The organism is Desulfallas sp. Bu1-1, assembly GCF_015594625.1.
In the GTDB taxonomy this organism is placed as follows: domain Bacteria; phylum Bacillota; class Desulfotomaculia; order Desulfotomaculales; family Desulfallaceae; genus JADNRQ01.
The window spans coordinates 1-57,671 of the sequence record NZ_JADNRQ010000012.1; the positions used below are offsets into that span (position 1 = coordinate 1).

The following is a 57,671-nucleotide window of genomic DNA, read 5'->3' on the forward strand; positions in this document are numbered from 1 at the left end:
CTGGTATTGAGCCATTCAAATTCCTCCTTTGTTAGTTTGTTTTGCCAATTCAATTCTAACTGAGGAATTTGTTTGGCTCCACTATTTTTTCAGGAGACCGATTTTACACAATTATACGGACTCAACTTAGCCTTGCCTATGAGGAATTGAAACTCTCGCGGCCGCGTGTCTTTCCCTCGGCCCCCAACACCGTTTTTAGCCTGCCTATGAGGAATTGAAACGAGGACTCTAAAACGGCAGTATACGATGAACCGGAAGGTTTTTAGCCTGCCTATGAGGAATTGAAACGGGTTAAAGCCATCTCACTAAGTGCCTCCTGCAAGGTTTTTAGCCTGCCTATGAGGAATCGGGAAGAGATGCAGGCAATTTGTTAGCTTCGATTGTTTACGCATTACAATGGTCAATATCTGTTTTTAGTCGGTTAATCAGTATAAAAAATATTTATGTATAAAAGCATATTAATTAATTTGTTTTATTTGAATAATAAATCATCTTTATGTATTCTGGAGGTGGATTTTTCAATAAGGAGGTTGCTATAAATGTTTAAAAAGCTTTACCTATTGTTTGCAATACTGTTAGCAGCAGGAATTCTTGTGACGGGATGCGGTGGACAAGGAACCAAAAAGGATTTCCATTATAAAACAGCAGAAGAATTGAAGACCATGTTGGAACAAGGGGAACCTATACATATCGTGGATATTCAAGTAGAGGAAGAATATAAACAGGGTCATATCAAGGGCTCTGTCGCTACATTCGCTTACCCGGTCGAAAGTGACGAAGATAAAGCTAAGCTGGACGCTGTGCTGCCTGAACTTCAAAAAGATGAAGCACCTATTGTAATTGTTTGTCCCCGTGGTGCCGGCGGGGCAGAACGTACTTACCAATACCTGCAAGAAAAGGGATTCCCGGAAAGCAGGCTTTTTATCCTGGAAAAAGGTTGGGCCGGCTGGGACTATCGTGAATGGACAGCCACGGGTTCAGAATAATAATTAAAACCTAATGAATAGGTTTTAATTATATCCGGCTTTTTTAAAGCCGGTTGCTTTTTTTCGATTACGTGAACAAAAACTGTTATTTTAAATTGACAAGGCGTTGTTAAGCATGTCTAAAAAAACAAATTGGAAGTTCGTTTTACGGCTCGTGATTTCCCTTTTATTATTTAGCTGGCTATTATATTCCGTGGAATGGTGCCAGGTATGGAACGCCATATTGCGGATCAATGTTTCTTGGCTTCTGTTGGCTGCAGGTTGGGTTGTTACGGCCGTTGCCGTGAGCGTCGTTAAGTGGAGGCTAATCTTACAGTCGCAAGGGCTTCAGGCAAGCTGGGGGGAACTTTGGAGGGCCTATTGGATCGGTCTTTTCTTTAATAATTTTCTTCCCTCCAGCATTGGCGGGGATACCATGCGGATAGTGCAAATTGGAAAAACCACAGGAGACGCGGCCGGGGTAACAGCTTCTGTGGTGATGGAAAGACTTTTGGCTACAATAGCCCTCTCATTAGTAGGCCTGGCAGCGTCTATACATGTTTTTGAAACCAGCTTTATAAAAGTGCGCATGCTATTTGGGGTGCTGTTGGCAGGCAGTTTATTTTTGGCAGGGTTGCTTATGTGGGGAAAAGTTCCTGGTTGGCTGGCAAGGAAAAATGGAAAACTTGCTGCCTTTCTTCATGGTTTTATGAAGCACGGCCAACAGCTTCGTAAACAACCAATGCCACTTTTGGGGTCCCTTCTTTGGTCGGTGGTTTTTCAGATGACCAATGTTGCCGTAAACTATTCTATTTTTCAGGGACTTGGACTTTGGGAAGTGAACCTGTGGAGATCAATGTTTATCATTCCGGCTACTGCTGCGGTGGCTATGCTGCCCATTGCAATTAACGGGTATGGCCTTCGTGAGGGTGCCTATGTATTTTTACTAGCCCCTTATGGTGTTAATCAGGCCGCTGCCTTTACGGCATCCATATTGTTTGCCTTTTTAGTTAGTTTATGCAGTTTGTGGGGCGGTGTTCTCTGGCTGGGGACTTGTAATAAGGGAGGGGAAACATCATGCTAGCACAGAAAGCGTCTGATATTGCCAAAGAAGCCATGGGGAAAGGACATAATTGCTGCGAGGCTGTTTTGATGGCGGCAAATGAGGTTTGGAGCCTGAAATTGTCTCCCGACACTTTAGCGGCCGGGGTTTTTTTTAAGGAAGGGATGGGTAGCGGCTGTTCCTGCGGTGCCCTTGTAGGGCTGGTAATGATATCCGGCATATTGTCCCGGAAATATCCACATCCACTGGGTAAAGAACTGGCACCTTACCTGTACCGCAGGTTTAAAGAACAATTCGGTTCTTCATGCTGCCGGGTACTATGCAGCAATAGGCCTTTGAGGGAAAGAATCGGAAAAAAAGGCTGTAAAATCCTCACCGGAAATACGGCGACGCTGATGGTGGAGGTCTGGGGGGAGGTTATCCGTGGCACAGAGCAAAATTTCCGTAATTATACCAACGCTCAATGAAGAAGCACATATTGGTGCTTTATTAAAAAACCTCGGGCAAGTGCAAGGCATTGAAATTATCGTCGTTGATGGCGGCAGTACGGACCGCACCCTGGAAATCTGTCGTTTACATGCGGTTAATTGCTTGAGCGGCGCTCCCGGCCGGGGAACGCAGATGAATTTGGGAGCCCAAAAAGCGACGGGGGATATCCTCTTTTTTCTACATGCGGACTCTACTGTAGAGATAAGGGTTTTTAATGATATTAAAAAGGCAGTCAGAAACGGATATCGTTGGGGATGCTGTACCTTGTTTTTCACTGAGAAGACAGTCTTTTTCAACCTGGTAGCAATAGCATCCCGCTTACGAGTAAAGTTTTTTTCCAACTGCTACGGAGACCAGGGGATCTTTTGTGAAAAAGATTTGTTTTTCCGTGCCGGCGGGTTCCCGGATTTTCCGTTTTTGGAGGATCTGGCTTTTTCCCATTGTATGCGCCGCTATCAAAGAGCCGTTATGATACCGGGCAAAATCACTACCAGTACCCGGCGTTTCCGTCAAAACGGTTTATTTAGAAATCTATTAAAAATGCAAATGGTAAAAGCTTTATATACCCTGGGCATATCTCCAGGAAAACTGCTTGATATTTATCAATCTTCGGGGAAGGGCTTGTCATGCAGACGGCTTTTGTGATTTTTAGTAAAGTTCCTTGGCCCGGTAAAACCAAAAGTCGCTTGCATGGAAAATTATCTGCTGAAGAATGCGCCCTATTCCACAGGGCTTGTTTGACCGACCTGCATGAAATTCTAAAGGGTACCGGTTGTAAAGCAATTCTTTATTTTACCGGGGGTAGCCGGGAGGAATTTGCTTTAGAATTTCCGGGGCAAATGCCCCATGGCTTTGAGGAATTGAAGTTGCTGCAGTTAGGATACTTTACGTTCAGGCAGCAGCACGGCGAGGACCTGGGGGAGAGATTGCATCACGCAGTAACCGAGGTTTTACGATGTTATGAGCGGGTTATTTTACTGGGCTCGGATTTACCGGGTTTGGCAGGGGATTTACTGTTGTCTGCCGCCGAAAATTTGGCCCTGCATGACGTTGTTATCGGTCCTGCTGTAGATGGTGGTTACTACCTGCTGGGCCTTAAGAAAGCATACAAGGTGCTTTTTCAAGGAATTTCCTGGGGTACGGGCCGCGTGTTGGAACAAACACTGAAGGCAGCGGAAAATAACAATTTGAAAGTTTCATTTTTGCCCGTAAAGCGAGACATCGATACGTGGGAGGACTTGGTTGCATATGTTCAATCGGGCAGAAAAGAACATAATCTTAAAAACATGCTGTCTTTTCGCTTGGCGGAATATCTGCTGGAAATCTATGATAGGCAGTAACGGAAAGGAAGATGGAATTGGATACTAATATTAAAGAAATTGTCGATAGAGCTTTGAACGGTAAGGAAATTACAGTTCCAGAGATAAAGGAACTTTTTACTGTACCTGCTGTGTCGGAAGAGTCCTATTTTATCCAATATGCTTCCAGAAAAATGAGCGAGGTTACTTTGGAGGGCAAAGCTGAAGTTCACGCTCAAGTAGGTATCAATGTTGGACCATGTCCCAAAAATTGCCAGTTTTGTTCTTTTGCAGCCACCAACAGGGTTTTTAAGCATTTCAAGGTGTTAACGCCGGAAGAAATTATTAAGCGGTGTCAAAGGTTCGAACATGACGGCGCCAATGCTATTTACCTTATGGCGACTGCCAATTTTAAGTTTGAGGAATTTATCAATATTGCAAAACAAGTAAAACCGGCCCTAAAGCCGGAAACGGTTTTCATTGCTAATGTGGGAGATTTTGATGAGGCCGGGGCCTTGGCTCTCAAGGAAGCAGGGTTTACCGGAGTTTATCATGCCATTCGTTTGGGCGAAGGAACCGTGACGGACATTGATCCCAAGGAACGATTGAAAACAGTACGGGCCGCCAAAAAGGCCGGACTTTTGGTGGGGACTTGTGTGGAACCTGTAGGCCCCGAGCATGCACTGGAGGAACTGGTGGAAAAGACCCGGCTGGCCAGGGAAATGGCACCTGTTTTCGGTGGGGCCGCTCGTAGAATTTCCATACCCGGAACTGAATTGGCAAAGAAAGGTATGGTTAGCGAGGCCAGAATGGCTCATATACTGGCGGTGGTACGGCTGGCCATGGGGTACCGGGTACCGGGGAACTGCACCCACGAGCCAAACGGTATCGGGGCCATGGCCGGCGCAAGCCTTTTATGGGCCGAAAATGGATCAAACCCCAGAGATACCGATGAAAATACAGAAACAAACAGGGGTTATTCAGTTAAAAAATGTAGGGAAATCCTCAGCGAAGCAGGGTGGGACATTCTGGACGGACCTTCGCAAATATTTAAGCCCCAATGCCGGTAAAATTATGGAGGACAATAAAATATGGAGAAGAGAACTGGTTGGTTGATAAAAACAGGTATTCTTATTTTATTGGCACTACTATATCTACTGGTAGAGCCATTGCAGATTTTTATTAAACGAATCGTTTTTTTGTTTACCATGGTGGATGTCTCAGCCATTAAAGGTTACATTTTATCATTTGGCGTATGGGCGCCGGTGGTTTCTTTCTTTTTAATGATATTCCAATCAGTGGCAGCCCCCCTGCCGGCATTTGTTTTAACTTTTGCCAACGCTGGACTTTTCGGCTGGGTAAAAGGGGCGGCTCTGTCCTGGTCAAGTGCCATGGCCGGGGCTGCGGTATGCTTTTTTATTGCGCGGTTTTACGGTCGGGAGGTTGTAGAAAGACTCACCAGCAAAATGGCATTAGAGAGCGTGGACGAATTTTTTGAGAGATACGGCCAGTATGCAATTTTGATTGCTCGCTTGCTGCCCTTCATTTCTTTTGACGTGGTCAGCTACGCTGCGGGTTTGACTTCAATGGGTTTTTGGCAATTTTTTTTGGCCACCGGGATTGGCCAGTTGCCGGCTACGCTGGTTTATTCCTATGCCGGTGACATGCTGGTAGGTAGTGCCAGGACATTTGTTTTTGGCCTTTTGATTTTGTTCTCTTTCAGTGTGCTGGCATTTTTGCTTAAAAAATTTTTTCAGGAAAGAAAGGAGGGTACGAGAGATTCCTTGTGAACCAGTACGAGCTCTGGCAAAAAAATAAAAAAGGGAGGGAACAGATTTACGACAATTTCGAGGTGGAGAATTTGAACTATGGTCCGACTTCCATCGAGAGTGCATCGAGAGTGAGTTTGATGAAGCACTGGCGATACCTGATATTTTAAACAAAGTCAAAAAATCAGGACAAGGGTTAAAAATTATGCAAAAGATTAGCCTAATTAACTGTATTATAACAAAGAACAGACTGGCCAAAACTATCCAAGGGTATGCCAGCCAGGAAATTTTTCCATAAAACATTAAGAGGATAAAAGCAAACGCAGAACCGAATAAAGTTAACACTGCAAACCAGCTGAAATTTTCTTTGTTTTGCCTGAAAATTATTCTAAAGAGAAATAACGTTAACCAAAGGAGTACAAGCAGGATTAAAAGCTTATAAAGCATTACTAATTCAGGAGTAAATATTGTTTGCTTAAGAACGCGGTTACGTATAAATAAGTCCCTTTGTATTCCCATTCTCTTTTGTGCTCCAAATTGTAAAAGAATGCTCATGATCAGCAACAACCAGGAAACCACCGGCAGTAATTTAGTAAAAATAAACGCAGGAATACTCATGAAGCTTACGCTTTTTTTCATTTTAACCTCCATAATGCGGAAAATTTAAGGCTGACATATACGCATGAAAAATATGGGTTACTCATTTTATCGCAGGACAATGTCATTGCGAAACAGCAGACACAAGGGTTACATTTTCGAGATAGTCCGGTTACTGTTATTTTTTGTTAAGCGAAGGAGACAATGCATAAATGAACATTGTCTCCTTCAATTTCCTGAAATATTTTATTACATTGGGGGTTTTTGCTCACCTGTCTCAATAAGATTATTTTTATCGGAACTCCACTCGTACCAACCACCATCGTAGACGGAAATATTTGGCCAACCAAACACATAGGCATAAAACCAGGCCTCTGCAGCCCTCCAACCTGTTCCGCAGTAAAAAGCTATTTTTTTATCAGGCGTAACACTCCACTCTTTCCATAATTCTTGTATTTCAGCGGCGTTACGCATGGTCTGGTCAACATTTACAGCGGTATCTGCGGCCGCAGGTATTGGCGCCGAAAAGAGCCGCTTAAAACGTATCTACGATGAGTAGTAGACGCCCATGGACCGGGCCTTCCCGGCAAATGTCGGGATGTAGCTCACGAGGAAAGCGTAAGACCTGCGCTTTAGCAGGCAGCATTCCGGTGACATGAGAAACCTTCGGGACGAAGCCCCCGGGCTTGTCCCGGGGGAGGTTCACGCGGATGAATATGCCCACCGTGGGGTTGCTGGAGTTCTACGATGCACAGACCGGTTTCAAGCGGGTTGCAAGGTATCTGCTACGCCCGGTATTCGAAAAAAATTTACCCGCTCGACAGGTGATTGAGCTAAAGTGTTGAATTATCCCAAGTATTGTAGCTGTGTAACAATGTTTAATATAATTAAAATGGAAAACCAGAAACGCCGGGGAGTATAACCTCCGCTGCATCAAAGCTTACCGCTTTTTCATCATGCGGTGACGGGAACCCGGCTGCCGGCCAGGACTTGAGAGGAGATACCGGGATGTCCTTGAAAACCAGGATAGTCCTCACTCTATGCGCCGCCTTCACCATTCTTGCCCTTGTTTTTTTCGCGGTTTCTCATGTGATCGCAAATAACATTGTAGCTGAGCTGGAAAGAGATGATCTTAAGCAGAATATTGAGCGGGCCCTGCAGGCCCTGGAAAGGGAAATGGCGGAGTTGGACAGAAATACCGAAGATTGGGCCGCATGGGATGATACGTATATATTTGTGAAAGAAAGAAACGAGGAATACATAAAAAAGAACCTGGTTGACAGCACCTTTGAGGTTCTTAAGATCAACTATATAGTAATTATAAACACCGGGGGAGAAATGGTGTACGCCAGGGGATATGATCCGGAGGAGGGAAAAGATATACCCATACCCCGGGAGATGGTTCTTCCGGCCCGCCAAAAAGCAGGCGGCCTGAAAGGGCTGGTGGTGACGCCGGAGGGGCCGGTGCTGGTGGCCGCCAGGCCCGTTTTAAAAAGCGATCACAACGGGCCTGCCCGGGGAACCATGATTTTCGGCCGTATCTTAAATGACAAGTATTTAAAAGAGCTCTCGGAGATTACCCGCCTGCCCCTCATCCTTCACCCGCCGGGGGCCGTGGACTTCCACAACCTGCAGCCGGCGGGCTCTTTAGAGAACGGGGAATCATGCTACGCCAGAATAATTTCCCCTGAGGAAAGCGCCGGCTATACCGTCATTAAAGACCTGCAGGGGAAAACCGCCTTAATCCTCCAGGTTAATTCGGACAGGCGCGCTGTCAGGGTGTTCCAGTCCGCCAGAAAGGCCTTCAGCCTCTATCTGGCGCTGGCGGCAATCCTGTTTTGCGGCCTGGCCCTGTTCTGGCTGAACCGTGCCGTCGTCTCCCGGCTGGCAAAGCTTACCGCTGCCGTAACCAGTACGGGCTACCAGTTTCCCCTTTCTTCCGGGTTCCCGGTTCTTGGTGGAAAGGATGAGCTTGCCCTTCTTTCCGCTGAAATCGGTAAAATGCTGGACAGGCTGGAGGAGTACCGGCGGGAGATAAGAGACAAGGAAAAGAAATACAGGTCGGTGGTGGAAAACGCCGCCGAAGCCGTCGTGGTGGTCCAGGAGGGTGTGGTCAAATTTGCCAACCGGGCGGCTTCGGTACATACAGGATACACAACGGAAGAGCTTGTTTCCAGGCATTTCCTTGACTTTATCCACCCGAAAGACAGGGAGACAGTATGGGAACATTACAGGGAATTGCTGGAGAATAAATGCATCTTATACGCATTTCCGTTCAGGATAATAGCCAGGGACGGGAGTATCAAGTGGGCGGAAACAAACTCCGTAGTGGTCGAGTGGGAGGGGCAGCCCGCCACCCTGCATTTTTTGACCGATATCACCCCGCGCAGGATTCTGGAAGAAGAGCTGCAGAGGTTGATGGCAGAAAAATCCCTGATTCTCGACAGCCTTACGGAGCTGGTTGTGTTTATAGACCGGGACATGCACATCATTTGGGCCAACCGCGCGGCCGGCCAATCCGTCGGTATAAACGCCGGGGACCTTTTTGGAGCGAAATGCCACGAAATATGGCACGGCAGGAGCGATCCCTGCCAGGGCTGCCCGGTGGTGCAGGCTATGAAGACCGGCCGGGTGTGCACAGGGGAGGTGGCTTCGCCGGACGGCCGCCTGTGGAGTATTACTGCCTCCCCCGTTAAGGACGAAAAGGGAAACGTGATAGGGACCGTGGAAGCAGCCCTGGATATCACCGAGCGCAGGCGCTACGAGGAACAGTTGAAATATTTGAGCCTGCACGACCCGTTGACAGGCCTTTACAACCGGGCCTTTTTCCAGGAAGAGCTCAGGCGCTTATCTGCCAGCCGGGAATACCCGATAACCGTCCTGGTGGCCGATCTGGACGGCCTGAAACTGGTCAACGATACCCTGGGTCACGCCAGGGGCGATGAAATGTTGAAGGCCTGCGCAGATGTTTTGAGCACTTCCCTGCGCCGTTCCGATATCCTGGCCCGCATAGGGGGAGATGAATTCGCCGCCCTTTTACCGAAAACGGATGAAAAAACCGGGGAAGATATTGTGTACCGGATACGCTCCCGGGTCGGTGACTACAACAAAGAACACCCCGAGCTGCCCCTGCACGTATCTACAGGTTTTGCCACGTGCCGGAGCGGGGACGAATCCCTCGAAGACACCTTCAAGAAGGCCGACGACTTCATGTACCGCCATAAGCTTGTGCACAGGGCCGGAGCGCGAAACCAGATCGTGGGCGCCCTGCTGGCAGCCCTCAAAGAAAAGGATTACCTCACCGCGGGGCACGCCGAAAGGCTGAAAGAAATGTGTCTTAAAATGGGCGAGAAACTGGGGCTTTCTCCCCGGCAGATGGCAGACCTGGCCCTTTTGGCCCAGGTCCATGACCTGGGCAAGGTTGCCGTGCCGGACAGCATCTTATTCAAGAAAGACCCGCTTACAGAGGAAGAATGGGAGGTCATGCGGCAGCACCCCGAAAAGGGCTACCGCATTGCCTTGTCCTCCCCCGACCTCGCCGGGGTGGCGGACTTGATTCTCAAGCACCACGAAAGGTGGGACGGGAAGGGATACCCCCTGGGTCTGGCAGGAGAAGAGATACCGTTGGAATGCCGTATCCTGTCCATTGCCGATGCCTTTGACGCCATGACCGGCGGGCGGCCGTACCTAAAGCCCAGGAGCAAAGAAGAGGCAATGGCGGAGCTTAAAAGGTGTGCGGGAAGCCAGTTCGACCCGCGGCTGGTTGATGTCTTTGTTTCCCTGTTTTCAGACGCATGAAAGGCTACGCGCAGCAGGGGTAGTGGTACTGACTACGCTTTTACGTCTATAGTTTCGTGCCCTGGTAGTGCCCCTGCTGATACGTTCATGAATTTTATAACCACTCATGCTTTTACAATCATAGCGGATTGAAGGAACCTATATTGTAATAATTTGCTCCCTGGCTTATAATAAACTTGTAGAACGGTAGGATGGTAAAAGGGTAAAAAGCCAGCCTTTGCGTGGTTTTTGTCATGCCGTACCGGCGTTACTGTTTGCGCCGGTGCTTAACAATATTATTTACCTTTTTAACACCCCTGCCGGGGTGTTTTATTTTTGCGCCGGTTTTTGAAAGGGGGTGAAAACCGCCGGAATATGTTTCCCATTGATTGTTTATTTAATAATATCCCTTCGGCAGGGAGGGAACAGAAAAACTTGACGGGAGGATGGCAGTATGGCGTTAAACCAGGCAGATTTGGTTACACGTAAACAAACCATTGAAATTGGCATAATCGGTGGGCCGTTTGACCGCATTACAACCGTTTTGGAGGAGTTTGAGCCGGGCCAGAAGGATTATATCGTGCATCCCGGTAGTTTTGGTGTGGAACCGCGTGTGGTACGCGATGTGGTGGAAAGGGAAGTGGAGGTAACCGTTCCGGCCCGGTTGCATACTTCCGTTTTAGATATGAACAGGTTCAACACCACCCGTCCCGGCGGGGGTGGAATTGGTTTTGCGGTGGGAATTTACTTCCGGGCCCGGGTGCGTTCCACGAAAAGACCGGAGATTGTGGTGAAGGGGCAGCGGACGCTTATCGTCAAGCACTTTGCCCGGGTTTTCAAGGAAATCCTGGAGTTTCCCGGCGGCTTTGAAATCGAGCTCTACGACCACGGGCGCCGTCATGTGGGAATGGGCTCTTCCACGGGTTCCATGACAGCGGCTTGCATCGGCATCAACGAAGTCCTGGGACGTCCCTTTACCAACCGGGAACTGCGACGGGTGCTGGGCTTTAACGCCTGTGAAGAAAGTCCCGTGAACAAGAATTACCTGATCCGGGGGTTTGAGACGGGTTTGGGGGCCATGGCGGGTATCAACGGGGGCATGGTTGTGGGCAGCGACGACATGGAATTGATCTACCGCATCGCCCTTCCGGATACCAGGGTGTTGATCATTATTCCGGATGTGCCCAGCCTGGAGGATGAATTTACCGGCAAAGACACCGCCGCTCAATCTGAAGTGGAACTTTTGATGCGCCGGGCCCGTTACCTGGATTCCCTGCAGTGCGGGACCAAATCGCAGATAGTGCTGCTTGATTTATTGCCCGCCATGGTCAGGGGAGACCTGAAGGGGATCGGAAACGCCCTCTTTGACCTGGCCTTCCTGGGTTCCAAGCGGGCTGAATGTGAGCAGCACGGGCTGTTTGGCGCTCCCATTTACAGGTACATCGGCAGCCTTCGGGAAATCGGCGCCGAAGTGGTGGGCATGAGCTCGGTAGGCCCCACGGTTTATGCCCTGACCCGTAATGACGATGTCTACCACCGGATGAAAAAATTTTTAGCCGCGGAGCATGTGCCGGAAAACAGGATTATTGAAACCTACATTGACAATACCGGCGCCCGCGTGGTGGAAAGCGGCGAAGAAAGGACTTATCAACATGAGGGCTGGTTGCAGAGTTAAGATTTGCGGCATTACCAACACCGGGGACGCCCGGTTGGCGGCGCGCGAGGGCGCCGATTACCTCGGGGTGGTGGTGGAAGTTCCATTTTCCCCCCGGTCTATGACCATCGAAGGGGCGCGGGAAATCTTTTCATCGCCGCCCCGGCCCGCGGTGGCCCTGGTTTACCGGATGCCCTTCACCCGGGTAAGCCTGTTGGTTGAGACGCTCAGGCCGTCGGCCGTCCAGTTTCTCAGCCCGGCGGCGGAGATGCTGGCCCGGTGTAAAGAACGGTTTCCCGGGGTAAAGCTGTGGCAATCCATCCATCTTCCCCCGGCGGGCGAGCCGGTTGACTGGGATGCAATCCGCCGGCAGCTGCGGGAGAGCCACGGGGCGGGCGCGGATGTGATTGTTTTGGACACCGCCGCGGTTATAAGCGGTGAAAAAAGATTCGGCGGCACAGGACGGCAAAGCGACTGGCGGGCGGTGCGCGAACTGGTGCGGGGGTGCCCGGTTCCTGTTTTTCTCGCCGGAGGCATCAATCCTGCCAATGTCGCTGAAGCAATCCGGTTGGTAAACCCCGCCGGCATTGATCTTTGTTCCGGTGTGGAAGCCCGGCCGGGCAAAAAAAGCCCGGATAAAATCAGGGCGCTGATGGCAGCGGTGAGGGGAGATGAGATTGGGTTATGAAAGCAGCGGTAGTACATGGCATTAACGACATTCGCATTCAGGAAGTGGCGCGCCCCGATCCCGGTCCCGGGGAAGTGGTGGTAAGGGTACGCGCTTCGGGTATTTGCGCCACTGACGTTAAGATGCTGCTGGGCCAGGGCCTGCCTAAAAATTTGCCCACCATCCTGGGGCATGAGGTGGCGGGAGAAATTTTTGCCGTGGGAACGGGGGTGGATGGACTATTCCCGGGGCAGCGGGTGGCTGTATACCCGATAGCGGTTTGCGGGGAGTGTTTTTTCTGCCGCCGGGGCAGGCATAACCTCTGCGAGAAGGAGTTCGGCCTGGCTCATGGTGTTGACGGGGGGTTTGCCGAGTTTGTCCGCATCCCCCGGCAGATCGTGAATATTCAAGGGGTATGCGAACTTTCTCCCGCGATCTCCTTTGAACAGGCTGCCCTGGCGGAACCCCTTTCCTGCTGCCTGGCCGCCGCCAGAACGGGCGGCGTCAAGGCCGGTGACACGGTGGCGGTGATCGGGGCCGGCCCCATGGGTTTGTTTCACCTGAAGGTGGCGCGCTGGGCCGGCGCCCGGGTGATCATGGCGGACGTGCTGGATGAACGGTTGGACACGGCGCGGCGGATGGGGGCGGATCACTGCGTCAATACCAGGCGGGAGGATTTTGTGGAGCAAGTAAGACGGTATACCGGAGGCCGGGGCGCTGATCTGGTTATCGCCGCCCTGGGCATTCCCGCGGTGATGGAACAATGTCTACCCGCGGTGCGCAAGGGCGGCATATTCAACATTTTCGGCGGGCCGCCGGCGGGGCAGTTGCTGACCATCGACCCGCGCTGGCTGCACTACGGGGAAATCACCGTTACCGGCACCTTCGCGTCCACCCCTGCCGATTTTCGCCGGGCACTTGAGTTGATAACCGCAGGGGAGATTGAAGTCCGGGACATGATTTCCCACCGCTTTAACCTGGATAATATGTTGGATGCGGTGGAGCAGGTGCGTAAGCAACGTATGATTAAGGGTGTTGTGTTGATTGATTGAATACCGTTTGCGGAAAGGAGTAATTGAATTTGGACGGCATGCAAATTCGCTTGCGGAGGATCTTCCGCCGGGAGTCGGGACGTTCCTTGATTATGGCTGTGGATCACGGCATGGCCCTGGGTCCCTTGACGGGGCTGGTGGATATCAAGGATACCATCTCCAGGCTTGATGCCACCGGCATGGTAGATGCGTGGTTATTGACGAAAGGGACGTTTCACTATGCCTTTAACCCCCGGGGTTGCCCGGGAGTTATTTTGCGCATCAGCGGGGGAGCGACTATAGCAGGCCCCGAATTGACCCGGGAGGGTCTCACCGGAACGGTTGAAGAAGGACTGGCCCTGGGCGCCGACGGGGTGGCTGTTTCCGCTTTTATCGGTTCGCCTTACGAGCACGAAACTCTGGTTAACTTGGCCCGGGTGGCCGGGGAATGCCGGCGCTGGAACATGCCCTTGCTGGGCGTGGTGGGGGTAGGTAAAATTAACGAGGATAAAAAGCAGGACCCCAGGTTTATCGCGCTGGGCGCCCGGGCGGCGGCGGAACACGGAGCCGACCTGGTGAAAACATATTATACCGAAAGGGATTTCGACCGGGTGGTGGCGGGCTGCCCCGTGCCCGTGTTAATTGCCGGTGGGCCCAAGTGTGAAACCGACCTGGATACGCTAAAAATGGTACACGGCGCCATCCAGGGTGGAGCCCGGGGGATTGTAATGGGGAGAAATATTTGGCAAAGCCCTCACCCCGAAGCATTGCTGGCCGCGGTTGAAGGCATTATTCACCGGGACCTGGGAGTAAATGAAGCATTTGAACTTCTTCAGGAATGCAAAAAGATCAGGTAATAAATGTTAAGTTTAAAACACTATTTATCTACATTATAAAATATAATAGTGTTTTAAACTTTTTTTATTTTTTGTTTCCCAAATGAACATTTTATGTTTCAATTTGAAAGCCTATTTTTTTAAAAGACAATTTTTTTGTAAAATTTAAAAAGGCATTTATTTTGCATTAGTAATTTAAACTGAAGAAAGAATTAGATAATTCAGGCAGCACTGCGGCTTAAAAAGTTATTAAAGAAAACTAGGGGGAACTGTTGATGATGGAAATACTAAGAAAAAAACATAGAAACTTTTTGAACAATATTTTAGAAACTCAACCGGTGACAAAAGAAAAGCATAGCATTATTCAGGAAACACCGGTTGATGCAGACAAAATGCTGCTGGACGATTTGGTTAAATACGCTCCCTATTTTTTTGACTTATACGGACCTACCGTTAGTAGAGCTATTACAGATAAAGAAAAATTTATTTTTGTTATTCCCAGTGCGGTATCAAAATTAGGGGTAAAACCTGGTGACCCGATTAAACCGGGGAGTTCCACCGACAAGGCGATGAAAACAGGGCAAAGGGTTGTAACTCTAGTTCCGGCTAATTTATATGGCCAGCCATACATAGCTACTGCAGTTCCTATAAGAAATTCACAGGATGAAATTATAGGTTCAATGGTAACTATCAGTTTGGCTATCAGGCAGGAAAAATTTGAAAAGATGTCATCGGATCTTAATGAAGCCATCGGGGATATTTCTGTTAGCACCTCAAATCTTGTGGCTTCATCACAGCAATTGGCAGCGGAGGCAGCGCAGTTGGTAGAAAAATCCGGGGTAGTTAATCAGGAAGCTATGAGTATGGATAAAATTTTGCTGTTTATTGAAGATATTACCAGGCAAACTCACTTGTTGGGCCTTAATGCGGCAATTGAAGCCGCCAGGGCGGGAGAAATGGGTAAAGGATTTAGCGTAGTAGCGGAAGAAATAAGAAAATTGGCGGCAAGAACGGCGGGGTCGGTTAAAGAAATAAGCCAGTTGCTTAATAGTTTACAGGAAAAAATTATTCAAATTAACAGCCATTGTGAAGAAATGTTATCCGTATCTGAAGCCCAGGTAACTTTGATCGAAGGCATTGATAATAGCATCAGAAACATACAGAAAACTGCCGGGGAATTAAATGAAGAAGCTAAAAATTATGAACTTAACTAGATAAAAAAGTAAACCATAATTGTTATAAATTACCTCAAAAATTTTTGCCTATAAATCCTAAATAAATGTTACACTAAATAAAATAATTTCTAAATATAGAAAAAATGCAGTAAGTTAAATTTTTTAAAATTTAAAATTGTTCTAAGTAGTGTGGGAAGAGAGGGGGTACGTTTTGTGTCGGATGTAAAAATCGGGGTTGTTTCCACTTACCCCGAGCTTTCGCAATTAATTCAACAAATATCCGGTGAAATGAAACTTGATTTGGAAGTTAAAGAGGCCATCTTGGATGAGGGTGTAGCCTGCGCTTATCAATTCGAACACCAGGGAGTAGACGTGATAATTAGCCGGGGGGCAACGGGAAGGAAGATAAAAAAAGCAATTTCATTACCTGTGGTCTTAATCGAAATAACCTCTTTTGATGTACTGCAAGCCTTGCATACTGCTAAGGGAATTGGTAAAAAAATTGCTTTTCTAGGGCATAGAATTCATGATTTTAGTCTTGATTTTAATAGTATTATCAAGATACTCGGTATTGAGGTTGATTATTATCCTTATAGCGACACGTTGGAAATGGAGCGACAGGCTGAAAGAATATTAAGATCCGATGTAGATGTTATGGTAAGCACGGGTTTATGTATTTACGAGATGGCAAAGAGTTCGGGGATAAATGCCGTCTTGGTGAAATCAGGTTATGATGCTATATACGGCTCAATTAAAAGGGCCATAGAGCTGGTGCATGGCATTCGCCAGAATCAGGAACAATCCAAAAGGTTTCGCTCCGTACTTGAACTTACCAACGATGGAATTATTATTTTGGACGATAACAAACGTATATCATTTATGAACAAGGCTGCGCAAAATCTTTTGGATATGGATGCCGGCAAAATTGTCGGTCAATACATAGATGATATTCGGGAATCCTCAATTTTGAAATCGCTCTTAAACAACAACCATAGCGGTGAAGCATTTAAAGAAGTTGGCAGGAAACAATTTTGGGTAAATAGCATGCCTTTAACTATTAATAATAAGGAAAAAGACTTGCTGGTGCTTTTCCAGAGCGCGGATAGAATCCAGGATATGGAGCATAATCTCCGGCGCCAGTTATTTAAAAAGGGTTTATATGCAAAACACACTTTTGAAGATATTATCGGGAATAGTCCCATATTAAAAGAGACCATTGAAAGTGCAAAAAAATTTGCCGCGGCAAATGCCACGGTTCTTATTTGCGGTGAAAGCGGCACCGGAAAAGAATTATTTGCTCAAAGTATTCATAATGAAAGCGACAGGCGCAAAGCACCCTTTGTGGCGATAAATTGCGCTGCATTGCCGGAAAATTTGTTGGAAAGTGAATTGTTTGGTTATGAAGAAGGCGCTTTTACCGGGGCTAAAAAGGGCGGTAAAATTGGCCTGTTTGAAATGGCACACGGGGGAACCATTTTTTTGGATGAGATTGGTGAAATGACCCTGCCCGTTCAAGCACGTTTGCTGCGGGTACTCCAGGAACGGGAGATTATGAGGCTGGGGAGCGATAGGGTTATTCCGGTGGATGTCAGGATTATTGCCGCTACAAATTACGAATTATACCAGGCCGTGGCGGAAGGAAAGTTTCGCAGCGATTTATACCACCGGCTGGAAGTATTAAACTTGGAAATTCCGCCGCTGAGGGCAAGAAAAGAGGATATTGATTTATTGGCCAATTACTTTGTTAATCTCTATGCTTTTGAAGAACGAAAAAATGTACCCGCATTAAGTAAGGAAGCCCTGGAAAAACTGAAAAAGTACGATTGGCCCGGAAATATCAGGGAGCTTCAAAATGTAATTCATAAGTATGTCCTACTGGTGGAGCAGAAACAGGATTGTGAGGATTTAATAAATAAACTTATTAATGACAAAATCCGGAAAACTTACAAAGTGCGCAAAGACGACGAAGATTCAATCACCTTAAAGATCAGTAAATTGGAAGACATGGAGAAACAGGTCATCGAATATTTGCTCTCCACGGGTGCCACAATTAAGGAAATTTCAGAAATCCTGGGGACAAGCCGGACCACTTTATGGCGAAAAGCAAAAAGTTTGGATAAAGTGGTGTTTCGATAGGTAACCCGTAGTGTTGCAAGTTGAAATATGTCGAAATAGATAAAATTTGCGTTTTGTTTAAGTTTTCTGAGGATTTTTAACTGTATATATTAAAAAATAAAATGGCATGGTATTTGCTCTTGCTATTTAATAAGCTCAATAACTTTGGACAGGAGGTGCACAATAGCAGGGCTTTTATTTTACTGATTTTCTCGGATAATCAGGTTGGGATGCCTTTGACTTCTTGGGGGGAGGTGAAGGTAGGCATTATTTTCGCAATTTATTGATTGATTATAATTTTTTTATTAAAGAGGAGGAGTAGTTAGTGCATAAAAGATTAATTTTGATAGTTATGGCATTACTGATGGCTGCCCTGTTCACTGCAGGCTGTGGCGGTTCAAAGGAAAGTGCTGATGGTAACAAGGCAGCTGGTAATAAGACCTATACCCTTAATTTAAATTGCCCTTATCCTCCGCCGGTATATGAATGGGAATCAAAGTATATAGCCCATGAAAAATTTGCAGAGCGGGTTAAAGAAGCCACTAATGGACAGGTAAATATTAAAATTTATTATAATGGCCAGTTATCTTCCACCGACCAGGCATTAGATTCATTGAAGAGGGGCGTTACTGATATGGAAAGCTCAACTTCTTACTGGGGAGGAACTGTGCCTGAATCTGACGTTATCTGGCTGCCCTTCTGGAGTAAAGGTCACCAGCATGCTATGCACGTGATGCGTGAAACTAAGATCGGTGAAATGTTTGAAGAGGCTTATCATAAACAGGGAGTAAAAGTATTGTTCTACTGGCCGGTTAGCATTGAAGGTTTAATATCTACTGAACCAATTAAAACATATGCAGACATGAAAGGTAAAAAACTGCGCATGGGATCTAGCATGTGGCCAACCTGGTTTAAAGAAATGGGGGTCACACCTATAAATGTTGCGCCCTCTGAGCAATATGAAGCTATGATGAGGGGAACAATGGACGGCACTATTTATGTGTTATACAGCATTGATACTTACAAGTTCCACGAGGTAGCCAAGAATTTAACGCTGCCCGGATTTATTGACCCATTTCTTTGCTATGTTTTAGTAAACGAAAAGAAATGGAACGAATTGCCGCCTGATCTTCAAAAGAAAATTGAAGAAGTAGCTGCGCAAACTGAAAAAGAAGCCATTGCAGGTTCCGAGAAATTGACTAATTCCATATTGCAGATCTGCGATGAAAAAGGTGTCACAGTAACCAAATTGAGCAAAGAGGAATTCGAGAAATTTAGAGCATCTGCCATGCCTCTGTGGGATGAATTTGCTGCCAGAAACGACACTACCGCGGAAATGGTCAAAATCTTAAAAGAAGACCTCAAACAGTGGGAAGCCAACAATCCCGAATCAAAAGCCTGGGAAGAAAGATGGTTGGCACAATAGCAAGTACAAGTCCGTATGAAATGACAGGGTTTCGGCCCTGTCATTTCATAAAGGAAAGGGGGAAAGTTAATGAAGCTTTTGGAAAAGTTCATTGCCAAAATAAATAGGTATATTATGTGGATATGCGGATTATTAATTATATTTATGGGTTTTTTGATTACCATCGATATAATACTGCGTTCCACGATAAACTATTCCATTCAATGGGCTTTTGCTCTTAATGGCTATATAAGCGCTACAGTGGCCTTATTAGCCGGGGGGTATGCTTTACTGGACAAACAGCATGTTAGAGTGGATATTTTCTACACCAAGTTTTCCCCTAGAGTGAGGGGTATTGTTGATATTGGTACTTCTTCATTAACATATCTCCTTTGCGGGGTTTTTATATGGACTGGTGGCATTTTATGTATTGAGTCCTTCACTACAGGGTCCATGACAGGTGGTGTCCTTAATATGCCAGCCTATATTCCCCAGATGCTTATACCATTAGGGGGGTTATTACTGGGATTGCAGTTGTTAGTTGACTCATACCATGATATTAAATTGGCTCTGGGCATAAAAACACTTGACGAGGAGGGCTCATCGTAATGGAACCATCATTTCTGGCACTAATTTTAGTAGGCACATTAGTACTAGTTATGGCTTTAGGTTTACCAGTTGCATTTACCCTGGGTGGTCTTTCATTGGCCATTGGTTTTTTTGTATGGGGAGGTACAGCTGGTTTTTATGCGGTTGCCCTGGGGGCCCTGGGTAAGGCCACCAGTTTTACTCTGACGGCTATTCCTCTTTTTCTGATGATGGCGGCCGTTTTGCGCTATAGCGGGCTGGCCGATGATATGTATGAAATGATCAATCGCTGGTTGGGCAAGATAAAAGGCGGACTGGCTCTGGGGACAGTGGTTATTTCCTCTATTTTTGCGGCTATGGTAGGTATCAGCACGGTGGCCACTGCCACCCTGGGCTTGACTGCTATGCCAGCAATGTTAAAAAGGGGTTATAATAAAAAAATGGTGGCCGGGGCAATCTGCGCCGGAGGTGCCCTGGGCATTATCATACCGCCCAGCGTGATCATGATTATCTACGCTTCCGAAGCCGAAGTTTCGGCGGGCCAGATGTTTTTTGGCGGCATCATTCCCGGTATTATCATGGCTGTATTATTTATGATCTATATTGCCATATTATGTATAAAAAACCCCTCCTATGGGCCACCGGTGGAGGAAAACTTTACTTTGCCGCAAAAAATGGAATCACTTAGGGCAGTGTCGCTGCCTATGTTTATTATTTTATTGGTTTTGGGCGTAATCTACACTGGCCTTGCTACACCAACCGAAGCTGCGGGAATTGGCCTGGTTGGCTCATTAATATGCGCGGCTATCAAGCGCAAAATTAATGGGGAAAATATTAAGAATATGATGGCTATGGGCGTTGGGGTTAACGCTATGGTATTTTGGATTATTCTTGGTGCCGTTGCTTATTCTCGACTGGTGACCATGACTGGTGTTGGGGAATGGTTCAGCGGGCTGGTTACAGGGATGGATGTAAACAGATGGGTAATATTATTGGGTATGCAGGCTATATTCTTTGTGCTGGGTATGTTTTTAGACCCTGCCGGCATTATCCTGATTACCGGGCCCTTTTTCCTGCCTGTGGTTAAGGCCCTTGGCTTTGACCCGCTTTGGTATGGTGTATTGTTTGTGGTTAACATGTGCATGGCTTACATTACACCTCCTTTTGGATTTAACTTGTTTGTGATCAGGGCAGTTGCTCCCAAGGGGTTAACCATAGGTGACGTTTACGCCGCTATTTGGCCGTTTGTTGGTCTTATGGCCCTTACCCTGTTAATAGTTGTACTTTTTCCACAAACTGTTACCTGGTTACCGAGTCTGCTTATTAAATAGCTATGATTTATAGGGTTATAGGGGGGATTGAACTTGTCAATCAATAAAGTAACAACTCTGACAGAAGCGGTTCAAGGGCTTGTTAATGACGGTGATACAATTGCCCTGGGAGGTATTCTTTCACGCGAGCCGGTAGCCTGCAGTTACGAACTGATCAGACAACATAAAAAAGATCTCACCATTATTGTGGACAGTCACGATGAATCAGTAGAATTACTTATCGGAGCTGGTTTGGTCAAAAAAGTTGAATCAGCTTATATCTGGGTAGGGGTAATCGGCAGTGGTCTTAACTTTAGAAGGGCCGTTGAGAAAGGTATCCCCCGGCATGTTGAGGTGGAAGATTATACTAACTTGGCCATTGGCATGCGCTTTTTAGCCGGTGCATTGGGCGTTCCTTTTATGCCGGTGCTGTCCATGTCAGGATCAGATATTCCCAAATATAATGATAAAATAGTTTCCATGAAAGACCCGTACAAAGGTCAGCAAGTCAACCTTGTACCTGCAGCAGAACCGGACGTTGCTTTTATACATGTTCAGCGAGCGGATAAAATGGGCAATGCACAGATTTGGGGGATGCTCGCCAATGACGTCAACATCGCCCGTGCGGCAAAAAAAGTTATTTTAACTTGTGAAGAAATCATCCCTACATCCGAAATCAGAAAAATACCAAATATGACCCAAATACCTCATTATTGCGTAGATGCTGTAGTGGAACTCCCTTTTGGCGCTCATCCCCTTGGCGTCGCAGGTTATTACTGGCTGGATACGCCTTTCAGAAAAGAATGGCTGAAAGCTTCAAAATCACAAGAAGGTTTTGATGCATGGCTGGAAGAGTGGGTTTTTAGCTGGGACACTTTTGAAGAATACCTACATAAGCTCGGATCCGACCGATTGGCCAAGTTGCGGAAACTGGAAAGAGACAATTACCGAATCCCCAGAATTGAAAATTACTAGAAGGAGTGTAAAACTATGAATTATTCAGCTCAGGAATTTATGGTTTCCGCATGCTCGCGATTAATTAAAGACAATGAATGTGTTTTTATAGGAGTTGGCATTCCGCTCCTGGCAGGGGTTGTGGCCAGCAAGATCCATGCGCCTAATTCCGTATTAATATACGAAGCAGGGGGAATCGGGGCTATTAGCCGCAGGCTTCCATGGAGTATTTCTGATAATGCCACTACCGATAACGCCCTTGTAGCCACCGAATTATGGAGAGTGCTGGGAGACGTTCAGCGCGGTTTCGTCGATGTGGCTGTAATCGGCGGAGCGCAAATAGACAAGTTCGGCAATCTCAATACCACCGCCATAATCGGCCCCGACAAATCCTACCAAAAACCCCAAACGAGGTTACCCGGTTCCGGTGGCGCTAATGACCTTGCTTCTTCCGCTAAAAGATTATTGATAATAATGCGGTTGGAAAACAGAAAATTTGTTGAAAAACTTGATTATATTACCAGCCCGGGATTTCTTGCGGGCCCTGGATGCAGGGAAAAAGCAGGGTTGAAAGGCGGGGGTCCTGAAGCAGTAATTACAAATAAATGCATATTTAGATTCGACCCTTTAACCAAGGAAATGTATTTAGATGAATTGTTTCCGGGAGTAACTATAGAAGAAGTCAGGTCTGATGTAGGATGGGATTTAAAAATATCATCCGACATAAAAATTGTTGAGCCCCCAACAGAAAAAGAGATAGAAATCATGCACAAAATAGATCCTCTGGGTGTGGTTTTAGGGAGAAAAAGCATCCAGGAAAATCAGTCATTTGAAGATTATTATCAAATAATGAAAAAATGTTATGAATCCATGGCCTTACTTATTTAAGCACAATTATTAATACGACCAAAACAATAGCTTAATAGTGATGGGGATCACCTTACGCTGTAAAAGTTGATGACTCCTATCAGGCAAAAAGCCGTGGTAGGAGTGTTTATTTTCTCTAACCATGCTTTACCACAGCAGAGGCGATTACCGCTACTTCAATTTTATTTATCGGGTTGGGGCGTTCTTGGTTTAAACCGGGTTAAGTAAATAATTGCGTTTTATTCAGTAACCTGCTGGTTGCAGAATGAAACCCCAGTGAAACAATTTAAAATTGAAAAACTTGCACCGTGATGAGGTGTACAGGGTATTGGTCAGCATTTTCGCACTTTTTCACCTATTCATTGCAATTCGAAAACAATGGCATGCGTTTTGCTCCTGATATAGTTATAGAAATATTCCGGGAGGGGAAGTGATGTGTAGTTTGGTTTGTTGTTTATTGAATTTTTGATTGATCATAAAAACCCAAGGAGGTTGAATCATGGCAGAATTTGTATATGATATCAGGGATCTTAAATTTATTCTGAATGAATGGCTGGACATGGACGAAATATTCAGCCTGGAGAAATTCAAGGATAACTACGAAAAAGACGATATTGACTTCATCTTGAACGAAGCCTATAAGATGGCAAAAGAGGTGGTCGCGCCTATAAATAAAGAGGGCGACGAGATTGGCGTTAAATTTGAAAATGGTAAAGTAAAGCTCCCGCCGGCTTATGTGGAAGCATACAAGTTCTTGCAAGAGAACGGTTGGGGTTCGGCTAATGAATCCCTGGCTTCAGATACCATTATGCCCCTAACTCTGTACAGAGCTTATAGTGAGATGCTCATGGCCGCTTCCCCGGCTTTAATGTCATATATCAAGTTGACTACCGGCGCGGCAAACCTTATTTACAGGTTTGGTACGGATAAAGACCGGGAGCTTTTCCTGGAAAATATGCTTAATGGCAAATGGAGCGGCACCATGTGTTTGACCGAGCCCAATGCCGGTTCCGATGTGGGCGATGCGACCACCCGGGCGTATCCCACCGACGATCCCAGAATTTATAAAATTAAGGGCACCAAAATGTTTATCACCGGTGGGGAAGTGGATTTATCCGAAAACATCATTCACATGGTACTGGCCCGTCCTGAAGGCGGTGCACCCGGTTCCAAAGGATTGGGGCTGTATATTGTACCTAAAATTTGGGTAAATGACGACGGTAGCCTCGGAGAGCCCAATGACGTTACCTGCATCGGCGTTGAACATAAAATGGGCCTCAAAGCATCAGCCACTGCCATGTTGAGTTTTGGAGAAAACGATAATTGCCGCGGGATACTGGTGGGAGATCCCCCGGATAGCAATGGTGTGTCCAAGGGCCTGGCCATGATGTTCCACATGATGAACGAATCCCGTATCGGTACGGGCCATAATGCCCTCGCTCAAATGGCCGCGGCCTATTACTATGCTTCGCGCTATGCCACCGAACGTATTCAGGGACGCCTGTTTACCAACCCCAAAGCGGGCCGGGTGCCGCTGATCAAGCACGAAGACATAAGAAGAATGCTGATTGAAATGAAGGCGCAGGTTGAAGCGATCAGGGCCATGATCTTCAGGGGTTTTTATTATTTGGATATTGCCGAACACAGCAAGGATAAAGAAAAAGCGGCCCGGTGCCAGGGGTTGGCTGAGATTTTGACCCCGCTGATCAAGACTTATTCAGCCGAAACCGCCTGGCAGATGATTGCCCTGGCCATCCAGGTTTATGGCGGTGTCGGGTATACGGAAGAATATCCGGTTTCGCAATATGCGCGTGATGTAAAGATACTTTCCATTTGGGAAGGAACATCGTTTATACACGCCATGGATTTGGTCGGTCGCAAAATGAGAATGAAAGACGGCGTGCCTTTTGCCAACTGGCTTGATGATAGAAAGGAATTCCTGGAAAGGAACAAAAACGTCGAGGGATTTACAGCCGAGATCAGCAAACTGGAAAAAGCTTACCAGTGTGTGCTTGAGATTAAGAATATATATGATTCTTATTATGCTGATAAAGGGGAAAAAGGTGCACTGATACCATTATATGCAACCCGTGTACTGGACTGCTGTGCTCAGTTGTTTGCCGCGGAATCAATACTGGATCAGGCGATTTTAGCCAAGCAGAAAATTGATGAACTTGGTGCTGATCACCATGATTATGTATATTACGCGGGTAAAATAAGCACCGCAAAATATTTCATAAACAATATATTGCCTAATGTTTATATCCGTACCGGTATGATTAAGGAAGCCGACCAGTCGGCGCTGGTATGCCCGGAGGAAGCCCTGGTAATAAGTTAGTTGGTTGGGAGTGATCCAGTTCCTGTAGAGGGAGGCGTGCAACAGGAATGCGAGATGTTTATTAATCGATATCTTTATAGAGGGGGGGTAAGGTGTGAAAAGTTATATTGAAGAATACAAAAGCAAACTGGTTACGGCGGATGAAGCGGTAAAAGTTGTAAAATCCGGCGATTGGGTTGCTTACAGTCATTTCGCCATGACTCCCAAGGTATTGGACGAAGCACTGGCAAGAAGGAAAGATGAGTTGACTGGCGTTAAAATAAGAGGTGTCTGTTCCGTCCACCCGGTGCAGGTGGCCATGGTTGACCCGGAACAAAAACATTTTACTTACAATAGCGGTTTTTTTAGTGGTGTGGACAGGAAATTGCAAGATGAGGGAATAGCTTTTCATATTCCGGGCTTGTACGCGGAGTCCCCGGTTAATATCAGGAATGGCCAATCCGACACGCCAAAAGTAGCTATGATAGTTACTACCCCCATGGATGAAAAAGGCTACTTTAATTTTGGACTTTCAAATTCCTATGAACGGGCGCTTTGTGAGAAAGCGCAAACTGTGATCGTCGAAGTCAATCAAAATGTTCCCCGCAGCCTTGGCGGAGACCAGGAATGTGTCCACATCTCTGAAGTAGATTACATTGTAGAAGGAAACAATGATCCTTTGGTAGAGATACCGGCTCATCCTCCTACCGAGGTTGATAAAAAAATAGCCGCATTAATTGTTGAAGAAATTGAAGATGGCGCTTGCCTGCAACTGGGTATTGGCGGAATGCCCAATACCATCGGCCGGATGTTGGCGGAATCGGACCTTAAAGACTTTGGTGTACACAGCGAGATGTTGTGTGATGCTTTCGTGGATTTGTATGAAGCGGGGAAAATCACCGGAGCCAGAAAGTCAATAGATCGCTTTAAAATGGTATTCACTTTTGCGTTGGGGAGCAAAAGACTTTATGAGTTTATAGATAACAACCCGGCCTGTGCAATTTACCCTGTGGATTACACCAATTCAGTGGATGTTATTCGCCAAAACGATAAGCAAATATCTATTAACAATGCCATTGAAATAGATCTTTATGGTCAGGTATGCTCCGAAACGGTTGGGGCCAGGCAGATTTCCGGGACCGGCGGGCAGTTTGATTTTACTTACGGCGCCGTGCGTTCCAGAGGTGGAAAAGCTTTTATCTGTTTAAGCTCAACTAAAACTATAAGAGGGAATACCGTTTCGAGAATTGTGCCTACAATAACTCCGGGAAATGTAGTGACCCTGCCAAGAACAGTGGTTCAATATGTTGTTACCGAGTATGGGAAGGCTAATTTAAAAGGTAAAGCAACCTGGCAGCGGGCTGAAATGTTAATTAACATTGCTCATCCGGATTACAGGGAAGAGCTGATCAAGCAAGCTGAAAAAATGAAAATTTGGACTCGGACCAATAAAAGAATATAACTGGCTATTTAAATATTGTTTAAATTGTTTGCGAGGAGTGAATACAATGGCAACTTTTGAAATTAAGAACATTTGTGTTGTTGGAGCCGGCAATATGGGGCATCAAATTGCCCTTGCCGCAGCCCTGGCGGGCTATAATGTGAAGTGCACCGATATCAACCAGGAAATCTTGCAAAAGGCTGAAAACTTTGCGGATACTTACCTGCCGCAGCGGGTGGCGAAGGGCAAATTATCGGAAGAAGATGCCAAAGCGGCCCGTACCAGAATATCTTTTACGGGTGACCTGGCTGATGCGGCCAAAGATGCGGATTTAGTGATTGAAGCGGTAATCGAAAAGCTGGACTTGAAACGTAAAATATTTGCCGATCTGGACAGGATTTGCCCCGAACACGCCATTTTGGCCACAAACAGCTCCTATATTGTCAGTTCCAAAATAGCTGATGTTACCAAACGCCCGGAAAAGGTTTGCAATATGCACTTCTTTAACCCGGCTCTGGTCATGAAACTGGTTGAAGTCGTTAAAGGACCGCATGTTTCGGATGAAACAGTGGAAACTGTGGTGGATGCATGTAAAAAGATGGGTAAAATTCCGGTAGTTTTAAAGAAAGAAATTTACGGGTTCCTGGTAAACCGTATTGTATCGGCTATTAAAAATGAAGCGTTGTATATTTACGATATGGGTGTGGCGACTCCCGAAGACATTGATACCGCGGTTGTGCATGCCCTCGGACACCCCATGGGACCATTCAGACTAATGGATCTTACTGGAATTGATCTTTCATATTACATCAGTATGGAACGTTATCAGGAGACCGGTGATCCCAAATATAAGCCTTCACCAATTATAGTGGAAAAATTCATTAAGAAAGAGTGGGGCCGTAAAACCGGTAAGGGATTCTATGACTATTGCAAATAATTAAGCAGCTGGAAAATTGTTTTGCCGGAAAATTAGCAAAAATTTTTTCCGGCAACAATTTTACATTTTAAAAAACCGAAAACACATAGCTCAAAATACCTGACTTACAGGTTAATCGAACAGCGTATCACAGAAGGAGGATTACAGTAATGAGAGAAGTATACCTCGTGGAAGGTGTCCGTACAGCGATCGCAAAATCAGGGAAAAAATCCTGGTTTGCAAATGTGAGGGCGGATGACCTGGCCGCCCTTGTGATAAATGAAGTTCTGGAACGCGCGGGCATAACAGGGAAGCAAAGGGAGCAGGTGGACGACGTTATTCTGGGCGGAACGTATTTAATGAAAGAAATGGGTTCCAATATTGGCCGGTATGCAACCATCATGGCCGGTATGCCATACAGCGTGCCGGGTTGCACTGTTGACCGCCTGTGCGGGTCCGGCTTGCAGTCCATAGCGTTCGCCATTTCATCCATAGCCATGGGATGGGCCGATTTAATCATTGCCGGTGGTGTCCAGCACATGACTCACGTTCCAATGCTCAGCGGCATTGACCCCAACCCCAGGCTTGGTGAGTTCTGCGATCCCAATATGATCAGAATGGGCTACACTGCGGAAATGGTGGCCAGAAGGTTTAACATCAGCAGGGAAAAACAGGATCAAATGGCCGTGGAAAGCCATGCCAAAGCCCACAAGGCGACCGAAGAGGGTTTATTTAAAGATGAAATACTGCCCGTAGAAGCTGAAGTCCCCACTGAAGACGGGGGCACTCAAAAAATGGTGGTTGACCGTGACCAGGGAATCAGGCCGGGGACCACTATGGAAGTACTATCTAAACTAAAACCGGTATTCATGGATGATGAAAAAGCAACCGTGACCGCCGGCAATTCCAGTCAAACCAACGACGCCGCCGCCGCTGTTTTGGTGGCCAGCAAGGAAAAGGCTAAAGAACTCGGGCTCAAGCCCAAATTGAAGCTGGTCGGGTATGCGGTTGTTGGCGTGGACCCGGCCCTGATGGGTATAGGCCCCGCTTTTGCTATACCAAAAGTATTGAAACAAGCCGGTATGACCATTGACCAAATTGACATCTGGGAAATCAACGAGGCGTTTGCATCACAGGCAGTATATTGCACAGAGAGGCTGGGCATTAGAAACCACCCGCTGCTCAACCCCCGTGGAAGCGGCATTGCCCTGGGGCACCCCCTGGGTTGTACCGGTGCCCGGATTGCCACAACGATCATGCATGAAATGCCGTACTACAGCGCCAAATATGCCGTGGAAAGCATGTGTATAGGTCACGGTCAGGGTGCCGCGGCAATTTGGGAATGGGTCGGCTAAAAAATTTTTGAAAGAGAGGGATATGGAATGGAATTTCAAAACCTGTTGCTTGAAAAGGATGGACATATTGCTTTAATCACCTTAAACCGGCCGGAAGTTCGCAATGCCCTTGATCCCCGGACATGGGCCGAAATTCGCGCCGCCATTCGGGAATGCCGCTTTGATAATGATGTCCGTGTGGTAATTATCACCGGTGCGGGGGGTAAAGCATTTGCGTCCGGCGCAGACATCAGATCTCTCAGGGATCGCGAGACTTTGGAAGTTTTGAAAAGTGAAGCGCAGGAATCATTAAATGATATCGAAAACCTGGATAAACCCGTAATAGCGGCTATCGACGGGTTTGCCCTGGGCGGCGGGTGCGAACTGGCCATGGCCTGTGATATCAGAATTGCCACCAGCCGTTCCAAACTGGGCCAGCCTGAAGTGAACCTGGGCATTATCCCGGGCGCCGGTGGAACCCAAAGGCTGCAAAGAATTGTCGGCATAGGCAAGGCCAAGGAGTTGATTTTTACCGGCGATATTATCAGCGCGCAGGAAGCCAAGGAAATCGGGCTGATTAATAAAGTAGTGGAACAACCCGAGGAATTACTGCCTGCGGCCAAGGAGATGGCGCAAAAGATCATTGCCAAGGGGCCCGTTGCCGTCAGCCTGGCCAAGCTTGCGATCAATGTCGGCTCCAATACCGATATAAACTCCGGCCTGTTATTTGAAAAATTTGCGCAGACGATTGCTTTTTCCACTGAGGATCGCATTGAGGGAACTACGGCGTTTCTCGAAAAACGGAAACCGGAATTTAAAGGTAAATAATAAAAAGCTAAATTATGATTTAACCGCAAAACCGCCGGAGCGCCAGATACAAGTACCGGGTTTTTGCAGCAAAATCAATTATTTTATTTAATAAATAGGGGGGCCGGAAATGGATTTTAGCATATCCGATGAAATGAGGGATATGAAGCGTACTATCCGCGATTTTGTTGACAACGAAGTAGACAAATACAGCCAGCAAATAGAAGAAGAAGATAAAATTCCCCAGCACCTGATCGATAAAGCGAAAGAAATGGGCCTGTTCGGGATGAGCATTCCCGAAGAATACGGCGGGCTGGGCCTCAGCATGGTGGAAAAATGCCTTTTGCTGGAAGAATTGGGCCGGGCCAACATGAGTTTTACAACTTTGATCGGGGCACATACGGGTATTGGCACTACCGGCATTGTTGAACTGGCCAGCGAAGAATTGAAGCGCAAATACCTGCCTGCTTTGGCCAGCGGGGAAAAACTCGGCGCCTTTGCCCTGACCGAGCCGGATGCCGGTTCGGACGCGGCGAATATGAAAACTACTGCTGTTTTAAAGGGCGATAAATGGATTTTAAACGGCATGAAGCATTTTATTACCAACGCGCCCGAAGCCAGTATTTTTACGGTCATTGCCGTGACAGACAAGGAAAAAGGGGCTCGCGGCGGCTATACGGCTTTTATCGTGGAAAAAGATTTCCCCGGGTTTTCCATTGGAACCATTGAAAAGAAAATGGGCCTGCGCGGATCGCATACCTCCGAGGTGATTTTTGAAGATTGCGAAGTGCCGAAGGAAAACATTCTGGGCGAAGTGGGGCGCGGGTATGCAAGCGCTTTAAGGATATTGAGCAAGGGAAGGGTGGCCCTGGGAGCCCGCTGTGTCGGAGCCTGTGACAAACTGGTGGAACTTTCGGTTAAGTATGCCCAGCAGAGGGTTCAATTCGGCAAGCCCATTGCCAGTTTCCAGGCTATTCAATGGATGCTGGCGGAAATGGCCACCGATACCGAAGCAGCCCGGGCTTTAACTTACAGGGTGGCCTGGATGGTGGACCAGGGGCTGCCTGTTGTTAAAGAAGGACCCATGGTTAAATTATTTGCCTCCGAGGCTTTAGGCAGGGTTGTTGACAAGGCGGTACAAATTCACGGGGGCATGGGGTATATGAAGGAGTTCCCGGTGGAGCGTTTTTACCGGGATGCCAGGCTTACCCGTATATATGAGGGAACCAACGAAATTCAGCGGATGGTTATTGCCGGCAGGCTGCTTAAGGAAATGGAAATATAGCTGTTGAAAGAAGGTGTCAATGAGTGGAAGGCGTAGCCATCATCGGAGCCGGGCAAACTCGCTACGGTGATTTTCCCGGTAAAGGAGTGAAAGAGCTTTTTGCCGAAGCATATTTGGAAGCGCTGAAAAGCGTTGATCATGGATTGGATCCGCAAACGATCCAGGCCGCTTATATTGGCTGCCTCAGCGCCGGTAGCGGGTTTCAGCTGGGGCAGCTGGCTCCGCTGCTGATGGGGCATGTCGGGTTGCCCCATGTAAATGCGGTGCGGGTGGAAAATGCCTGCGCCTCCGGAGGATTTGCCCTGTATACTGCAGCTTGCGCGGTGGCTTCCGGAAAGTTTGACCTGGTAGTGGCCGCTGGCGTGGAAAAAATGCGGGACGTTTCTTCCAGTAAAGGCAGGTACTGGCTGGGAGTGTCCGGGGATACGGAGTATGAACGCCTTGCCGGGTCAACCTTTGCCGGCATCTACGCCCTGATGGCGGCCAGGTATATGCATGAGTACGGGTTAAAAAGGGAACATCTTTCCATGGTCGCCGTAAAAAACCACCGCAACGCGGTAGCTAATCCCAAGGCGCAGTTTCGCAGGGAAATAACCCTGGAACAGGCTATGAACGGCGTTCCCGTTGCTCATCCGTTTAACGTTTGGGACTGCAGTCCCACCACCGACGGAGCCGCGGTGGTTCTACTGTGCAACGCCAAAATAGCCAGGCAGTTTACCAGCAAACCCGTTTATCTAAAAGGTTTCGGCGCGGCAAGCGACTATTTGGCCATTCATGACCGGAATACTGTCACCAGCCTGGCCGCCACGCGCCGGGCTGCTGCGGAAGCATATAAACAGGCGGGAATCGGTCCCTCTGATATTGATTTTGCGGAAGTACATGATTGTTTTACCATTGCCGAAATACTGGCCTATGGTGATCTAGGCTTTTGCGAAGTGGGACGCGCCCATTATTTACTGGAAAATGGAGACACCCAGCTGGATGGAAGGCTGCCGGTAAACGCCAGCGGGGGTTTAAAGGCCAAAGGGCACCCCATCGGCGCCACCGGTTGCGGCATGGCCTGCGAAATATTCAAGCAGCTCAGGGATGAGGCCATGGAACCCAGCCGCCAGATTAAAAACGCCAGGTATGCCCTGTCCCATAATGTGGGCGGTTCCGGTGGAACGGCCGCGGTCTTCATTTATCAGAGAGGGGACGAATCATGACGATAAGTGTTATATCTTATGGGATTTATATACCGTTCCTGCGGATTAAAAGGGAGGAATATATAAGCGCCCTGGGCAGCTGCAGCGCCGCTTTTAAAGAAAAAGCGGTGATGGATATAGATGAGGATACCATTACCATGGCGGTGGAAGCGGCCAGGGACGCCGTTGCCGGCGTGGATAAATCCCGGATCGGCGTGCTGGCCCTGGCGTCCACCAATTTCCCCTACCGGGAAAAAGTAGCCGCGGGAACTGTGATTGAGGCCCTGGGCCTGAGCAACAATATCTTGACTTGCCAGCATGGCAATTCCACGCTGGCCGGCACGGAAGCGATTTTGTCGGCAATTGGCTTGCTGAGCCTAACAGATCAGAAATACGCTCTGGTGGTGGTTGCCGATGCCCCGGCGTCCGGCGCTTCTGTGGATATGGAGCACGGCTTCGGCGCCGCCGCCTGTGCATTCATCCTGGCAAAGGATGAACCCGGCCTGGAATTTGAAGGGGTGTACGCTTACGCCGCGGAGTCCATGGGAATTCGTTACGGCCTGCCCGGGGAAACGGATCTCAGGGATATAGGAGTCAAAACTTACTCCAACCTGGCTTATAATGATACGGTCAGGGCTTCGGTCAGGGGCCTGCTTGATAAGCTCGGGCGAAAACCCGGTGATTACCGCCATGTGATCCTGCACCAGTATGATGCTAAAGACGCTTCGGGTTTGGCCAAAAAGCTGGGCTTTGGTGAAGAACAAATAAACGCGGGCCTGGTTTTTGCCAAGCTGGGAGATACGGGAGCTTGTTCCACACTGGTGGGATTATGCAATGTGCTGGATAATGCGTCCCCGGGTGATAATATGATTATTTGCTCCTACGGGTCGGGCGCGGGTAGCCACGCTTTAAGCTTCAAGTTAACCGGTCAACCGCCCAAACCAAGGAATTCGTTAAAATCATTGTTGGAACGGAAAAAATACATCGGTTACGTTCAATACTTAAAATTGAAAAGAAATATTTGAGGTGATTGGTATGGGCGCTCATATTTCCATTCCCATGTATCAAAGGGCGGTCCCCCAGCGCTACAGGCTTATTGGCCAAAGATGTCTTAAATGCGGCAGGGTCAATTTTCCCCCAAAAGCCGTATGCAAATACTGTTTGACCGGCTCTGAATTTGAAAATGTGCAGCTCAGCGGCAGGGGCACCATATATTCCTACACTATTATTGCGGGAGGCGGCGCCCCGCCGGAATTTGCGGAAGACGCCCGGTGCAAGGGCAGTTATCCGGTGGTGCTGGTGGAACTGGAGGAAGGTCCCAGGATCATAGCCCAGCTGGTAAATCCCCCCGGGGAGGGGATTTCCATAGGGATGCCGGTTGAAGCGGTGTTCAGAAGGATTTACGAGGAAGAGGGAGTTATCCGATACGGGTTTAAATTCAGGTTGGTTTAAAATGTACCATTTAATGAAGCCCCTGAGCGGGGCGATTTTTTTATCAAGATGGGCTGGTGTTGATGAAAGAAAAACAAAAGCTTTGTTAATTTGCATTAAATTTGTTTTTTGATTTTTAGCAGATCAATTAACATTTCATCCCTGTTTTTAATTCGCTTTAATTTTTCGGGCCGGTCAACTGCATTAAATTGTTCAATAATTTTTGTTATTATTTCGCTGTCTAGCTTCTTATTTCGCTCTTGTTGCCAGCTTTCTTCGAGAACAGGCTTAAAGTGTTCAAAAAAACCCTTTAAACCTGAATCCGATGCCAAATCAAAAACTTCGAACGGTCCCATGAGGGCCCATCTCAGGCCTATTCCGGCACTTACGGCGGCGTCCACATCGGCTACTGTGGCAACTCCATTGTCGATAAGGTTTATACATTCTCTTAACAAGGCATTTTGAAGCCTGTTTAAAATAAAACCTTTGGTTTCTTTGTTGCATAAAACGGGTATTTTGCCTATACTTTTGAGAAATTCCATGGTAATATCAACTACATCGGTTGCCGTCCCGGGGCCCGGCACAACCTCAACCACCGGAATGAGATGCGGCGGGTTAAAAGGATGTGCAACCAAACAACGCTCGGGATTGACCATTCTGGCTGTGATCAAGGATATGGGGAAAGATGAAGTAGATGACGCGATTATAGCATTACTCCCGGCGATTTCCTCCATTTTGGCATAAAGGCTTTGCTTGATTTCAATATCCTCAGTAACTGCTTCAATAATATAATCCGCACCATACAGCGCCTGCGCCAGGTCGTCCGTGACCACGACAAGATCCGATATGGATTGAAAGTTTTCCGGTGATAACAAACACTTTGAAGACAAAGTGTTTAAAGCATCGATTAAAAATTGCCTGACTTTTATAAAGGCTTCTTTGTTTATGTCGTACATTGTCACCGGATAGCCGGAACGGGCCAACAGTAGCGCCCAGGAACGTCCAATTAAGCCTGAGCCTACAATGGCTATTTTTTTAATTTGCATAAATACAACACCTGCCCAAACCTATTACAATCTCACAGTTGATGAAATATAAAATTTGTTAACGCAAAAATCATGCCTAGCGTTTTGTTGTGCCGCTGGTTACTGTTAAGCAGTGGAAATAAGTTTATATTCTTAATTTTGTTACAAAATTGAACTTATTGTTCAAATCTGAAATTAATTCAGATTTACTGATACTAATTGTATAGGGATATAGCAAAGGCATTTTTATTGCAAGGTGTTTTTACGGAGGGAAAAATGAAAGTGTCGATACAAAAGGCTTACCCCAGAGCGTTATATATTAATACCGCAAGATCTTCACTTTGTGCCGGTTTGGCTCTGACATACCTGGCCAAGGCGTATCTTCAATGGCCAGTTTTAAATACAGTCCTCAGCATAGTTTGTTTGTTTTGTATCCTGATTTGTTTTTCCGCGGTCCGGGGTGTAACCAGGAGCGTTGCTTTAATTCTATTTCTTTCCGGAGCTTTGCTGCTGGTTTTTGCCGGTGCTGATGTAAAACTTTGGCTGATAGCGGTGACTCAAAACGCCAATTTAATAACGTTGCTTGTTTTGGTACCTGTTTTTGGCATGCCGCTTAAATATGGCGGGTATTACCAGGTACTGGACGCCATGGTTGACAGGTACATGAACCACAGGCACAGGATATACTGGGTTCCGGCCTTGCTTGGCCACTTTTTTGGGGCGCTGATGAACATGGGGGCCATACCTGTCGTATACAAGTTGATAATCCACGGCAAGTTGCCGCGCGTGTTTCAATCAGTGCCCGGTGCAATATTGCGTGGTTTCAGTTCATCAATTTATTGGTCTCCAAACATGGTTTCGGTTGCCCTGGTTACTTATTATTTACGAGTGCCTTGGGCGGAGTTCGCCCGCGGCGGAATCATCTTAACCTTAATAAGCTTGCTTGTCGGCTGGTTGATCCATTTAATTACCGATGGTAAACCTCAAAATCATATGGATACGAACCTGCCGGCCAGAGAGGGTATCGACAGAAAAAAACTGGCGGAGTTATTTGTTTTTTGCTCGTTATTTCTCGGTACCATTATTTATATTGCCACCGAAACCGCAATTCCTGTGCTTGACGCCGTGCCGTTGCTGGCCCTGGCTTATCCTGTCTTTTGGCTGGGTGTTTTGGGTAAGGGATGCGTAATTTTGGAGGCGTACGAAGATTATATGCGGTATACTCTGCCTGGTTTTGCGTCGGAAATAGTCATGTTTTTGGGGGCCGGGTTTGTTGCCGCGGCGTTGTCGATCACAAGCATCGGCGATAAAATATCTTTATTTTTGAAGGATTTTATTGGTTTAAATCCTTATTTACTATGTTTTTTCATCGTATCATCGATTGTCCTGTTTTCTGTTGTCGGGGTTACGCCAATGGTGACGGTAATGGCCTACAGCGCTTCGTTGAACCCTGCATTAATGGGATTGTCCTCGCACCTGCTTTCCCTGGTATTGGTGGGTGGGTGGGCCACCAGCGTACTTGTTTCACCATTTACCGGAGTGACATTGATTATGTCGGGGTTGACCCAAAAATCGTCTTTTGAAATAGCCCGATCAAACTGGTTGTTTGGCGGTGTCATGGTACTGTTGCTTTCCGCTATGCCTCTGCTACAAAAGTGCATGTAAAGGGGGTGAATTAAAATGCCGCTGGTCGAGATTGACGGAAACATGGTTTTTTATCAAGAGAACGGGGGCAAAGAACAGGAGTTACCCGCTTTAATCTTGCTGCATGGTGCGGGCGGCACCAGCGCCCGCTGGGAGCATCTGCTCGGTGCATTAAGCGGGGTAAGCCGCTGCATCGCCCCGGATTTGCCCGGGCACGGCAAATCCGGAGGTTCACCCTGCCAAACTATCGAAGAATATACTACTTTTATAAAAAAATTTTGTGACAGCCTGGGGCTGAAGCATTTCTTTTTGTGCGGGCATTCTATGGGGGGAGCTATAGCCATAGAATATGCCTTGCGGCATCCATTTGACTTAAAGGGTTTGATTCTGGCCAATACTGGCGCGAAACTGAGGGTTTCGCCGGACTTCCTTGCAATGTTGTCCAACGGGGTTGTTCCGGGCAGAAATTTTTCCGATGGTTCAAATTACGATGGCGATGAAACATCCGGCAGCGTATACTTGAATGACTTTAAAGCCTGCGACCGCTTCAACCGGATGGAACAAGTCTCCGAAATCGGTGTTCCCACCTTGGTGATTTGTGGCCTGGAAGATAAGAATACGCCCCTTAAGTATTCGCAGTACTTGCAAAATAAGATCGCTGGTGCAAAACTTTGTGTCATTCCGGAAGCGGGACATATGACCATGCTGGAGCAGCCCGGAAAGTTTTCAGCATGCGTGATTGGTTTTATTAAGAAGTTGATGTAGATTGGGAATTGTTCTTAGCGTATTGAAAAGGGACTATTAACTATTAAAATGGTATAAATCTTGCATTTAAAAATTTTCGTAGGTATTGAAATTTTTTGAGGAGGGACTTAAAAACGCTTCTGGTTTCAAGGTTTGGCCCGCAAGGTGGAAGGTATTTTGTATGGACATCCCGCCGTTGCAGAAGCCTGTGTGGTGGGTGTTCCCGATCCTTACAGAATAGAAAATGTTAAGGCTTGTTGTCGAGTTTATAGATGAGCTTCCCAAAAGTGGAGCAGGCAAAATCTTATGGCGCCAATTACAGGAACAGGAAAGAAAAAAGTCAACTAATTAATTTATGGAGGTTTTTACGATGAGAACATTTGAACAATATGTTGAAGGCTTGAAAAAGCTGCGCCCCAACGTGTATTTGGGTGGTAAGCTGGTTTCGAGGGATGATCCGGTGTTTCTTCCGGGGATCAAAACCATCGGAGCTACTTTTGAACTGGCCATGGATCCAAATTACGAGGAGTTGACCACGGCGGTATCCCACCTGACAGGAAAGAAAATCAATCGTTTTACCCATATTCATCAAAGCCAGGAAGATTTGTTAAAGAAACAGAAAATGACCAGAATGTATTGCCGCCGGGTTGGTCGTTGTGTCCAGCGCTGCATGGGCATTGACGCAATGAACGCGTTGTCGGTGGTAACAAAGCGGATGGATGACGACCTGGGCACCAACTATTACCAGCGGTTTTTAAAATATTTGGAATATTACCAGGAAAACGACCTGGTGGGTAACGCGGCGCAAACCGATGTAAAAGGGGACAGGAGTTTAAGGCCGTATCAACAGGATGACCCGGACATGTATTTGCGGGTGGTGGAGAAAAGGGACGACGGGATCATTGTCAGGGGTGCCAAAGCCCATAATACCATTGCTCCCTATGCCGATGAGATTATCGCCATTCCCACCAGGGCCATGACGCCGGAAGACAAAGACTATGCGGTGGCCTTCGCCCTGCCGGCTGATACCGAAGGCATGTACCTGGTTTCAGTGGCACACAACCAGCGGGCCAGAAAACACTTGAAGGCTCCCATCGGTGAAACGGGCGCGGCCCATTCAATTACTATTTTTGATAATGTTTTTGTTCCCTGGGAAAGGGTTTTCATGTGCGGTGAAACCAAATACGCGGGCCAACTGGCGTTATTGTTTGCCACCTACCACCGGCACAGCTACACGGGTTGCAAGCCCGCCCTGACCGACATAATCATGGGGGCTGCCGCCCTGGTCTCCGAATATAACGGCATTGAAAAGGCCTCCCATGTGCGTGACAAACTTGCAGAACTGGTAACCGTGGCTGAACTGGTTTACGCGGCGGGGATAGCAGCTTCCGTCAACAGCACCAGGTCTTCATCGGGTACATACGTGCCCGAAGTGGTATATACCAATGTGGGTAGATATCACGCCGGCGTCAATGTTTATCCCGAATTCGAGATACTGGCCGACCTGGCCGGCGGGCTGGCGGCAACGCTGCCTTACGAGGACGATTTTATGGAGCCCACGGTGGGCCCGCTTTTGAATAAATATATTAAGAGAAAAAAGGATGTCCCCAGCGAGAAAGTACATCGTTGTTACAGGCTGATTGAAAATCTGATCGCATCTGCTCCCGGCGCCGCTTCCCAGGTAAGCGGGATTCACGGTGGAGGATCGCCGATCATGGAGAAAATTGCTATCATGGCGCAGTATGATATGCAGGAGAAAAAAGAAATAGCCAAGTACCTTGCCGGCATTGTTGATTAACGGTAAAAATCAATAAAATTTAATTCCTATATTAAGGGGGCTTTATATTATCATAAAGCCCCCGCGCTTGACCAAGGGGGTATTGTAATGAAAATTTTAACCGGCCCCGAAAAATTAAAAAAAGAGGTTATGGATAGGAATTTATGTACCGGCTGCGGGGCCTGCGTTGGTTTATGTCCATACATTTACGCGGTCAATGAAAGAGTAGCTTTGGTGCATTCCTGTGGTCTGAAAGAAGGCAACTGTCACCAGGTGTGTCCCCGTATAGAGCTTAACCCGGTGGAAATGGATAAACAGGTCTTTAATAAACCTCGAGCTGACCATATTCTGGGGGAAAACAAGGGGATTTTTTTTGCCCGGGCGGTTGATCAACAAATATCCGAAAACGGGCAGTATGGTGGTGTGGTCACTGCTCTGGCCGCTTACATGGTAAAAAATAAGAAAGTTGATGCCGCTGTTTTGACAAGGGCCAATGGTAATGATGTACCGGAACCGGTGCTGGTCCAAACTATGGAAGAGGTCCTTGGATGCTCTGGCTCCAAGTACTCCGCCTGTCCAACTTTAAAAATCGTTTCCGAGGGATTAAAAAAGGGTTTTTTAAGACTTTGTGTGGTCGGCAGGCCATGCCAGGTAATTGCGTTTAGAAAAATGCAGCGTTTATGCGGTCAAAACAAGCTCAAGTGTTTCCCCGACAATAAATTTGAAGCCATTGTTATCGGCCTGTTTTGTTTTTGGTCCTTGTCCCCCGATTTTTATATTAAGCTTAAGGATAAGACAGCGGGGAATAAAACGGTTCGGCTGGATATCCCGCCTAACCGGGGCCTTGTGGCCGTCCTGGAAAATGGGGCGAAGGTTGAATTTCCCCTTGAAGAACTGCGCCCGCTCATCAGGGAAGCATGTGTCGATTGTTTTGACATTACCTCTGAATATGCGGATGTTTCGGTCGGTTCAACTGAATATGACCCGGAGTGGAATACATTGATTGTGCGTACGGAAAAAGGGGAGGCATTGATCAAGGAGGCGCAGGCGGCGGGAGTAATTGAAATAAAACAGTATCCTTCCGAAATATTGCCCAATTTGCTGACCGCGGTGGCCAATAAAAAGGCAAGGGTTTTGCACGGTTTGCAACAAGGTGATTATCTCAGGCTTTCGGATGATTACCTCCAGGGTTTTTACGCTGCCCAAAAAACAACGGAGTCTGAGAAATGTTGAGCGAAGCGTATCAAGACCTGGGGAAAAGCATAAAAGAGGTTAAACAGAAATGCCTTGCAGAGATTAAGTTGCTGGTTCAACAGGCTGTAACCAAGCTGCAAGGCAACGGGTTTCAAGTATACGTGGCAGAATCTGCCGCCCGGGCCAGTGAATATATAAGTTCATTGCTGGAACGTAATAAACCCGTGTTGCTTGCGGGCACCACAATTGATAAAGAGCTGGGGTTGTATGAGTTTTTGTCCGGGCAGGGATATGAAGTAATTGATGCCGGCCCGGACAGCAGGGCTTTACGTATCCTATCCTTGGAACCGGGGCACCCCATTTACCATCTTAGTGGATATGAAAAAACCGATATTTGTAACCGCTTGAAGGCATATTACGGGGAGAATGACTTTTCATTGGAAGACTGGCAGGAAGAACATTTTAAACTGCTGGCCGCCGCCGGAGCCGGTATTACGGGTTGTACTGCTATAATCGCTCAGGAAGGTGTAATATTAATTAGTGAAGAAAGGGAAAACATTCATATTGCTTCTACATTGCCACCCGTGCACATACTGGTGGTCGGAATGGATAAAATTGTGCACAACCTGGAAGAAGCCCTGCTGGTGGCCAGGGGAGTATCCTTTTACGGAATGGGCAAGCCGGTAAGCAGAAACTTGTTTTTTATTGCCGGACCCAGCGCTACTGCCGATATTCAGGGTTTGATCGTCAGGGGCATGCACGGCCCACGTGAGGTGCACGTAATTTTGCTTGATAATGGCCGAACCGAGGCGCTGAAACAACCCGCTCGTGACTTGTTGATGTGTATCGAATGCGGGAATTGCCTTAAGGCGTGCCAGGTTTGTCAGCAAAAAGGACCTGTATTTTCGAAATATCAAGCGCCTCCATTTTATAGCAGCTGGACTTTGGCCCGGGGTGGAAATCAAGGAGATTGTTTGAACTGCGGCTTGTGTATTCAAGCCTGTCCTTTGGGTATTAATATATTTAAAATTTTAAAGGAAAGCGGTCAATCTGGTTTATTCGGGGAGGTAACATAAAGACCTAATACGATTACACAACTGGTTCAATAAATATTTAACGGGGAGGAAGTTGTTATCCTCCCCTATTTTTACTTGAATACAGCCCCTGTGCAGGCCGAAGTGACAGTTCTGGCGTACCTTTTCAAGTACCCTGTATTAATTCTTGGCAATGGTGGAGTCCAGTTCAGTCTTCGCTTCTCAATTTCAGCGTCAGATACGTCAAAATTGATTTTACCTGCGGGAATATCTATCTCAATCATATCGCCTTCCCTAACCAGGGCAATAGGCCCGCCTTCGGCGGCCTCCGGGGACACATGACCAATGCTGGCTCCTCTGGTGGCGCCCGAGAAACGCCCGTCCGTCACCAGGGCAACGTCTTGGTCCAGACCCAGGCCCGCGATGGCCATGGTAACTCCCAGCATTTCTTGCATGCCGGGTCCGCCTTTGGGGCCTTCATACCTGACAATTACCACATCTCCCGGCTTGATTTTGCCGTTGATTACGGCTTGATAGGCCTCGGGTTCAGAGTTGAATACCCTGGCCGGGCCGCGGTGCCTCAATATTTTAACGCTGGTGGCGGAGGTTTTGACCACAGCGCCTTCGGGTGCCAGGTTTCCAAATAAAACCGAAATACCCCCCTCTTTACTGTAAGGATTGTTCCAAGGGCGAATAACCTCGTCATTTTGGGGCTGGACACCGAGGTGCCGGCCCACGGGATCACCGGTCACGGTGAGAGCATTGGTCCTGATCAACCCTTTTTCCGCCAGCCTGGTCATTACGGCAGGTATTCCTCCGGCTTCATGCAGATCTTCCATGTAGTGGCGTCCAGCCGGGCTCAGCCTTACCAGGTTCGGGGTTTGCCGGCTGATGTCTCGCAGGGTGGAAAGTTTTAGCTCCATACCTGCTTCAGCGGCAATGGCGGTAAGGTGTAGAACGGTATTGGTGGAACAGCCGAGGCAAAAATCAACCGCCAGCGCGTTGGCTAAAGCATCTTCCGTTAAAATATCCAGGGGTTTAATGTCTTTTTGCAATAGCAGCATAACTTGCTTCCCGGTTATTTTGGCGAGCCGCCTCCTGGCCGCATAAACGGCAGGTATTGTACCATTGCCCGGCAGGGCCAGGCCGAGTGCTTCGGTGATACAGTTCATGGAATTGGCCGTATACAGGCCGGCGCAACTGCCGTAGGTGGGACAGCAGCCTTCCTCCAGCATGGCCAGATGCTCCAGCGCTTCTTGATCCCGTCCAGCCTCAGCAGCTATTTTAGCCTCCCCCATATCAATTATGGCTAGCTTTTTTCCATGAATTTTGCCGGCCAGCATGGGGCCACCACTGACAAAAATGGATGGAATATTGAGTCTGGCGGCGGCCATCAACATGCCAGGGACAACTTTATCGCAATTAGGAATGAAAACCAGGGCATCCAATTTATGTGCTTTAGCCATAATTTCAACTGAATCGGCAATCAATTCCCGGCTAGGTAATGAATATTTCATTCCGTCATGGTTCATTGCCAGGCCGTCGCATACAGCGATGGTGTTAAATTCAAGGGGGGTTCCTCCCGCACTGCGTACACCCGCTTTCACCGCGTCGGCAATTTCCCGCAAATGCACGTGTCCGGGAACCAGTTCGTTGTAAGAATTGACGATACCCACGAAAGGTTGCTCGATTTCATACTGGGCCAGGCCCATGGACTTGAGCAAAGCCCGTTTATCAGCCCTTCTAATGCCTTCTTTAATGATATTGCTGTTCATGGATTCCCTCTTTTCTTATTAGGTTTGTGAATTTTAATACCCTCTTGCCGGATCGATAAGGTTAATAAAGTTATTGCCTTGATTCAGGTAAACCGATAGATTGTGTTTAAAAATTTCCAGCGCCCGCTCCATATAACGGGGTGATACTCCTCCGATATGCGGCGTGATGATCACATTTTCCATTTCCCAGAGGGGGCTGTCGGGCGGTAACGGTTCCTGGTCAAATACATCAAGAATAGCATTTTTTATTAATTTATTTTTTAATGCATCAACCAGCGCCTGCTCATTGACCACTTGCCCCCTTGCTATGTTAATGAAACAACTGGTTGGTTTCATTAAAGTAAAGTGCTTTTCATTAATAAAGTGATAAGTTTTACTGGTTAAGGGGAGAGACACCAGCACATAATCGCTGGCAGACAGCAGTTCACCCAAACCGTCCGGGGGGTAGACCTGGTCAAACCATGCCAGGGGTTTACCTGATGTATTTAGGCCAAGGGTATACATGCCGAAAGCTTTGGCCTTTTTAGCGATATCCTGGCCAATGCTGCCGGCGCCTATAATCCCGATAGTTTTTTGAAAGATTTCTTCTTTAAAAATAATGCGGTTCCACTTATGAGCCTGTTGATTTTGCCGGTAAGTGAAAAGATTTTGAGATAAAGCCAGGATACAACCAAAAACAAGCTCGGACACGGAAATCCGGTGAATGCCCCGGACATTGGAAACTAAAACCTTTTTTTCATGCAGTTCCTTGAGTGGCAAAGTATCCACGCCCGCCTTAAAAACCTGGACCAGCTTCAATTTAGGCATTCTTTTGATTATTTCGACGTTAAGATCATGACCGAACGTGGCAATAACCTCACACTCTTCCAGGATCACCAAATCTTCAAGATTGTTATTGGGGTGGATATGAAAAATTGAGTTTGGGAATGTTTCAATGATGGCATTTAAATCACTTTGCTGAACTGGTACGGAAAATAATATATGAGCCATATGATGCCCCCTTTATTAAGAAAGTAGGGGCACAAAATGTGCCCCTAAACATACCCTAGCCGGTCACTCCCACTTCCTTGTAGTACCGCAGGGCACCGGGGTGAATGTACTTGGGGTCAAAAACTTTTTTATACCCGTTTTCCGCACTGAACCACTTGCCTCTTACCGGTTGTTCCTTTTTAATGCGGTCTACGTTTTCCCATAGTGACTTGGTAAGTTTATATACGGTCTCTTCGTCCATGTTCTTGTTCACAACCATTATGCCCATTGTTACCAGGCAGGGGACATCTTTTTTTAGGTTTTTGTAAGTTCCGGCGGGAATTTTCATGTCCACCGTATATCCAAATCCCATTTCGCCCAGCTTTTTGAGCGCTTCTTCCGAAAGGGGGATAACCCTGACGGGGTTTGTGGCGTCCACTTCAGTCAAAGATGTTACGTTAGGTGAACCGCCAAAGAAAACCATGTCTACAATGCCGTCTTTCAACATATTGGCGCCGTCGGCATAGCTGCCGAAGCTGATTTGGCCGCCGCTTTTCTTAATGTCATCATACGTAAGACCATGTACCTCCAAAATTCTTTGAAAAGTAGTCTCACCGGTATCGCCGGGATTGCCGGGGAGAAGCGTCCTGCCAAGGATATCTTCCACTTTTTGAATCGGGCTTTTGTCTAGAACGCCGATATTCCAAAAGGTTGGGTATAAGGCGCCAAGGATCATTATGCTATCGTATTTGCCCTCTTTAAAAGGACCCCGGTTATTAATGGCATCGGCAAAATCAGAAGCAAAGGTAAGGCCGACCTGGGCGTCAATACCTTCGTTGATCATCTTAATATTGCCAATACCGCCTCCTTCGATAACGGATACATTCAACCCTTCAATGCTATCCATCCAGATGTCCCCAATAAGAACCGACATGGGATACCACCCGGAACCTATGGGGCCGCTGGCGCTAACGATCCGGTTGGTATTGGAAGGATCTTTTTTTTCACCTTCGGTATTTTGTTTGCCGCCGCCACAGCCGGTGAGATTTAGAACCAATAAAAACACCAGGATTAAAAAAGCCAGTTTAGGCCAATTTTTCAAGATAAATGCACCTCTTTCCTTTGAAAATTGGTTTATTAGGTTGCGCTTTTGCTCAAGCTTATTTTTTTATTTAAAGATATTTTCTGGGTAAAGTAAACCGCAAGGAGCAGGCCGATGCCGATAATGTCCGTTACCAGGCCGTACTTAACCAGTGCAAAGGCTGACAAAACCAGCATGAGCCTTTGTAATATATTAGTTTGGTCGAGCAGGTAACCTTGAATGGCGCCCGCGAAAGCTATGCAGCCCAGGAGGGCCGTGGTGACGCCGTGAATAATCGTTAAAGGCTCGCCCTGCAGCAGCAAGGTATGGTTATAGATAAACATGTAGGGGACGATGAAGCCCCCCAGGCCAATTAAGCAGGCGGTAATAGCCGTTTGATTTGGTTTGGCCCCCGCAATTCCCGCCGTAATGTAAGCTGTGATGGCCACGGGCGGTGTAATTCCGGAAACGATACCAAAATAAAACACAAACAAGTGTGCTGCAATAGGGAGAACACCTTGGTTTTCTAAAGCGGGCACTGCGAGCACGGCTAGGATCACGTAGGCTGATACAGTCGGCATGCCCATCCCTAAGATAATGGAAGCCAGCATGATGAGCAGTAATAAAGGTAGCAGCTCTCCTCCCGATAGTTCAATGGCGAAGCGGGAAAACCGGATCCCCAACCCGGTTAAAATCACCGAACCCACAATGATGCCGGCGGCAGCACAGGCGCATGCCACCGTTACGGTATTACGTACGCCCTGTTCCAGGGCGGCTAATATGCTCAACCAGTTCATGCGGGTATACCTGCTCAACAAGCTCAAGGCATATGTGATAATAATTGCCCAGAAGCCTGACATCATGGGGCTGTAGCCTTTGACCATCAGGGTCACGATTAGAATTAGGGGCAGGGTCATATAACCCTGTTTTTGCAATATATTCCAGAAGTTGGGTAGCTGTTCCTTGGGTATTCCCTGAAGGTTTCTTTTGCGGGCCTGTAAATAAATTACTATTCCCGCGGTCAGAAAATAGAAAATGGCGGGCACCAGCGCATAGCCGGCAATCTTAATGTAAGGGATGCCGGTATATTCAGCCATGATGAACGCTGAAGCCCCCATAATGGGCGGCATGATTTGACCGCCTTGAGAGGCCACGGCCTCGACCGCACCCGCGAAGTGGGGTTTGTAGCCGATTTTTTTCATCATGGGGATGGTAAAAGAACCCGTCATGGTGGCATTGGCCGCACCGTTTCCGGTGATGGTGGCCATCAACGCGCTGGCCGATACCGCGGCCAGTGCCGGGCCGCCTCTTTTACCGCCGGTCAGGGAAAAAGCAAGGTCGATGAAGAACTGTCCCACTCCTGTCTTGAGCAAGAAAGCGCAGAAGATTAAAAACAGGATCAACACTGTAGAACTGACATAGATTGGGTCGGAAAAAATGCCCTGGGTGGAAATAAACATGGTGTCGATCATTTTTGAGTAGCGAAAACCGGAGTGCCCCAAAAGGCCGGGAAACCATGGCCCGATAAAAATGTACAGGCACATAAAAGCAGTCAATATGGCCATGGCGGGCCCTGTGCAGCGCCTGACCGCTTCAATGATCAACAGGATCAGGAGTGTTCCCACAATGATGTCGTTTTGGCTTGGAGAACCGGTCCGGTAAAGGATTTCGGGAAATTGAAAAACCATATACAGCGTAACAAGCACGCTCAGACCAAACGGCACGCCGTCCAAAAGGGGGTGCATTTTACCTGATTTTTTATAGCTGGGCAAGCAAGGGAACCAGGCGTAAGCCAGAATCAAGATTACCCCGACGTGTATGGACCTATGCTGCCAGGAGGGCAATGTACCGAAACCCGCCCAGTAAATACTCAAGGTTCCGTAACCAATGGCTACGGCGGCGATAAAGAACCGCCAGTATTTTGCTATAGCGGTAAGACTTTTATCTTTGAAAAATTGTTCAATATAGGAGTTGCTGGATTCTTCAATTCTAGTGTTCACAAAATTTGGATCTCTTTGTTTTGCTTCTTCCGTCATAATCAGCAAATTCTCCCTTCAATACTGGTCGGAGCTAAAAAAAGGGGGGTACGCCCCCTATTTAGCAACACCAATTTCCTTATAGTACCTCAGTGCACCGGGGTGGATCGTGCTGGGGTCGGGAATGTTTTTGTATGCGCTTTCAGCATCCATCCACTTTCCTCTAGCAGGTTGTTCTTTTTTGATTCTGTCCACGTTTTCCCATAGAGATTTGGTTAGTTGATAAACATAATCGTCATCGAGGTTCTTATTGACAATAATTAAACCCATGGTGGTCAGGCACGGAACGTCTTCTTTTTGATTTTTATATGTGCCTGCGGGTATTTTCATGGAAACGTTGTAACCGTAGCCTTTTTCATCAATTTTTTTCAGAATGTCCTCGGGCAAGGGCAGCAGCCTGATCGGCTTGGTTGCGTCCACCTCCGAAAAGGCGACAACGTTGGGGGCGCCGCCGGCCACGCACACGTCCACGATTCCGTCTTTCAGCATGTTGGCACCGTCGGAGTACCCGCCGAAGGATATTTTACCGCCGGCGGCTTTAATATCGTCATAAGTAATCCCGTAGGCTTCCAGGATGCGTTTGGTCGCCTGTTCGCTGGAAAAGCCGGGCTCGCCAGGGAACAGGTGTTTGCCCACAATGTCCTCGACGGATTTAATGGGGCTGCTTTCTAGCACCGCGATGTTCCACATGGTGGGGTAAATGGTTCCCAGGGCCATGACATTTTCCAGTTTATTGCCTTCAAATGCCCCTCTGCCCGCCAGAGCATCGGCAAAGTCCGAACTGAAGGTCAAACCGGTTACGGCATCAACTCCACCGTCAACCGCCTTTAAGTTACTAACACCGGCACCTTCAATAACGGAAACGTTCAGGCCGTCCATGTTCTCCATCCAGATATCGGTAATTAACACCGAAATTGGGTACCAGCCGGAACCAATGGGGCCGCTGGCGTGGACCGCCTGCATGGGGGAATTTTTCGCGTTGTCGCTTTTTCCTTCATTTTTGCTTTCACCGCCTTGGCCACCGCAGCCCGCCAGCAAGGCCATTATTAATAGCAACATCATTATCACAGGAATGCATGTCTTTCTTTTAAACAAAACGTTTACCTCCTCCTTATACTTTCTTTTGCTTATGCGCCGATTGCTTAAAATTAAATTTTAGGAACGCTTAAACAGGTCACCACCTCTCCATTTAATTTTATATATTAAAAAATTTCTGATAAATATTACTAATATGCAAGAGTTATTCCAAGGTGACTTTGTAATTAACATCGGCCCAGATTTTTATCTGGGCCGATGTTAATATGCATCACTTTTTGCTCACTTGCATTAGTTCTTAACGGGAGAAAATACGATGAGAGCACTTAATGCAAGGTTTTGGAATTGCTTTTGGTTTTATATGAATTTTTTAAAAATTTAATATAAAAAATTTATTTCGGGTTTAAAGCGATGCAAATCAGCATGGAAAAATGGATATATAAATCCGAAATCCATTCAAGTGCTACCGTATTTTTGTATCTTTCTAACGATAGTTGACTGGTTAACATCCAACGCCTTGGCGGCTTTATGGGTGCTGCCGCACTCTTTGATGGCCTTGTTGATGAGTTGCCTTTCAAGTTCGGCAATTGCCTTCTTCAAAGGGATTAGATTCTTTACTATAATCGGGTGGTTGATATTTGAATCTCTTTGAAACTGTAAATTTAAATCATCGAGGGTAACCTTTTTTCCGGGTGCGGTTACTAAAATTCTTTCCACCATGTTTTCAAGTTCTCTTACGTTTCCGGGCCAGTCGTAATCCAGGAAGTAATCAATAACCTCCTGGGATAATTCTTTTTTAAAACCGTAAGCCTTGCAAAATTTTTGAACAAAAGTTTCCGTAAGGCTAACTATTTCGTCTTTTCGCTCTCTTAACGGGGGAATGGTGAGCGGGATAACGTTTAACCTGAAGAAGAGGTCTTCGCGAAACGTCCCTTTTTCCACCATTTCCCTTAAATTCTTATTTGTGGCCGCTAAAATGCGCACATTGATTTGCCTGGGTTTATTACCGCCGATGCGGATAATCTCCTTATCCTGAATAACCCTTAAAAGTTTAACTTGCAACGAAAGTGGTAGATCACCAATTTCATCGAGAAGGATAGTCCCGTTGTTGGCCATTTCGAACATACCGATGTGTCCTTTTTTACTAGCCCCGGTAAAGGCGCCGGGCTCATAGCCGAATAATTCCGATTCAAGTAGACTTTCAGGTATGGCGCCACAGTTTACTTTAATAAAGGGGTATTGACTTCTTTTGCTGTTTTCATGGATTAATTGAGCCAGTACTCCTTTCCCCACTCCGGATTCCCCGAGGATAAGAACTGTCGAATCCACTTGCGCTACTCTCAGGGCCAGGTCCAGTAATCGTCTCATGGGCAGTGATTGTATAACCAGGCCTTTTGTTTTTAATAATTTCTTTTCCAGGTCAGTGACCTGGGTGTGGTAGCGGCGGGTGAGTTCCTGGCTTTTGGCCAGTTGAAGGCGTAAGCTGTTTAATTCAGTTAAATCCCTGATATTAATCACAATTCTAATTAAATTTCCTTCGTTATCCAATACCGGAGATCCTGTAAGTAATAACTGGTTATGGCCGGTATTGATGGTGCTGTTAACAATGCCTTTATGGGCAATAACACTGGCAATAAGTTCCTTTTGTAACCCGTTAAGTCTGGCGCTATCCGGTACTTTTACTAAAGTGTCATTATTTCCGCCGATCAGGCGCCAGTAAGCTCTATTAGCGCGCAGGATAATGCCCGCGGAGTTGGCGATTAAAATACCATCGTATGATGCTTCAATTAAAGCTTCCAGTTCTTTATTCAGCTGCTGGAAAGCTTTTAACTTGTGGGAGATTGAATCAAGTTCGTCTATGCTCTGAAAAACACTGACGGCGCCGATTATTTTCTGGTTTTCAATAATAGGTGTACGATGAGCGATGAAAGTTTTTTCGGAATCGAAATATTTAGTGGTGTACTCATAGTTTAGTTGAGGTTTACCGGTCTTTAGCACGTATAAAAGGCCTTTGGTGTTCATGATGCGGGAACAGTGACGCCCAATGGATGTAGATCTTTTAGTGCGTAAAATTTTTTCCGCGGCTTTATTTAAGAAGGTGACGTTTTCATTAGCATCAATGGAAACAATGGCGTAGTGGGATGAGTCCAGGGTATTTAAAAGGGTTTTGTTTTGCGCTGCCAAATAATCGCACATGTACTGTTTTACCTGAGTTTTGGTTATTACTCCCCGTATTTTTCTCTTGTAGACGACGAAAACATCATAGTTGGTATTTTGATAAAGTTTTTCAACCGGGATGCTGTCTTTAATTAATTTTGCCCTGACCAAAAAGTTGTCTATAGGCGCATCTTCATTAAACTGCTGGTTGAGGATTAAAGATTCAAGGGTAACCGCGCCAATTAGCTCATTGTCATCATTTATTACCGGAACCGCGTTGATCTGCAGTTCCCTTAGCAATTGCACTGCTGATGCAGCCGGTACACCGTTATGAAGGGGGGTTTCGCAATGTTGCATTATATCTTTTGCTTGCATTAGATACACCTCCCAACAATCAAATGCATTTCCCAAAAACTATAAGGAAGGTTATAAACTATTTCTATATAATTTAGAAATATCCTTCAATTCTTATTTTTGTTTATTGGCATAACATTTGTATTCATAAACTCTAAAAATTATTGTAAGGAGACGTAGGAAATATGTTGCGTACTGAAGATTTAATAGGAAAAACCGCTTTGATCACCGGCGGGAGCAAAGGGATAGGAAAAGCCATAGCCATGCTCCTGGCCGGGGCCGGGTGCAGTGTCGCCATTGCCAGCCGAAATTTGGATGAAGTGAGCGAAGTTGCCCGGCAGATTCGGGAACAGGGTGGCAACGCTCTGGCCCTGCGCACTGATGTAACTCAAAAAAAGGATGTTGTTGCAATGGTGGAGGAGGTCATAAGGGAATTCTCCAGGATCGATGTTTTAATCAACAATGCCGGCACCAATATCAGAAAACCCTTACTGGAGTTGACCGAGGATGAATGGGATATTGTTATGGGAACAAATTTGAAGGGCGTTTTTCTCGTCGGGCAGCAGGTGGGCCAATTTATGGTTCGGCAAAAAAAGGGTAAAATCATCAACGTTGCTTCGGTGGCGGGTGTCAGGGGAAGGCCCAACCTGGGAGCCTATTGTGCTTCGAAAGGGGGGGTGATTCAGTTGACCAAGGTGATGGCGTTGGAGTGGGCAGAACATAATGTCCAGGTCAATGCTATTGCTCCCACGTATATCGAGACGCCTTTGACCAGCGAGTACCTGAAGCAGGTCAAAGACCAGGTGTTGAAGCGAATACCCGTTGGGCGTTTAGGGACAACGGAAGATCTGGAAGGTGTTGTTTTATTGCTGTCCACCAGGGCGTCGGATTTTATAACCGGGCAAACCTTTTTTATTGATGGAGGGGGTACCGCGTTTTAAACATGCAGTTAAACATGAATAAAGAGTTGCATCAACAAATTAAACTGGCCCTGCAGGACAAAAAGACGGCTGATGTGAGGCATCGCGTATTCTCTCTGCGCCGGCCCAAGGTCAATGCTTTTCGCGCCAACCACCCCGAAATGGAAGTTAAATTACAGCGCATCAAGAAAGAAGCACTAGGTAATTTGGCCGCCTACACCGCCCGGGCGGTTCAGCAAATGAAACACAATGGTTTTAGGGTTTTCGAGGCCAAATCAACAGAGGATGCCTTGCGTTACATAGATGGTATCATCACTGACAAAGTGGTGGTAAAATCAAAAAGCAATGCCGTCAAGGAAATCAAACTCATCGAACACCTGCAGAAAAAGGGTTTGGAAGTGGTGGAAACGGACCTTGGGGATCGCATTTGCCAGTTGGGGAACGTTAACGCGGCTCATCCCCTGGGACCGGCGGTGCATTTACCCGTGGAAAGGGTGGCCGAAATATTCAGTAACTACGCGGGGGAGAAATTAAAACCCGACCCCCATGAATTGGTGCGCTGGGCCAGGGAGAGTCTGAGGGACACATTGATCAGGGCGAGGGTTGCCATTACGGGGGCCAACGCTATTGCGGCTGATACGGGGTCCATTGTATTGACGGAAAACGAGGGTAACATTCGCATGGCGGTAAGCGTCCCCCGGGTATTAGTAGTAGTGGCGGGAATAGAAAAGATTGTACCAAGCCTGGAAAATTGTCTGGACGTCGTAAGGTGTGCCGCGGGTTTCGGGGTTGGGCAGGAAATCGGAACTTACATTTCCGTTGTATCAGGCCTGGCAGATGATGGTAAATCATTATTACACCCCCATGGTCCTCAGGAAGTGCATGTGGTGCTGCTTCGGAAAGGACGGTGGGAAATTCTCGGTACTCCGCTGGAAAAAATTTTACATTGCATTAACTGTGGGCATTGTTTAAGGGTTTGTCCGGTTTTTAATGAACTGGGGGAGCAATACGGTAAACCTTTTTTTGGTGGGATCGGTGTTCTGAAAGTGGCCGCCTTGGGAAACCTGGATGAAGCCTACTTGTCGGGTCTCGACCTGTGCATGGGCTGCAGGCGTTGCACGGAGGTGTGCCCCGCGGGTATTCCCACGCCTGATTTAATTGCCCGTGTTCGCGAGCGGTGGGTAAAGCAACATGGTTTAAAGGGGGTAAAAAAATACCTGGTGAGGGGCCTGAAACGGTTGCCGCCCTTAAAAAGAAAATTGATTTTCAGCAGTCAATGGTTATACAGTGTAAAAAACGGTCGTTTTCGCAAGGCTAGAATCAAGGTTAAAGGGAGAGTTATTATACCCGGTTTGGCAAAAAAGAGCCTGACGCAGATTTACCGGGAGAGTAAAAAAGATAACAAGATTGGCGGGCGGAACAGGGTTTTGTATTTCCCCGGCTGCATGCACAATCACTTTTTAGTTGAAGTGGGAACGGCAACAATTGAATTGCTGCAAAAAACCGGTTGTGAAGTTATTCTTCCCCGGGAACAGGTGTGCTGTGGTTATCCCGCCATAGCGGCGGGCAACCTGGCGGCGGCCCGGGAAATGGCTGCAAGGAATCTATCCATCTTTAAGGAGGCGGGCTGCCCGGTCGTATTGATCGACTGTCCGACGTGTCAAACCGGCCTGGCACATTACCCACACTTGTTTGAGCGGGAGGCGTCGGGATGGCTGGAGACGAGCCTCATGCTGGTGGAAAAATTGCAGTACCTTTCCACTTACCTGGCTGGTTGCCTGGATAAGCTTGGACCGCTTTCAATGCCGGGATTATCGGTATCATATCACCGCCCCTGCCATCTTAAAGGCATGGATGTGAGTGCGGATGGGCATATTTTAAGCAGCATTGGGGACTTGACTCTTTACCCGGCTGGAGAGGCGGCCTGCTGCGGGTTTGGAGGTATTTTTAGTTTGGATTTTTATCAACTGTCCGCAATTATTCGCCGGCGGAGGGTTAGGGATCTTTTGGGGGGTGGCCCGGAGATTATTGTCACCTCCTGTCCCGGATGCCTTTATCACCTATCCGAGGGGATATACGAGCAGGGTGGGGATACCAAAGTTTTTCATATCGCCGAATTAATAAGAAGAGCAGTTAATATTTAAATGGTGGGGTGAGGACAATGGGTATAGATAACGTGAAACTTGATTGCCCGGGCAAGGAGGTATTGTTGACGGGAAATGAGGCCGTAGCCAGGGGGGCGTTGGAAGCCGGCGTTAAATATGCTTCTTCTTATCCCGGCTCACCGTCCGCGGAGGTATTGGATACGCTGGCCAGGCTTTCATCCCGTTTTAACCTGTATGCAGAGTGGTCGGTCAACGAAAAGGTCGCTGCCGAGGGAGCGGCGGCGGCTTCATTTGCCGGGATGCGTTCTATAACCATTATGAAGCCCGATGGGTTGAATGTGGCCGTGGATTTTTTTACCAGCCTAAGCCTGTCGGGAATTAAGGCCGGCATGGTGCTGGTGGTTGGTGACGACCCTTCGGCCCATTCAAGCATCAAGGAAGAAGATTCCCGTTATTTATCAAGGCTGGCCCACTTGCCGGTACTGGAACCGGCAACCATTCAGGAAGCCAAGGATATGACTTTGCAGGCCTTTGCCCTTTCCGAAGAAACCGGGCTTCCCGTGGTTGTCCGCTGTGTCACCAGAATATGTCACGCCAGTTCGGTGGTTAAACTGGGTAGACTGAGTAATTTGGAAGTCAGGCCTGAACTTAATGAGAAATATTTAACCAACCCCCAGGCGCACGCCGACGTGGAGAACAAGTTGCGGGAAATTGCCAAATCCGGCGGTGGTTGCACCTATACCGGCCCGGATGATGCAAGAACAATTATTATAACCTCGGGACCTTCCTATACATACTGCCAGGAAGCGCTGGACATTTTACAACTGAATGATGAGATTGGGATCTTAAAACTGGATCGCACATGGCCTTTACCGGAGCGGGAACTGCTGCGTTACTTAAAGCAGGCCAGTGAAGTTGTTTTTGCGGAAGAGGTTGAGCCGTTCATGGAAGATAACGTGGCCAGTTTTGCTGCTTTTCACTGGCACGAACTCGGCCCGCTGAAGTTATATGGTAAACGCTCGGGGCACGTGGCCGGTCCCCTGGGCTCCGGCATTGGGGAACTAAATCCGGATGTAATCATAGACTCGCTTGTTAAGATCAAGGGGCTGAATTACCACAGGGATTTACTCGATCAAGACAAGATAGATCATTTGGGACCCCTTCCCGTCAGGGACCGGGCTTTCTGCGCCGGCTGTCCCCACAGGGCTTCGTTTTGGGCAATCAAATCCGCTCTGGCCCTGGATGGCCGTAATGGTTTCGTGCTGGGGGATATAGGCTGTTATGCCATGGGCCGCGGCCGGACGGGCTACTACCTGTTGTCCTCCGTGCATTCGATGGGGTCGGGGGTTGGATTGGCCCACGGTTTCGGCAAACTGGGCAAGTTTTCCTTTAACCAGCCGGTAACGGCCATAGTCGGCGACTCCACTTTTTACCATGCCGTGGTACCAGCTTTGATCAACGCCAGGGCAAACAACTCCAATTTCCTGTGCATTATTTTGGACAATGAAACAACGGCCATGACCGGCCACCAGCCTCACCCGGGCAGCGGCTTTGACGCCTCCGGGAACCAGTCGCCCCGGGTGAGCATGGAACAGCTGGTCCGGGGGTTGGGGCTTCCCGTATATATAAGTGACCCGTACGATATTCCGGCCACGGTTCAACTGATTACTTCACTATTGAAAAATAGTGAACCCCAGGTGTTGATATTAAGACGTACCTGTGCTCTGGTTGCTGCCAAAAAAGGAAAACAACCCGTGGTTTACGTCGACCAGGATGCCTGCCTCGGCGATGGATGCGGCTGTAACAGGTTTTGTAGCAGGGTGTTCGGTTGCCCGGCCAATATATGGGACAGGGAGGCCGGGAAAGCCCGGATTGATGAGGCGGTTTGCGTCGGTTGCGGTGTGTGTGTTTCCCTTTGCCCGCAGGGGGCTATCAAGGTCAAGGAGGTTTAAGGCATGGAAAAACAGCCATATAATTTAATTTTCGCCGGTGTCGGCGGCCAGGGCAATGTTATTGCTTCCAAACTGACCGCCTTGGCCGCCGTGGATGCCGGTCTCAAAGTAACAGTCGGGGAAACCTTCGGAGCCTCCCAGCGGGGCGGCACGGTAATGAGTCATGTACGGGTATTCCAGGGTGATAAACTGGTTGGGCCGTTGATTCCAAGGGGCCGGGCGCATTTAATCATCGGTTTTGAGCCGCTGGACACTTTACGCATTTTGCTGGCATACGGCAGCAGGCATACCAAAGTGATAGTAAATGACCGGCCTGTATACCCGTTAAACGTACTGGCCGGGGATGCGGAATACCCGGATGTGGATAAAATGATATCGACCATGTCCGAAATGGTGGAAGACCTTAAGGTGGTTAAGGCAACCGATCTGGCTTTTCAAGCGGGTAGCGCTTTGGCCACGAACATTGTCATGGTGGGCGCGCTGGCCGGTCTCAATTGCCTGGCCATCCCCACCGGAAAATTCGAAGCTGTGATTGCGAACTTTTTCAAGCCTCAGTTTAAAGACATGAACATCCGGGCATTTAAGCTGGGAATGAAGGCTGTACGAGAATAAGCGAATCCTTGGGGGGATGCGCGTTGTTTAAATGGTTTAAAGTAAAGCAGGTACTCCCTGCGAACAAAGTGGCGGATGTGGCAGCTGAGACCCGTGCTCAGCTGGCCAGGTTTGCAGGGGATATAAAAACGGGCGGCTCCGTTGGTGTTGCTGTTGGCAGCCGGGGTATCGCCAACCTGGCTGTCATCGTGCGGGAAACGGTCCGGTGGCTGAAAGAATGTGGAACCAGGCCCTTTATTATACCGGCCATGGGAAGCCACGGCGGGGCCACCGCAGATGGACAAATCAAGGTGCTGGCCGGCTACGGCATTACGGAAGCGGCGATGGGGTGTCCCATTGAAGCCTCCATTGAAGTTGAGCAAGTAGGAACAACTACCAGAGGATTACCGGTTTTCTGGTCCAAAGCCGCCCTAATGGCGGACCAAATTTTAATCATCAATAAAATCAAGCCTCACATGTTATTTTCCGGCCCCGTGGAAAGTGGAATTATCAAAATGCTTGTTATTGGACTGGGTAAACATCGCGGGGCGCTGGCGCTGCACCAGTCTACCATTGAGCACGGTACGGACAGCAGGCTATTGTTGGAGGCCGCCGCGGTTATCAAAGAAAAGGCGGGCTTGCTGGGTGGGCTGGGCATATTGGAAAACGGTTATGATGAAACCGCCCAGATAACGGCACTGCGGGCAGATGAGATCGAAGAACGGGAACCCGTGCTGTTACAGCAAGCCGCGGATATGTTACCGAGGATACCAATCGATTACCTTGACCTGCTTATAGTGGATGAAATGGGCAAAGACATCAGCGGCGCGGGGATGGACCCCAATGTATTGGGAAGAAAGGAAGGAAGTATTAACGAGAAACCCAGAATTACCAGGATTTTTGTGCGTGATATTACCGACGCCAGTGCCGGTAACGCCATCGGCCTTGGGCGGGCGGATTTTACCACATCGCGCCTGGTCAATAAAATAAACCGCCTGGCTACGTATACCAATGCCCTTACCGCCATGAGACCATCGTCGGCACGGATTCCCATTTATTTTGACAGCGATAAGGAGGTTCTGGACGCTGTTTTATTGACCCTTGGCGGTAAAAAAACCGAATTGATCGAGGCTGCCTGGATTCGCAATACATTGTGCCTATCGGAATTCTGGGTCACGGAACAGGTGGCAAAAAAGCTCAAAGATCAGGGTTCGGCGCTAAAAATTATCAACGAGCCGCACCTTAACAGATTTGATGATCACGGCAATTTGCTTAGCCCTTGTTCTAAGAGGTGATACAAATGGAAAAATTGATCATCAGTGTGGCTACAACCGGGTCCATCACGTCCCGGCAGGACACTCCTTATCTTCCGATTACTCCCGTTGAAATTGCGGATGAAGTTTACCGGTGCTGGCAGGCAGGGGCTGCTATAGCCCATATTCATGTCCGAAACGCCGACGGCGAGAGATCCATGGATTTGGAATTGTTTAAAGAAACTGTTTCCCTAATTAAACAGAGATGTAACATTATCTTGAATCTTACGACGTCCGGGTCGGGAGAGATAACGGAGGAACAGCGGCTGGGCCCTCTCGAACTGCGCCCCGAGCTGGCTTCTTTTGATGCCGGTTCCATGAACTTCGGCCCCCGGGTGTTTATTAACTCACCGCAGTTTCTGGAAAAATTGGCCGCGAAAATGAAACAGTATCATGTAAAACCTGAAATTGAGGTTTTTGACGGGGGAATGATTTATAACGCCTTGCGGTTGGTGGAAAAGGGATTGATCGATCCACCTCTGCATTTTCAGTTTGTGCTGGGGGTTCGCGGGGGATTAGCGGCAACACCGCGTAATTTGATCTTTTTAGTCGACAGCATTCCCCCGGGTTCCATCTGGTCGGTGGTCGGAATAGGCAAAGGCCAATTGCCTATGGCGTTGATGAGTATGGCGATGGGCGGTCATGTGCGGGTGGGGATGGAAGATAACATCTACCTGGCCAAAGGCGTTT

Annotated in this window: 49 protein-coding genes (1 of these 49 running past the window's edge); 41 read left to right on the forward strand and 8 right to left on the reverse strand. The window is 47.6% G+C overall.

Features of this window, described 5'->3' with window-relative positions:
- Positions 1–539 precede the first annotated feature (539 nt).
- From IT084_RS11635 to IT084_RS11665, 7 genes are all read left to right on the forward strand, one after another.
- Positions 540–986 (forward strand): rhodanese-like domain-containing protein, encoded by a 447-nt coding sequence (locus IT084_RS11635; protein WP_195713045.1) that lies wholly within the window; start codon positions 540–542, stop codon positions 984–986.
- A gap of 115 nt (positions 987–1,101) precedes the next feature.
- Complete coding sequence (locus IT084_RS11640; RefSeq protein WP_195713046.1) at positions 1,102–2,049, forward strand: lysylphosphatidylglycerol synthase transmembrane domain-containing protein; 948 nt, start codon at positions 1,102–1,104, stop codon at positions 2,047–2,049.
- Positions 2,043–2,495 carry a C-GCAxxG-C-C family protein gene (locus tag IT084_RS11645; RefSeq protein WP_195713047.1) on the forward strand — a complete coding sequence of 151 codons (453 nt, stop codon included), beginning with the start codon at positions 2,043–2,045 and terminating at the stop codon, positions 2,493–2,495. The genes IT084_RS11640 and IT084_RS11645 overlap by 7 nt, the downstream gene beginning before the upstream one ends.
- Complete coding sequence (locus IT084_RS11650; RefSeq protein ID WP_195713048.1) at positions 2,452–3,162, forward strand: TIGR04283 family arsenosugar biosynthesis glycosyltransferase; 711 nt, start codon at positions 2,452–2,454, stop codon at positions 3,160–3,162. The genes IT084_RS11645 and IT084_RS11650 overlap by 44 nt, the downstream gene beginning before the upstream one ends.
- Positions 3,144–3,857 carry a TIGR04282 family arsenosugar biosynthesis glycosyltransferase gene (locus IT084_RS11655; RefSeq protein ID WP_195713049.1) on the forward strand — a complete coding sequence of 238 codons (714 nt, stop codon included), beginning with the start codon at positions 3,144–3,146 and terminating at the stop codon, positions 3,855–3,857. Before IT084_RS11650 ends, IT084_RS11655 begins: the two co-directional genes overlap by 19 nt.
- Positions 3,858–3,874: 17 nt before the next feature.
- Positions 3,875–4,885: a radical SAM protein gene (locus IT084_RS11660; RefSeq protein ID WP_395879779.1), complete on the forward strand. Its 1,011-nt coding sequence runs from the start codon at positions 3,875–3,877 to the stop codon at positions 4,883–4,885.
- Positions 4,886–4,906: 21 nt separating this feature from the next.
- Complete coding sequence (locus tag IT084_RS11665; RefSeq protein ID WP_195713051.1) at positions 4,907–5,605, forward strand: TVP38/TMEM64 family protein; 699 nt, start codon at positions 4,907–4,909, stop codon at positions 5,603–5,605.
- A gap of 825 nt (positions 5,606–6,430) precedes the next feature.
- Here IT084_RS11665 and IT084_RS11670 read toward each other — a convergent pair.
- Positions 6,431–6,727: a rhodanese-like domain-containing protein gene (locus IT084_RS11670; protein ID WP_313885470.1), complete on the reverse strand. Its 297-nt coding sequence runs from the start codon at positions 6,725–6,727 to the stop codon at positions 6,431–6,433.
- 164 nt (positions 6,728–6,891) lie between these two features.
- Here IT084_RS11670 and IT084_RS18645 point away from each other — a divergent pair, with 164 nt between their 5' ends.
- From IT084_RS18645 to IT084_RS11775, 22 genes are all read left to right on the forward strand, one after another.
- The gene (locus tag IT084_RS18645) at positions 6,892–7,026 is read left to right on the forward strand and encodes a hypothetical protein (protein ID WP_279327870.1); all 135 of its coding nucleotides are present in this window, start codon (positions 6,892–6,894) and stop codon (positions 7,024–7,026) included.
- A 163-nt stretch (positions 7,027–7,189) separates the two neighbouring features.
- Positions 7,190–9,979 carry a CHASE4 domain-containing protein gene (locus IT084_RS11675; RefSeq protein WP_195713053.1) on the forward strand — a complete coding sequence of 930 codons (2,790 nt, stop codon included), beginning with the start codon at positions 7,190–7,192 and terminating at the stop codon, positions 9,977–9,979.
- A gap of 433 nt (positions 9,980–10,412) precedes the next feature.
- Positions 10,413–11,633 carry a sugar kinase gene (locus tag IT084_RS11680; protein ID WP_195713054.1) on the forward strand — a complete coding sequence of 407 codons (1,221 nt, stop codon included), beginning with the start codon at positions 10,413–10,415 and terminating at the stop codon, positions 11,631–11,633.
- Positions 11,611–12,300 (forward strand): phosphoribosylanthranilate isomerase, encoded by a 690-nt coding sequence (locus tag IT084_RS11685; protein WP_195713055.1) that lies wholly within the window; start codon positions 11,611–11,613, stop codon positions 12,298–12,300. Before IT084_RS11680 ends, IT084_RS11685 begins: the two co-directional genes overlap by 23 nt.
- Positions 12,297–13,331: a zinc-dependent dehydrogenase gene (locus IT084_RS11690; protein ID WP_195713056.1), complete on the forward strand. Its 1,035-nt coding sequence runs from the start codon at positions 12,297–12,299 to the stop codon at positions 13,329–13,331. The genes IT084_RS11685 and IT084_RS11690 overlap by 4 nt, the downstream gene beginning before the upstream one ends.
- 38 nt (positions 13,332–13,369) lie before the next feature.
- Positions 13,370–14,167 (forward strand): class I fructose-bisphosphate aldolase, encoded by a 798-nt coding sequence (locus tag IT084_RS11695; protein WP_243276934.1) that lies wholly within the window; start codon positions 13,370–13,372, stop codon positions 14,165–14,167.
- A 254-nt stretch (positions 14,168–14,421) separates the two neighbouring features.
- Positions 14,422–15,360, forward strand: coding sequence for a methyl-accepting chemotaxis protein (locus tag IT084_RS18650; protein WP_195713058.1), 939 nt, complete (start codon positions 14,422–14,424; stop codon positions 15,358–15,360).
- A 174-nt stretch (positions 15,361–15,534) separates the two neighbouring features.
- Positions 15,535–17,457, forward strand: a complete 1,923-nt coding sequence (locus IT084_RS11705; protein WP_195713059.1) for a sigma 54-interacting transcriptional regulator — start codon at positions 15,535–15,537, stop codon at positions 17,455–17,457.
- Between the two features lie 304 nt (positions 17,458–17,761).
- Positions 17,762–18,862, forward strand: coding sequence for a TRAP transporter substrate-binding protein (locus IT084_RS11710; RefSeq protein ID WP_195713060.1), 1,101 nt, complete (start codon positions 17,762–17,764; stop codon positions 18,860–18,862).
- A 69-nt stretch (positions 18,863–18,931) separates the two neighbouring features.
- Positions 18,932–19,450: a TRAP transporter small permease subunit gene (locus IT084_RS11715; protein ID WP_195713061.1), complete on the forward strand. Its 519-nt coding sequence runs from the start codon at positions 18,932–18,934 to the stop codon at positions 19,448–19,450.
- Positions 19,450–20,760 carry a TRAP transporter large permease subunit gene (locus IT084_RS11720; RefSeq protein WP_195713062.1) on the forward strand — a complete coding sequence of 437 codons (1,311 nt, stop codon included), beginning with the start codon at positions 19,450–19,452 and terminating at the stop codon, positions 20,758–20,760. The genes IT084_RS11715 and IT084_RS11720 overlap by 1 nt, the downstream gene beginning before the upstream one ends.
- A gap of 33 nt (positions 20,761–20,793) precedes the next feature.
- Complete coding sequence (locus IT084_RS11725) at positions 20,794–21,714, forward strand: CoA transferase subunit A (protein ID WP_243276931.1); 921 nt, start codon at positions 20,794–20,796, stop codon at positions 21,712–21,714.
- A 15-nt stretch (positions 21,715–21,729) separates the two neighbouring features.
- Entirely contained in the window at positions 21,730–22,581 is an 852-nt protein-coding gene (locus tag IT084_RS11730; RefSeq protein ID WP_195713064.1) for a CoA-transferase subunit beta, read from the forward strand.
- Positions 22,582–23,059: 478 nt separating this feature from the next.
- Positions 23,060–24,898: an acyl-CoA dehydrogenase gene (locus IT084_RS11735; protein ID WP_195713065.1), complete on the forward strand. Its 1,839-nt coding sequence runs from the start codon at positions 23,060–23,062 to the stop codon at positions 24,896–24,898.
- A gap of 94 nt (positions 24,899–24,992) precedes the next feature.
- A complete protein-coding gene (locus IT084_RS11740; RefSeq protein WP_195713066.1) occupies positions 24,993–26,339 on the forward strand; it encodes an acetyl-CoA hydrolase/transferase C-terminal domain-containing protein in 1,347 nt (448 codons plus the stop codon).
- A gap of 46 nt (positions 26,340–26,385) precedes the next feature.
- The gene (locus IT084_RS11745) at positions 26,386–27,255 is read left to right on the forward strand and encodes a 3-hydroxyacyl-CoA dehydrogenase family protein (RefSeq protein ID WP_195713067.1); all 870 of its coding nucleotides are present in this window, start codon (positions 26,386–26,388) and stop codon (positions 27,253–27,255) included.
- A 149-nt stretch (positions 27,256–27,404) separates the two neighbouring features.
- Positions 27,405–28,589, forward strand: coding sequence for a thiolase family protein (locus tag IT084_RS11750; protein ID WP_195713068.1), 1,185 nt, complete (start codon positions 27,405–27,407; stop codon positions 28,587–28,589).
- Between the two features lie 27 nt (positions 28,590–28,616).
- Positions 28,617–29,396, forward strand: a complete 780-nt coding sequence (locus IT084_RS11755) for an enoyl-CoA hydratase-related protein (RefSeq protein ID WP_195713069.1) — start codon at positions 28,617–28,619, stop codon at positions 29,394–29,396.
- Between the two features lie 109 nt (positions 29,397–29,505).
- Positions 29,506–30,660: an acyl-CoA dehydrogenase family protein gene (locus IT084_RS11760; RefSeq protein WP_195713070.1), complete on the forward strand. Its 1,155-nt coding sequence runs from the start codon at positions 29,506–29,508 to the stop codon at positions 30,658–30,660.
- 23 nt (positions 30,661–30,683) lie between these two features.
- Complete coding sequence (locus IT084_RS11765) at positions 30,684–31,865, forward strand: thiolase domain-containing protein (protein ID WP_195713071.1); 1,182 nt, start codon at positions 30,684–30,686, stop codon at positions 31,863–31,865.
- Positions 31,862–32,869, forward strand: coding sequence for a hydroxymethylglutaryl-CoA synthase (locus IT084_RS11770; protein ID WP_207744554.1), 1,008 nt, complete (start codon positions 31,862–31,864; stop codon positions 32,867–32,869). Before IT084_RS11765 ends, IT084_RS11770 begins: the two co-directional genes overlap by 4 nt.
- A 10-nt stretch (positions 32,870–32,879) precedes the next feature.
- Positions 32,880–33,296: a Zn-ribbon domain-containing OB-fold protein gene (locus tag IT084_RS11775; protein WP_195713072.1), complete on the forward strand. Its 417-nt coding sequence runs from the start codon at positions 32,880–32,882 to the stop codon at positions 33,294–33,296.
- A 95-nt stretch (positions 33,297–33,391) separates the two neighbouring features.
- Here IT084_RS11775 and IT084_RS11780 read toward each other — a convergent pair whose 3' ends face one another.
- Positions 33,392–34,321 (reverse strand): 3-hydroxyacyl-CoA dehydrogenase NAD-binding domain-containing protein, encoded by a 930-nt coding sequence (locus IT084_RS11780; protein ID WP_195713073.1) that lies wholly within the window; start codon positions 34,319–34,321, stop codon positions 33,392–33,394.
- Positions 34,322–34,576: 255 nt separating this feature from the next.
- Here IT084_RS11780 and IT084_RS11785 point away from each other — a divergent pair, with 255 nt between their 5' ends.
- From IT084_RS11785 to IT084_RS11810, 6 genes are all read left to right on the forward strand, one after another.
- The gene (locus IT084_RS11785) at positions 34,577–35,965 is read left to right on the forward strand and encodes a hypothetical protein (protein ID WP_195713074.1); all 1,389 of its coding nucleotides are present in this window, start codon (positions 34,577–34,579) and stop codon (positions 35,963–35,965) included.
- A 15-nt stretch (positions 35,966–35,980) separates the two neighbouring features.
- Complete coding sequence (locus tag IT084_RS11790; protein WP_195713075.1) at positions 35,981–36,709, forward strand: alpha/beta fold hydrolase; 729 nt, start codon at positions 35,981–35,983, stop codon at positions 36,707–36,709.
- 144 nt (positions 36,710–36,853) lie between these two features.
- Positions 36,854–36,964 carry an AMP-binding enzyme gene (locus IT084_RS18225; RefSeq protein WP_313885471.1) on the forward strand — a complete coding sequence of 37 codons (111 nt, stop codon included), beginning with the start codon at positions 36,854–36,856 and terminating at the stop codon, positions 36,962–36,964.
- 94 nt (positions 36,965–37,058) lie between these two features.
- On the forward strand, positions 37,059–38,486 hold the full coding sequence (locus tag IT084_RS11800; protein ID WP_195713076.1) for a 4-hydroxyphenylacetate 3-hydroxylase family protein: 1,428 nt from the start codon (positions 37,059–37,061) through the stop codon (positions 38,484–38,486).
- Between the two features lie 87 nt (positions 38,487–38,573).
- Positions 38,574–39,698 (forward strand): Coenzyme F420 hydrogenase/dehydrogenase, beta subunit C-terminal domain, encoded by a 1,125-nt coding sequence (locus tag IT084_RS11805; protein ID WP_195713077.1) that lies wholly within the window; start codon positions 38,574–38,576, stop codon positions 39,696–39,698.
- Complete coding sequence (locus IT084_RS11810) at positions 39,692–40,735, forward strand: LUD domain-containing protein (RefSeq protein ID WP_195713078.1); 1,044 nt, start codon at positions 39,692–39,694, stop codon at positions 40,733–40,735. The genes IT084_RS11805 and IT084_RS11810 overlap by 7 nt, the downstream gene beginning before the upstream one ends.
- Positions 40,736–40,806: 71 nt before the next feature.
- Here IT084_RS11810 and ilvD read toward each other — a convergent pair whose 3' ends face one another.
- The 6 genes from ilvD to IT084_RS11840 form a co-directional block, all read right to left on the reverse strand.
- Positions 40,807–42,468, reverse strand: a complete 1,662-nt coding sequence (gene ilvD, locus IT084_RS11815; RefSeq protein WP_195713079.1) for a dihydroxy-acid dehydratase — start codon at positions 42,466–42,468, stop codon at positions 40,807–40,809.
- 33 nt (positions 42,469–42,501) lie between these two features.
- Entirely contained in the window at positions 42,502–43,458 is a 957-nt protein-coding gene (locus IT084_RS11820) for a D-2-hydroxyacid dehydrogenase (RefSeq protein WP_195713080.1), read from the reverse strand.
- A gap of 55 nt (positions 43,459–43,513) precedes the next feature.
- Positions 43,514–44,539, reverse strand: coding sequence for a TAXI family TRAP transporter solute-binding subunit (locus IT084_RS11825; RefSeq protein ID WP_195713081.1), 1,026 nt, complete (start codon positions 44,537–44,539; stop codon positions 43,514–43,516).
- Between the two features lie 35 nt (positions 44,540–44,574).
- Positions 44,575–46,554, reverse strand: a complete 1,980-nt coding sequence (locus tag IT084_RS11830; RefSeq protein ID WP_195713082.1) for a TRAP transporter permease — start codon at positions 46,552–46,554, stop codon at positions 44,575–44,577.
- 57 nt (positions 46,555–46,611) lie between these two features.
- A complete protein-coding gene (locus IT084_RS11835; protein WP_195713083.1) occupies positions 46,612–47,649 on the reverse strand; it encodes a TAXI family TRAP transporter solute-binding subunit in 1,038 nt (345 codons plus the stop codon).
- 396 nt (positions 47,650–48,045) lie between these two features.
- On the reverse strand, positions 48,046–50,121 hold the full coding sequence (locus IT084_RS11840; protein ID WP_195713085.1) for a sigma 54-interacting transcriptional regulator: 2,076 nt from the start codon (positions 50,119–50,121) through the stop codon (positions 48,046–48,048).
- Between the two features lie 164 nt (positions 50,122–50,285).
- Between IT084_RS11840 and IT084_RS11845 the strand changes: the two genes are divergently transcribed.
- The 6 genes in view from IT084_RS11845 to IT084_RS11870 are tightly spaced (at most 23 nt apart) and all read left to right on the forward strand, a layout consistent with a single transcriptional unit that may run on beyond the window.
- The gene (locus IT084_RS11845) at positions 50,286–51,041 is read left to right on the forward strand and encodes an SDR family NAD(P)-dependent oxidoreductase (RefSeq protein ID WP_195713087.1); all 756 of its coding nucleotides are present in this window, start codon (positions 50,286–50,288) and stop codon (positions 51,039–51,041) included.
- A gap of 2 nt (positions 51,042–51,043) precedes the next feature.
- A complete protein-coding gene (locus IT084_RS11850) occupies positions 51,044–53,164 on the forward strand; it encodes an LUD domain-containing protein (RefSeq protein ID WP_195713089.1) in 2,121 nt (706 codons plus the stop codon).
- 17 nt (positions 53,165–53,181) lie between these two features.
- The gene (locus tag IT084_RS11855) at positions 53,182–55,077 is read left to right on the forward strand and encodes an indolepyruvate ferredoxin oxidoreductase subunit alpha (RefSeq protein ID WP_195713090.1); all 1,896 of its coding nucleotides are present in this window, start codon (positions 53,182–53,184) and stop codon (positions 55,075–55,077) included.
- A 3-nt stretch (positions 55,078–55,080) separates the two neighbouring features.
- The gene (locus IT084_RS11860; protein ID WP_195713095.1) at positions 55,081–55,689 is read left to right on the forward strand and encodes an indolepyruvate oxidoreductase subunit beta; all 609 of its coding nucleotides are present in this window, start codon (positions 55,081–55,083) and stop codon (positions 55,687–55,689) included.
- 23 nt (positions 55,690–55,712) lie between these two features.
- Positions 55,713–56,963, forward strand: a complete 1,251-nt coding sequence (locus tag IT084_RS11865; RefSeq protein WP_195713096.1) for a lactate racemase domain-containing protein — start codon at positions 55,713–55,715, stop codon at positions 56,961–56,963.
- A gap of 5 nt (positions 56,964–56,968) precedes the next feature.
- Positions 56,969–57,671 carry the 5' portion of a 3-keto-5-aminohexanoate cleavage protein gene (locus IT084_RS11870; protein WP_195713097.1) on the forward strand. The gene runs 110 nt beyond the window's last position, so only the first 703 of its 813 coding nucleotides appear in the window; the start codon lies at positions 56,969–56,971; the stop codon falls past the right edge of the window.

What these genes read in the sequence shown, in the direction of transcription:
- IT084_RS11695 (WP_243276934.1), top strand. Translation starts at nt 13,370, where the DNA reads ATGCAAATTCGCTTGCGGAGGATCTTCCGCCGGGAGTCGGGACGTTCC.
- IT084_RS11735 (WP_195713065.1), top strand. Translation starts at nt 23,060, where the DNA reads ATGGCAGAATTTGTATATGATATCAGGGATCTTAAATTTATTCTGAAT.
- IT084_RS11760 (WP_195713070.1), top strand. Translation starts at nt 29,506, where the DNA reads ATGGATTTTAGCATATCCGATGAAATGAGGGATATGAAGCGTACTATC.
- ilvD (WP_195713079.1), bottom strand. Translation starts at nt 42,468, where the DNA reads ATGAACAGCAATATCATTAAAGAAGGCATTAGAAGGGCTGATAAACGG.
- IT084_RS11645 (WP_195713047.1), top strand. Translation starts at nt 2,043, where the DNA reads ATGCTAGCACAGAAAGCGTCTGATATTGCCAAAGAAGCCATGGGGAAA.
- IT084_RS11655 (WP_195713049.1), top strand. Translation starts at nt 3,144, where the DNA reads ATGCAGACGGCTTTTGTGATTTTTAGTAAAGTTCCTTGGCCCGGTAAA.
- IT084_RS11680 (WP_195713054.1), top strand. Translation starts at nt 10,413, where the DNA reads ATGGCGTTAAACCAGGCAGATTTGGTTACACGTAAACAAACCATTGAA.
- IT084_RS11805 (WP_195713077.1), top strand. Translation starts at nt 38,574, where the DNA reads ATGAAAATTTTAACCGGCCCCGAAAAATTAAAAAAAGAGGTTATGGAT.
- IT084_RS11685 (WP_195713055.1), top strand. Translation starts at nt 11,611, where the DNA reads ATGAGGGCTGGTTGCAGAGTTAAGATTTGCGGCATTACCAACACCGGG.
- IT084_RS11860 (WP_195713095.1), top strand. Translation starts at nt 55,081, where the DNA reads ATGGAAAAACAGCCATATAATTTAATTTTCGCCGGTGTCGGCGGCCAG.
- IT084_RS11730 (WP_195713064.1), top strand. Translation starts at nt 21,730, where the DNA reads ATGAATTATTCAGCTCAGGAATTTATGGTTTCCGCATGCTCGCGATTA.
- IT084_RS11830 (WP_195713082.1), bottom strand. Translation starts at nt 46,554, where the DNA reads ATGACGGAAGAAGCAAAACAAAGAGATCCAAATTTTGTGAACACTAGA.
- IT084_RS11785 (WP_195713074.1), top strand. Translation starts at nt 34,577, where the DNA reads ATGAAAGTGTCGATACAAAAGGCTTACCCCAGAGCGTTATATATTAAT.
- IT084_RS11810 (WP_195713078.1), top strand. Translation starts at nt 39,692, where the DNA reads ATGTTGAGCGAAGCGTATCAAGACCTGGGGAAAAGCATAAAAGAGGTT.
- IT084_RS18650 (WP_195713058.1), top strand. Translation starts at nt 14,422, where the DNA reads ATGATGGAAATACTAAGAAAAAAACATAGAAACTTTTTGAACAATATT.
- IT084_RS11745 (WP_195713067.1), top strand. Translation starts at nt 26,386, where the DNA reads ATGGCAACTTTTGAAATTAAGAACATTTGTGTTGTTGGAGCCGGCAAT.
- IT084_RS11820 (WP_195713080.1), bottom strand. Translation starts at nt 43,458, where the DNA reads ATGGCTCATATATTATTTTCCGTACCAGTTCAGCAAAGTGATTTAAAT.
- IT084_RS11750 (WP_195713068.1), top strand. Translation starts at nt 27,405, where the DNA reads ATGAGAGAAGTATACCTCGTGGAAGGTGTCCGTACAGCGATCGCAAAA.
- IT084_RS11755 (WP_195713069.1), top strand. Translation starts at nt 28,617, where the DNA reads ATGGAATTTCAAAACCTGTTGCTTGAAAAGGATGGACATATTGCTTTA.
- IT084_RS11675 (WP_195713053.1), top strand. Translation starts at nt 7,190, where the DNA reads ATGTCCTTGAAAACCAGGATAGTCCTCACTCTATGCGCCGCCTTCACC.
- IT084_RS11790 (WP_195713075.1), top strand. Translation starts at nt 35,981, where the DNA reads ATGCCGCTGGTCGAGATTGACGGAAACATGGTTTTTTATCAAGAGAAC.
- IT084_RS18645 (WP_279327870.1), top strand. Translation starts at nt 6,892, where the DNA reads ATGAATATGCCCACCGTGGGGTTGCTGGAGTTCTACGATGCACAGACC.
- IT084_RS11780 (WP_195713073.1), bottom strand. Translation starts at nt 34,321, where the DNA reads ATGCAAATTAAAAAAATAGCCATTGTAGGCTCAGGCTTAATTGGACGT.
- IT084_RS11845 (WP_195713087.1), top strand. Translation starts at nt 50,286, where the DNA reads ATGTTGCGTACTGAAGATTTAATAGGAAAAACCGCTTTGATCACCGGC.
- IT084_RS11850 (WP_195713089.1), top strand. Translation starts at nt 51,044, where the DNA reads ATGCAGTTAAACATGAATAAAGAGTTGCATCAACAAATTAAACTGGCC.
- IT084_RS11720 (WP_195713062.1), top strand. Translation starts at nt 19,450, where the DNA reads ATGGAACCATCATTTCTGGCACTAATTTTAGTAGGCACATTAGTACTA.
- IT084_RS11840 (WP_195713085.1), bottom strand. Translation starts at nt 50,121, where the DNA reads ATGCAAGCAAAAGATATAATGCAACATTGCGAAACCCCCCTTCATAAC.
- IT084_RS11775 (WP_195713072.1), top strand. Translation starts at nt 32,880, where the DNA reads ATGGGCGCTCATATTTCCATTCCCATGTATCAAAGGGCGGTCCCCCAG.
- IT084_RS11800 (WP_195713076.1), top strand. Translation starts at nt 37,059, where the DNA reads ATGAGAACATTTGAACAATATGTTGAAGGCTTGAAAAAGCTGCGCCCC.
- IT084_RS11665 (WP_195713051.1), top strand. Translation starts at nt 4,907, where the DNA reads ATGGAGAAGAGAACTGGTTGGTTGATAAAAACAGGTATTCTTATTTTA.
- IT084_RS11855 (WP_195713090.1), top strand. Translation starts at nt 53,182, where the DNA reads ATGGGTATAGATAACGTGAAACTTGATTGCCCGGGCAAGGAGGTATTG.
- IT084_RS11635 (WP_195713045.1), top strand. Translation starts at nt 540, where the DNA reads ATGTTTAAAAAGCTTTACCTATTGTTTGCAATACTGTTAGCAGCAGGA.
- IT084_RS11640 (WP_195713046.1), top strand. Translation starts at nt 1,102, where the DNA reads ATGTCTAAAAAAACAAATTGGAAGTTCGTTTTACGGCTCGTGATTTCC.
- IT084_RS11770 (WP_207744554.1), top strand. Translation starts at nt 31,862, where the DNA reads ATGACGATAAGTGTTATATCTTATGGGATTTATATACCGTTCCTGCGG.
- IT084_RS11690 (WP_195713056.1), top strand. Translation starts at nt 12,297, where the DNA reads ATGAAAGCAGCGGTAGTACATGGCATTAACGACATTCGCATTCAGGAA.
- IT084_RS11715 (WP_195713061.1), top strand. Translation starts at nt 18,932, where the DNA reads ATGAAGCTTTTGGAAAAGTTCATTGCCAAAATAAATAGGTATATTATG.